This is a genomic window from Rickettsiales endosymbiont of Stachyamoeba lipophora, assembly GCF_003932735.1.
Taxonomy (GTDB): Bacteria; Pseudomonadota; Alphaproteobacteria; order Rickettsiales; family 33-17; genus RICK01.
The window spans coordinates 967,501-1,025,171 of record NZ_CP033611.1 but is presented as its reverse complement, the minus strand read 5'-3'; the positions used below and the strand labels follow the sequence as shown (position 1 = coordinate 1,025,171).

The window sequence follows — 57,671 nt, the reverse complement described above, 5'->3', positions numbered from 1 at the left end:
CGACATGGGGCTGTTAGGAGGAGTTAATGGAGAAGGAGACCCTCCTGTTTCCAACACAGGACTATTGAAAGGAGATAATTGAGAAGACCATGCTGCAATCTTAGGGCTATTGGGAGAGCTGAATGCAGAATGAGTCCCTTCTTTCGTCACAGGACTATTGGGAGGGGTGAATGCAGAAGGAGGCCCATCTCTCTCATATACAGGATCATCAGGAGGAAATAATTGAGAAGACCATGCTGCAATCTCAGGACTATGAGGAGGAGTTAATGATGCTTCTAGCTTATGTAAAAATTTTTTAGCCTCAGTTATTTTTTCTTGTATTGAGGCACTACACCAGTCCATTCTTTCAAAGTTTGATAGCCATGTTGCTTCATAAGAATCCAATCTTCCACTATCTATAATTTTCTTGTAAAGCTTATAAAGTTGGCAGGTCGGTTCAATAAATTTATGATACTTTTCTGCATCAAGCACAAAATATAATTTATATTTGGATTGTGGTTGCAATATTACAAACTGGCCTTGTAAAGCTATTATATTAACACGCTCTTTCCATCGATCAATTTCAGCACTTGATTGAGTACGAGTACTACATAGAAGGAGACAATAAGAATCTTTAGGAATATTAGCATGCTCTGGTAATTTATTACTAACTTGCCATTCTTGAGTAAAAAGGCGATTTAAAATATTATCTTTTTTAGCGGAAGTTAAGGAAGAGGGAAGCATATGATTTTCCTTTAATTCAAAAATTTAAGAATCTTAACCTTCTCTTAAAGAAAAAGTCAATGGCTTTTTTAAAAGTTATTTCTGATCTAAAATTATTTAATATTTGATTATCATTTGAGATTTTTGCCTGAACACATGCGTTATTCTCAACCACACACACTATCTGCACATATCTAACTAACATCATCAGTAATTAAGCATTGAAAAATCATTATTGAATAATGCAATTTAGCACTAATAAGCTTAGGCTGTATTTAGCCAAATCACCCTATAGCCTTTAATAATTTTCATAGATAACTTTTCCCAGTTGGGCAAAAATATCTTCAGAAACCAAATTACCTTGTGTTTTCTTAGATAATTTAGTTTCTACATATATTGAATAAGCAACCATACCTTTTCTAGTTTGTATATAACCTACATCACCTAAATATTGATAATGAATATTATCCCAGGTGCCAGTTTTATGAATCACCACCCCTTTGGGCAGCCATTTTTTTACTCTATTTTCACTTGTGCTACATCTGCTCATCACATCAAATAAATAATCAAAAGATTGTTTATTAATTACCTTATAATTAGCTATGTTTATCAATAATTGATTCATCTGCAAAGGTGTAGCAGTATCTCTCACATCGGTATGAAACTGGTCGCTAGCTCTCTTTATATGGGCTTTACTTTGCTTAAGTTTGCTCCATTCATCGTGCCACCAACCAAGATGGCGACCTTTATACGGAACAAGCTTAGGATAATTTCTAGCATCAAAAAATAGCCCCATAATCGAGCGATTTACCCAAATTTGATTAAAGCCCTGATTTATCAAAAACTTTCGAAGATTGTTAGCTCCACCAACCTTCTTAAAAATCATGTCAGTTGCTGTATTATCACTTATAGTAAGCATAGGCTCAAAAATATTTCTATAACTTATTTGAAACCCAGGATGTAATACAAAATATCCTAGCTTGCCTGAACCGGGAACCAAATCATTTGGTTTAATCTCAACCAATTCATCAAAATTCACCTTATTATGCTCTAGCAAATATAGCCAATATACCGCCAGGGGTAATTTAACTGTGGAAGCCATTTTGAAATGCTCATTTTCTCGATGATGATAACTAACATTATGATTTACATTAGTTATACTCACTCCTATTTTAGCGTTATATTGCTTTTCAAGAGAATGAATCAAATGTGTTAAATCATCAGCTTGAGTAATATTGATAAGCCAAAAAAATATAATTATAAAAAACTTCATGCTAATATCTTTTCAAATTTAAAAAAATTTTTGATTAAAGCTTCATCAAATTCATTTAATGTAATGTCCAACCCTAAATCTTTAAGAGATGTAATGCCATAATCCTTCAATCCACAAGGATTAATTTGATTAAATTTATTTAAATCCGGAAACAGATTAACCGATATACCATGAAAACTTACCCATTTACTAACTTTGATACCAATTGCTGCGATTTTAGCTTGTTCAAAAGGATAATATCTACCCGGAGTATCTACCCAAACTCCAATACGGTTATCATATACTTTTCCTTCAATACCAAAAGTTTTTAATGTAGCAATGATCCAAGATTCAAGAGCGAAAACAAATTTTTTAATATCCAAATTATCTTTAGGAAATATTTTATGCATATTAAAAAATGGGTAAATTATCCTTTGACCTGGCCCATGGTAAGTGGCTTTACCTCCACGTGAAATATGAAAAACAGGAATAGATTGCGCCTGCAGCACGTCGGCCTCTTGGCCACTAGTACCTATAGTAATAGTATCCGGATGCTCCAACAACCATATCTGATGATCCAAATTACCATTTAAAACATCTGCATGATATTCTTGCATCAAGCTTAAAGCTTGTTCATAAGGTACTTGCTCTTCTGAAACAACCCATCTTAGACTACCAAATAATTTTTCTTGTATAAGCATTGATAATTTTTGTTGCCTGTTTTAAAAAATGTTGATAAATGTATTTCTCGAATGTTTAGCAAATTAATAACTTTACTTTACATTTAAAGTCAACAGAGTTATTTTTAAGTTCATCAAAAAGTTAAAATTGCGGTCGTGGCGGAACTGGTAGACGCGCAACGTTGAGGTCGTTGTCCCTAACGGGGTTGGAAGTTCGATTCTTCTCGACCGCACCATTTTTATTGCTCAGGGAGTTTTTGATGGAGGAATTTGCCACCAAGGAATATTCATACGGTCTAACACCCGAGCATATCAAGCAACTTGATGAAGCAATTGATCAAGAACTACTTGAAGTAGTGCCTTTCTTAATATCTAATCTTGATGATGCAGAGCTTGCTGATTATCTTGCCATCTCTACTTATGAAATTCGTACTAAATTAATACGTATTATTAAAGAAGATTTTCATCCCAATGTTTTGCTGGCGGTTGATACTCACCTATTACCTGAAATAATCGAGCAAATAGGATATGATGCTACAGCCAAACTAATGGCTGAGCTTGAAATAGACAATGCAGTTTATATACTTGAACGGCTTGATCAAGACCTACAAAATCAAATTTTAGAATTATTACCTTCCAGCAAAGTTAGCACAGTGAAAGAAATGCTATCCTATCCTGAAAATTCTGCTGGACGTATAATGAACCCTCGCATTATTAAGGTGATGGAATATTGGACAATTGAGCAGACCATTAATTTCTTGCGCAATAATCGCAATATACCTGATAATTATTACCAAATATTTATTCTTAACTTTCAACATGCACCAATTGGATACATAAGCCTAAGTAAAATTTTAAAAAGCAATCCTAAAGACATTATAGGCGAAACTGCCGAACATGATTTAAAATTTGTAGCAGTTGACACTCCTAATGAAGAAATCTCATATTTATTCCAGCAATACGAATTAACCGCACTTCCAGTAGTAAATCATCAAAATCGTCTAGTTGGAGTAATTGATGTTGATGACATGATTGAAGTGGTAGCAGAAGAAACTGAGGAAGACTATTTAAAATTAGCAGGGGTTGCCGAATCGGATATTTATTCTAGAATTATTGATTCGTCCTTGAAAAGATTACCATGGCTGGTTTTAAATCTATTTGGCTCATTGCTTACCTCTCATATGATTAGTTATTTTGGCGGTGAGATTGAAAAGATGGTTATACTGGCCTCTATTATGCCAATCGTGGCTTCGGTTGGAGGTAATGCCGGAACGCAAACGGTAACTCTTATAATTCGAGGTATTGCTACTAAAACAATTCTTGATGCCAATGCCTTTAGGGTAATTAGAAAAGAAGTATTAATCTCCCTTACTAACTCGCTATTAATATCAGCCATTGGTGGCGGATTAATTTACTTAATTATGAATAATCTTTTTTTAAGTCTTATTTTCAGCTCTGCTATAATATGTAATTTTATCGTAGCAGGATTGATGGGTTCTGCGATTCCAATATTTTTTAATAAAATAAAGGTTGACCCAGCCGTATCATCTAGTATTTTCTTAACAGCTCTTACTGATATAACGGGTTTTTGTTCTTTTTTAATATTAGCAAAAATATTTTTATTAAATTAATATTTATGAATAAGCAAACTAAGCAGCAAAAATTGGCACAAAACTTGCGTGACAACTTAAAGCGACGAAAAGCTTTAACCCAAAAAAGTGATGAGCATGAAGATAATCAACAAAATTTTCCAAGAGTTGAGCATACACATGAACAAGAAAACTAATCAACTATATGATTATATAGCATTACTAGATCCTTTATTTCATGAAAGTTTTTTTATTACTGATAATAAGTTACTTAAAAAAAACAGTATAAACGACAATAAAAAACATTCATGGTTTAAAAATTTTTTAGCAAAAAAAGGGTTTTTTAGCAAAAGTGCCCCATCTAATTAAATTTAATAATTATTATCCTTTCATAGCCAATGAGGTTTTTATTGCTTCAGGGTGCCATATTATAGGTGATGTAGAAATCGGTGAAGGGTCAAGTATCTGGTATAACTCTGTTATCAGAGGAGATGTTTGTCCAATTCGCATAGGGAAAATGTCTAATATCCAGGATGGTACCGTAATCCATGTTACTCGTCAAACCGGCCCAACTTTTATTGGTGATTATGTAACGATTGGTCACAAAGCTATGATTCATGCTTGCACCATTAAAGATTATGGCTTTGTTGGAATGAATGCAACCTTACTAGATGGTGTGATTGTAGAATCTTTTGCCATGGTAGCCGCAGGAAGTGTTGTTCCTCCTAAAAAAATTGTTAAAACCAATGAAATATGGGCAGGCAATCCTGCTAAGTTCTTACGCTACTTAACTGATGAGGAGCAAGATTATATTAAGCAATCAGCTATTAATTATTTTAACCTATCTCAAGTTTATTTGAATCAAAATAAACATGTTTAAAATTTTCGTGCTGCTTTTGTTATCTTGTTGCAATCTTGCTGTTGCCTCACAACAAAGCATCAATATATACAATTGGGCTGAGTCACTCAATCCTAGAATAGTTAACGATTTTAGCCATGAATATGCTATAAAAGTTAACTACGATTTGTTTGACAATGATCATCTAATGGAATCTAAATTAGCGCTTGCTCGTAATATTTATGATATTACAGGACCAGGAATTTTTCCTTTTGTAGAAAAATATGCCAACGATGGAATATTTAAAGAAATCGACATTAATCGTCTTAAAAATTATCATTTAATAGATTCAAATATTTTACAGTTCTTAAAGATTCATAAAATTGATAAATATACTGTACCATGGGTTTGGGGAGTACTTGCTATAGGATACCATCAGGAAAAGTTAAAACAATTTGCACCGGACTTTGATCCTACTAATCTTAATGATATATTTGATATAAATAAAATGCGAGCTGTTAGCAAATGCGGGATTTCAATAATGGATTCTCCATTAGATATTAGCGGTCTTGCTTTATTAAATTTAAAGAAAAATCCCAACTCCAATAATATTGAAGACTATATTCAAGCGTTTAAACTGCTGAAAAAAATTGCGCCCTTTGTCCATAATTTCAATTCTTCTAAATATACCGAGGAATTTGCTAATGAAGATTCTTGTTTGGTCATTGGCGACTCCATTGATATTTTAACTATAATGGACAAAACCCATAATCCACATTTAAAACTCGCCCTACCAAGCCAAGGTACCTTTATATTTATTTTAGGATTTGTAATCAATCCAAACACTACCAAATTGCAAGAAGCTTACCAATTTATTGATTATATTCTTGAACCTAAAAACGCTTTAAAAAATGTAGAAAATGTTAAAGTATTTAGCAGTTTAGACGCGCAATATTTAGATAAAGCTAAGTTACCAGCTACGCAATTTTTAATTAATGAAGATTACTTTCAAAAGCTACATATCTCCCGTAAACGCAGCAAAAAGATAGAAAACTGGGTAAATAGCGAATGGCAAAAAATTATTAGCCTCAAATGAATATAGCAAATGAATAAAAAAAATATAATCTTAGAAATAAACAATGCATCCAAGACTAGTAACAACGTAACTATCTTGCACGATATTAATTTAAAAATATATCAAGGTGAGTTTTTTGCACTCCTTGGTCCTTCCGGATGTGGCAAAACCACCTTACTTAGAATGATTGGAGGCTTTGATTCCCCAAGCTCAGGACAGATTAAAATAGACGGGCTTGATATGCAGCAAATTCCTCCATTTGAACGTCATGTTAATATGATGTTTCAATCATATGCTTTATTTCCGCATATGAATGTTTATGATAATATCGCCTTTGGTTTAAGACAGCAAAAGATTACTGAAAATTCGATTGCCGAAAAAGTTGAAGAAGTATTAAGCATACTTAAAATTGACCAATTTAAAAACCGAGCAATTAATGAGCTTTCAGGCGGGCAACAACAGCGCGTCGCACTCGCCAGGTCAATTATTAAACGTCCTAAAATTCTCCTACTTGATGAACCGATGGGAGCATTAGATATCAAAACCCGTGAACATACTCAGATTGAATTAATCAATCTGCAGCATATGTTAGGCATTACTTTTGTAATGGTGACCCATAATCAACAAGAGGCTATGGCTATGGCCAACCGAATTGCTATTATGAATCATGGTAAAATCCTTCAAATAGATAGTCCTCGCCATATTTATGATTATCCTAATGATAAATTTGTAGCTGATTTTATAGGTTCAATTAATTTTCTAGCAGGCCAAATTGTCGACTATAACAAAGAAAATGATATTGCCACAGTACAGCTTAATAACAATCAAGAATTGATTATTGTTAAAAAACCAGAACATACTCGCATAGGCGATCAAATTGATTTAGCGCTTAGACCTGAAGAATTATATCTATCAACTGAAAAGCCTATTAACGGGGATAATTTTGTTGCAGCCACCATCAATGAAATTAGCTTTGCTGGCAGCGAACTGATCTTTTATTTAAGCTTACATGATACCCAAACTATTATGGTTACCATCTCTACTGCAGCAGGTAGTTATAACCCAGATTTTATCATCGGCGCCCAATTATATATATTATGGGACCAAGAAGATGGAGTTATATTGGTAAAGTAATATGCGTGATAACAATACAAACTTTTTAATCAAATTGATTGCTAAGCTATGGTTATTAGCTTTTATTATTATCCCTTATATTATTATTATTTCTTTAAGTATTAGCTCTCAAACTTCTCAGCTTTTTCCGGTAGATTTTGTATTTGATTATGCTAAAGAAACTGGTTTGACTATTAAACCAAACTTTAATTACTACCTAGCTTTACTAGACGATTCCTTTTATCTTAAAACTTATTTGAAATCACTTTATTTTGCACTAACCAACACTATTTGCTGTTTCATAATTGCTTACCCATTAGCATTAGTTGGCTACTTTGCAAGCAACAGACTTAAGATAATTATTTTTACTATTTTACTAATTTCCTTTTCTACCAGTATGCTACTTAAAATTTATTCTTGGACTATCCTACTAAGTAATAATAGCATACTTGTAATATTCTTAAAAAAGCTATTCGGCACTGATAACATTTACTTATTGAATTCAGATTTTGCAGTAATTTTAGTCATGGTATATTGCTACCTACCTTTTATGTTATTTCCTATTTATCTTAATCTTATGCGCATTAATAAACATGTAATTGAAGCTGCCAATGATTTAGGAGCAAGCCATTTTAATTGCTTAAGAAAAATTTTGCTACCTTTAACTAAGCCTGGAATTATTAGTGGTTGTACTTTTGTTAGTCTTGCCTCCATGGGTGAATTTGTTATACCTGATTTAATTGGCGGTTCAAAAATTGTAACAATCGGCAAACTTATCTGGAATCAATTCTTTTTTGCACATCATTGGCCGATTGCTGCATGTAGCGCAGTAGTTTTAGTAGTTATCTTGACTATATTTAATTATCTTATTAATAAATTTTTTATGGTAAGCAATGACCAGATTTAATATTATTAAATATCTTTTTACTTCTCTGATATTATTATTTTTATTATTACCTATTGTGGTAACTATAGCTTATTCATTTAACTCCTCTTCTATTGTTTCAGTATGGCAAGGATTTTCACTAGAGTATTATTACGAGTTATTTAATGATGAATTTTTGCTTAATTCATTGTTTCTAAGCTTAAAAGTTGCTTTTATTGCTGCTTCAGTCGCTAATATAATCGCTTTAATGATATCTATAGTATTAATGAAACAGAAATCTCGCTTTATTTTAAAACTATTAACTATTCAAATTATGATACCCGAAGTGGTAAATGGTTTAGCTTTAGTACTAATGTTTGTGATGTTTAGAATAATTGTGGGTAGAGAGCTTAACTTAAGCTTTTATGGCATTATTATGGCTCATATCGCTATTGCTATGCCTTATATGGTTACTATTATTTATAATAAACTTAAATCTATTAATGTTGAATTGATCGAATCTGCTATGGATTTAGGAGCAAATAATATTACCATATGGCACAAGATTATCTGGCCGCTTATTATGCCAAGCATGGTAACTGCATGGCTAATTGCTTTCACGATATCTATGGATGATGTCGTACTAGCAAGCTTTACTAGCTACCCTGGTGCTGTTACTTTACCTATGCAAATTTACTCTAAAATGCGTTTTGGGGTCAGTCCTGAAATTAATGCTTTAGCCACCATTTTAATTACTATCAATTTTGGTTTAATCTTATTAATTTTATGGAATCGTAAAACTAATTTGAATGTTAAAACTTTTTAAGTTAAAATTTATTTACTAAATTCAACAATTACCCTTTACCATTATGTAGTAAAAATAAAATTAAAATTACCATTTAAGTTATTTTAATATAATTTTTATTATAACTTTACTCAATTTAATCTAGTAAAATTTTGCTATTATAAGAAAATTTATATAAAATTCAGCAGCTTGCACACTAACAAATTAAAATTTCAATTTCTATGAAATATTAATTTACCTACTAACTTGTTGATTTTTTGTTTGATTTAATGGTTAAATTAAATTATCCTGTGTAAATGCACTGTTTTTAAAATGCTGAAAATTAACCAAAAAATATGGATTTTTAATGCTAAGAGTTGCAACTTTATCACTACGAACAAAAGTTTGGGTCATCTATTCAGTTTTAATTACTGCAATTTTGATTAGCTTAGTCGCAATACATAATTTAAATGATGCGGCTATTGATGAACATTTAGCCAACAATGTCGCAGAAGAAAATGAAAACATTTTAAACTTCACAGTACAAAATGGCGATAACTTCGCAAGTATTCTTAAAAAAAACTATGTTGAAGATAATGATGCCGCCCAAATTATTAAAGCATTGAAAAATATATATAACCCTGCACGTATGAGCATTGGCCAAAATATTTCTTTATATTATGAAAACTATTTAGATCAAAATGAAGATAACAAAAAATACTTAAATGCTATTAAAATTTCCGTTTCCCCTTCTAAGGCCATTGAAATATTAAGAACCCAAGATGGCGCTTTTGAAGCTAAGGAAGTTACTATTCAACTCGAAAGATATTTAGCCCATGTAAGCAGCGAAATTGAGAGCAATCTTTTTGCTACTGCTCAGGAATCAGAGGTACCCGGTACTATAATCAATCAAGTTACTAAATTACTGAGCTATGATATCGATTTCCAGCGTGAAATAAAAAAAGGAGATAGCTTTAGCGTAGTTTATGAAACTTTTTATGATCAAAACGGTAACTTTGCAATGCATGGTAAACCTCTTTACATGGCTGCTAACGTCGGTGGGCGGGAAATTAAGCTTTATTATTATGAAAACAAAAATGGTGATAGTGATTATTTCACTGAAGAAGGCAGAAGTATTAAGAAAGAACTGCTGAAAACTCCAATCAATGCCGCTAGAATTTCTTCTGGCTTTGGAATGCGTAAACATCCTATTTTAGGCTATAGCAAAATGCATAAAGGTGTAGATTTTGCTGCTCCTATTGGCACTCCAATTTATGCAGCAGGTGATGGCGTTATTGATAAAGTTGGACGAGTTGGTGCGTATGGTAATTATGTTAAAATTAAACATGCAGTTGGAAATTATTCAACCGCTTATGGTCATTTAAGCCGCTTCTCTAAAGGATTAAAAAAAGGCTTAAGGGTTAAACAAGGGGAAATAATTGGCTTTGTTGGCTCTACCGGCAGAGCAACCGGGCCTCATCTACATTATGAAGTATTATTAAACGATAAGCATATCAATCCTACTGCTATTAAGCTTGGTTCTAAAATGAAACTTGCAGGCCAAAATCTAAAGCAATTTAAAGATTATACTAAAATTATAAATAATAAAATCTTAGTTACCCCATCACGTACCGAAACTGCTTCTAAGTTATTAAAATGGACTATGTAACGCTTGTTCAAGGTTGTTACTAAGTCTAAAAAATACTAGCTAATAAGCTTAGCAGCTTATAATTTAATTTTCTGCATACATTGCTTGGCTTTAAGTAGCGTTGTAAAGCTCTTTTGATAGGCATCTTATTAACTTTCGATTCCAAATGAATCTTAAAAACGGAAAATTTATTAGCTGAGTGAGATCATAGGATATGATAAAATAATCACCTGCCTACTTTTACTTATCTACCTTATCCAAGCTAGCGTTTATAAGAAAGTTGATAGCCCATTTTTCTCTGGAATGATTGTAGGCGCCTTAGCCAGTATTTTTAAAGGATTATCTCATAGATGGTTTAATACTCTTTTACCTTTTACAGCTTGAATAGATAATTATTAAAAATTGAAAATAGTAGAACAGCTGTTAAAATATCATGAAAGCTTGCTCTTCTTTTTTAAACATCTATGGCATATAAGTATTGTTGGTAAAATAATATTGAGCCCTATTAAAAATGTTTAAGCACAATAAACCATCAAAAATCATAATTTTAGGAAATTTAAAGAAATTATATCTGACCAGATATTTGTAATGCTTCTATGAGCAACAAAATAAAACCGGCAATAGCTATTAAAGATGAAATATATGGATAAGGATTGATATACTTTTTAAGCAACTTAAAATTAGCAATTCCTCCTAAGATTAAACTAAGCATTAAAGCGATCATCCAAAAATTAAATTTGATAACCGCAAGACTTGCTATTAACAAAAGATTTTCGCTTGATAAATTGATAATTTTTGTAAGATAAGTTGTGGCAAATGCAAAGCTTATTATAACTCCAACTACTGAAAATGGTATTATATTTATAAGCTCATATCCACACTTCAGTTTAAGCATTATAGCTATTATTACTATACTAACATATAGCACTTTTGGAACCGTATATCCTGTAAAGTTTATGGCTGCAATAATGATTAATCCTACTGACCAAAGTAAGAGTAATAAATATTCATCCCCAAATCCAAAATAGTAATGCAGATATACAGAGTTAAAAATTACTAAACTATCTGCTATACGAAACTTACTGTCAATATGAGCACCACAATAATTACAAGTAGTGCCGCAAAAAAACCATGAAAGCACACTATAATATTCATAAGGTTTTAAAGGGGTTTTACATAATGAACAATGTGGCTTCAATCCTTTGGAACCAAAACCTTGCAAAGGAATATTTCTTGGTAACCTATAAAATACACTAGAACTATAGCTTGCAAGCATAATGCCAAAAATTACTGCAAGCAGTGTTTCAAACATTAGTTATTTCTCACTATCTAAATTAATTTCAAATTGTAAAGAGGTATCACTCATATTTTTAGGAGCCATGCCAAAATGATGATACGCCTTAAGTGTTGCCATTCTTCCTCGAGGAGTACGGTTAATTAAGCCAAGCTGCAATAAGTAAGGCTCTATTAACTCCTCAATAGTATCTTTTTGCTCAGCAATGGATGAAGCAATGGTTTCTAGCCCTACCGGACCACCATCATACTTTTCTATTATAGTAAGTAAATATTTATGGTCTTGAGCATCAAGGCCGATTTTATCTACGCCCAAACGGCTTAAAGCGTTACTGGCAATTTCTTCAGTAATCATTCCTTCTTTGCTTGCCATTTCTGCAAAATCCCTGATTCTTCTAAGCAATCTTAATGCAATTCTAGGAGTACCGCGCGCTCTATGTGCAATAATATTTGCTCCTTCTTTAGCAATATTAATATTGGCAAGAGCAGTGGATCTTTCAATGATTTTCATAAGATCATGAGGCTCATAAAACTCTAATCTTACTGGAATGCCAAACCTATCCCGCAACGGATTACTGAGTAAGCCAATACGCGTAGTAGCACCAACTAGAGTAAATGGCGGCAAATCAAGCTGAACAGATCTAGCAGAAGGACCTTCCCCGATCATAATATCAATCGTAAAATCTTCCATGGCAGGGTAAAGTATTTCTTCTACGTGAATAGGAAGCCTATGAATTTCATCGATAAACAACACATCCCCATCTGTTAAATTAGTAAGGATCGCTGCCAGGTCACCAGCCTTGCTAATAACTGCGCCAGAAGTCACCTTAATATTACCACGCATTTCTTGGGCAATAATTTGAGCAAGGGTAGTTTTACCTAGACCAGGAGGACCATAAAGTATAACATGATCTAAGGTTTCTTTACGGTTTCTTGCCGCATTAATAAATATATTTAGATTTTCTTTTAACTCTTTTTGCCCTATAAAATCATCAAGCAACTTAGGGCGGAAGGTACGATCGAGTTGGTCTTCATCTTTTGCATTAGGATTTAAGGTTGAATCCTTCATTTAGATAGTTCCTTTAGTGCCAGTTTGATAATTTCTCGAGTTTTTAATTCAGGCAAATCTTTAATAATTTTTGTAGCAACCTTAGCTGCATCAAATTTATTATAACCTAATGCAGTTAGCGCTAACACCGCATCGTCAATTTCTTGATTGCTACCAGCTTCTTCAATAAAGTCTCCACTTGATAAGGGTAGAACTTTATCTTTTAGCTCAACAATAATTCGATCAGCAACCTTACTACCTACTCCACTAATATTTTTAAAAATACTTTTGTTTTCACGGGCAATGCCGATAGCAAGTTCCCCTAAATTCGCTTGGCTTAAAATTTGCAGTGCAAGCTTAGAACCAATCCCCTTCACAGTGGTAAGCAATTTGAACCAATCTTGCTCAAGAGAATCAAAAAAGGCTATCAATAAAATTTGATCTTCCCTTACAATTGTTTCAATTAACAAAAAAAATTCTTTACCTATTTCAAGTTGAGTTATAGTTCGATGTGAAGCATTCAGTAAATATCCTACTGAGTTTACCTCAAGTATAACCTTATCTTGATTGATATTTAAAATTTTACCGCGTAAGGATGCAAACATTAACTTAACAACTCAATTTCTATAGTTTTAATTTTCTTCTCTTCCATTTTCAGAATTTTGAATTTTACATTTTCAATAACGATTTCTTCTTTAATTTCCGGAATACGCTCTAAATGATAAATTATCAAACCACCTATGGTATTAGCATCTTCATCATTCAACTTAAGATCCAACTCACGGTTAATATCACGAATATTAGTGGTAGCTTCAGCAATATAAATATTATCAGCCACCTTAATTACTTCATCTCCCTTGGTATCATGCTCATCATCAATTTCACCTACGATTTCTTCTAAAATATCTTCTAAGGTGACCAGCCCCATCAGCACTCCATATTCATCAATCACTAAAGCAAAATGATTTCTTTTATTTCTAAAATTTTGCAACTGATCTTTTAATGGGGTAGTATTAGGAATAAACCATGGTTCGGCTAAATTTTCTTTTATTAATTCCTTCGTAACCACCTTGTTAGTACTGACCAATCTAAATAAGGACTTGATATGCAGAATACCTATAATATTATCAGGATCTTTTTCCCAAATTGGCAAGCGCGAATGCGGAGAATTAATCGCAGTTTTAATTAGCTCATCAATATCTTGATCAATTGATATGCTAATGATTTTGGATCTGTGCCTCATAATTTGCTCAACTGCTACTTCACCTAAATCAAGCACTCCGCCAAGCATATCCCTTTCCTGTTTAACCATCGCACCTTGATGCAAAGAAAGCTCAATAGCCCCTCTGATCACTTCAGTGCCTGAAACTAAATCAGCCTCTTTTTTACCAATAATTATTTTTAGAATTTTTGAAACTATCCACTGAATAGCTGAAGTAAGCGGCGAACAAACTACTACTAAACCGCCTATAATTGGAGCGATAGCAAGTGATAATTTCTCTGGATATTCAAAAGCATAACTTTTAGGTAGAACTTCAGCAAAAATTAAAATGATTATAGTCATCAGAAAGCTAGCATAAATTACCCCTTCATCCCCTATGACGCTTACCATATAGGTAGCCACAATTGATGATGCCAGAATATTAAGACCATTGTTAGCTAGCAAAATAGAGCCTATCAGCTTTTCTTTATCTAGCCTCAGCCTATAAACAGCTTCAGCACGCTTATTACCTTGCGATTTTAATTGATGAATTTTTGCTTCATTTACTGCTGTTATGGCAGTTTCGGCGGCAGAGAAAAAGCTAGAGAGCAGAATAATCCCAGCAATTCCCAAGAATAATATCAGAACATCCATTATAGATTAAAGTTATTCCTAAAACTTAAAGTTAATTATAAGTTATAGCTAATTTTTCAAACAAAAGCAAATTTTCTCTATAAGCCCACTTGTCAAATTCATGTTTTTATAATATTTAACTAATACTAATGGTTTAATTGGGGGCGATTAGCTCAGTTGGTTAGAGCGTCACGTTGACATCGTGAAGGTCGGAAGTTCGAGTCTTCTATCGCCCACCACTCAAAATCATTCCTTATTAGTTTTTTTTACTTTATTAACCTTATTATTGCTACGTGCATCTTCGGCATCACTAGCCTTCTTAGCTTTAACGTTCTTAGCTGTACTAACCTTATTATCACCAGCCACATTGCCAGCCTTGACGATCTTATTTGCCTTATCTGCATTACTACCCACTTCAGGTTTAAGCACTTTATTTGCACTATCCTTCCCTTCAGTCTTGCCAGCTTTGTTGCCAGCAGAAGCATTAGCTGTAAAACTTCCAGCCACTTTGCTAATCATTAACATTTCTATTTTTTCATCTTCAAAGCGCTGTTCTCGTATAATTGCCAACTCAAATTTAGCCAGTTGCTCTTTTAATAAGTTGCTATTTAAGCGCATAAGAAATTTATTTAAATCAATTTCATGCTTATCATTTTTAGTATAATCATAAACTACAAATAAACGAGCGTTATTACTCATCTTTTGCGCTATTTTTTCTAAAAACTGGTATGGCTCCCTAAGGTAATTAACTATATTTATAGCAACAATAAAATCTACATCAATAGTATGTTTTTCTAGATAATGATACACATCTTCCAAATATAGTTCCTTATAAACCCTATCTTTGTGGCTTAACTGCTGATTGTAATAGATAGCCTCTTTAGCTACAGCTATACAAGCTTTATGCCCATCCACACCACTAATGTTAAGTAAATACTTACTATTACTGGCGATTATTTTCATTAAACTACCAGTTCCACACCCTAAATCGGTTAACTTACTACCGTCCTCCTTACCAGCTTGGTTAATAGTTGTTAATACCCATTCTGCTATTTTTAATTTCTGTTTTTTCTTTAAATTTAATTCATAATTACTTTGCATTTCAGCATAAGCATTAACTACGGCGCTAGGGATAAATTTATGTTTTTTACCTTCAATCAGCTCATCATATAAGAAATTAGCTAACACGTGATGCTTATCTTCTTTAACAAATTCACCTAATAGCTCTTTAGCTGCATCTAAATTACCTTGTGCAAGCTTAAGCCGTGCTTCACAAAATTTAAGCATAGGATTCTCAACTTTAAAATATTTTAATACTTTGATTCTAAATTCTGCATCTTTTAAATCACCATCATCGATATAAAAATTACACAACTCAAAATTGGCATGTAAAATATTTTTAAGGCGGCTTTTAAGATTTTTTGCATTATATAAAATTTCAAGATAAAAAGATTTTAGTAGATTGGTGATTTTATGCGATTTCATGATATTCTATATACTTAAATTATTACCTATTTAATAATAAAGAAATTTTTAACAAAGCAAAGATAAATTATGCAGAAAAGAATAATTACAATTGATGGTACTGCGGCTTCCGGCAAAGGAACCGTAGCTAAAATTATAGCAGATAAATTACATTTAGATTATTTTGATTCGGGAATAGTTTATCGCAAATTAGCACATGATTTAATGCATAGCGGCATAGCATTAAACGACACAGCCAATATATTAGCCTACTTACAAGAGTTTGATTTAAATATTGACCCTGAAGAACTACCCAAATTAAGAACGGATGAAGTTAGCAAAGGGGCTTCTATAGTTGCTGCCATCGCGACAGTCAGAGAAAAATTAATCCAATTGCAACGCAATTTTGCTGCTAATAGTGAAAATGGCCTGGTAGCCGATGGTAGGGATATGGGCACGGTTATCTTTCCTGACGCTGAGTTTAAATTCTTTCTAACCGCCAAAATAGAGGAAAGAGCAAAAAGGAGATATAATCAGTTGCGACTAGAAAATAATAATGTTATATTCGCGCAAGTTGTTAAAGATTTAAGGGATCGCGATCAACGTGATGCATCACGAAGCAGTGCCCCAATGAAGCCGGCTTTAGATGCAGTGGTAATTGACAGTAGTCACATGGCCATTAATGAAGTAGTTGATAGGATCATTAACAGAATAAACGACAAACAAGTTTAACTTAAAATAAATTTAATAGGTATTAATTTTATGATAAAAAACGCAACTAAGGCTGTCGGCGATGACTCATTTAGAGAGAGCTTTGCTGATTTGTTTGAAGCCTCAGTATCTAAAATTGTTAAAGAAGGCACCGTTGTTAAAGGCGAAATCATTAAGATTGAATCTGAATATGCAGTGATTGACTTTGGTCACAAAACTGAGGGATTAGTTCCATTAAAAGAGTTTTCTCTTGATAGCAAACCATCTGAGATTACAGTTGGTGATATTGTTGATGTTTATATTGAACGCACCGACTCAAAATTAGGCAGAGCAATCCTCAGCTTCGAAAAAGCCCAACGTGAAAGCGCATGGAAAAACATTGAAAGCGCCCTTACTGAAGGTAAAAAAGTTGAAGGCTTTATTTGTGGTAAAGTTAAAGGTGGTTATACCGTTGATTTATCAGGTGTTATTGCTTTCTTACCTGGAAGCCAAGTTGATATTCGTCCGATTAAAGATATTTCTCCATTATTTGGAATGGTCCAGCCATTTAAGATTTTAAAAATCGATCGGAAACAATCTAACATTGTGCTTTCAAGAAGAGCAATTTTAGAAGAGAGCCGCCTTGAAGCTCGTGAAGAAATGCTTGCTAAAATTGAAGAAGGTCAAATACTTGACGGTTTTGTTAAAAACATCACCGATTATGGTGCCTTCGTTGATTTAGGCAGCCTTGATGGTTTATTACACCTTACCGACATTGCATGGAACCGTATTAATCACCCATCAGAAGTGCTTTCACTTGGTCAACAAATTAAAGTTAAGATCATTAAATACAACCCTGAAACCAAACGTGTTTCACTTGGTATGAAACAACTCGAAGAAAATCCATGGAAAGATCTTGAGGATAAGTTCCCACGCGGCGCCAAAGTTAAAGGGAAAGTATCAAGCATTGCTGATTATGGTGTATTTGTTGAGATTGAAGAAGGCATTGAAGGTTTAGTACATGTTTCTGAAATCACTTGGAGCAAAAGCAATCCTAATCCACATGAATTACTTAGCGTTGGCCAACAAGTTGAGTGCTTAGTACTTGATATTGATACCAACAAACATCGTATTAGCCTTGGTATTAAACAATGTGAAGAAAACCCATGGGCTAAATTTGCTGAAACTCATGAAGTTGGTTCAGTTGTTGAAGGTGAAGTAAGAAATGTGGTTGAATTTGGTGTATTTATTGCATTGCCAGGAAATATTGATGGTTTATTACATCTTGCAGATATTTCATGGGAAGATGAATCAACTGACAGGCTCAATGACTTCAAACCTGGCGACAAAATTAGTGCTAAAGTTTTAAGTGTAGATATTGATAAAGAACGTATTACCCTAGGCATAAAGCAAATGGGCGACGATCCTTTCCAATCAGCAACTTCCGGCATCAACAAAGGTGATAAAGTTAAATGTGTAGTAAAAGAAATACATAACGACTCTATCGATGTTGAACTTAATGGTGTGACCCTCAATATTAAGAAGATTGACTTAGCTGCTTCTAAAGCAGATCAAGATCCTTCTAAATTTAAAGAAGGGGAAACCATTGAAGCTAAAGTAACTAACTATGATAGGAATACCCGTAAGGTTGTTCTTTCTATTAAAGCTTTAGAAGTTGAAGAGCAGAAAAAAGCTATTGCTGAGTATACCTCTAGCGATAATGCTGCTACCACTTTAGGTGACATTTTAGGCCAAGCATTAAAGAAAGGTGAAAAGTAATTTCACTATACTATAATGATATAAGCTACTGAGGGGAGCAAACAGCTCCCCTTTTTCTTTTATTGATAACAACCATCATTTGAAGATTACTATGAAGTAAAATCAAAAAACATAAATCAGCCCGTAATATACAATATAAGAATAGAAATTTAGTATAAGCAGCATCTAAATTGGCTCCACGAGTCAACGTTTAAAAAATAGGTGTGGGTTATTTAGCCGAGTGAGATGCATAGATGTATGTATAGCCTCTTATTCTCTAAATCGTGGTAAATATTGCCGGCTAAAGAATTTATATCTTACAATGTTTACGCATCTTCATGCCAGCAAACATAACCATTTTATACTCGCTATCCATAAAGCTTATAATCATGCTTGGTTACTTAATAACAGTAAATTAAAGCCTTATCACCCTGCTATAAAACTCACGAAAAAGATAATTTTGATTTCCACATTATAACTACAACAACTCATCTATATATGTTAAAGACTCTATTCCTATAGAACTTTTAGTAAACACAAGCTTAAGGTAAAGTAGTAATCTTTTTAAAAGATTTAATTAAAAAACATCATAGAGTTCTTACAAAGCCGAAGTAAAGTCTAATGAAATGCCTATCATCCTTAAAAACAACACCTAAGCAAGATGGGAGCGTAATGATCCTTAACAGTAACTTTGATGATATCATTAAACCAAGCTATATTATATTTTTGCTTTCAAAATAAAGCCTTTATAAGCTGCTTATCGTCCGCAACTTAAATCCAGCTTGCGTTCTAGCCTAAAACCCTATTATATTAACCGATATTAGTAACAAAGTTTATTAGGGATAAAATAACCCATGCATTTATTTAAACATGATTTATTAGAAGATAACCTGGCACTTAGGCGTAAAATACTTGCTGCTAAAATTATTATTGTATTATTATTTATCACATTACTTTTGAGCCCCTTAGGCAATCAAAAAACTATGAAACCTAAATTTGTAAACTATATTGCCAGGCTTAAAATTGAAGATGAGATTGTTTATGATCATGAAAGAATTAACAGATTAGCTCAAATTACAGAAGACAAGCAAATTAAAGCCGTTATTTTACATATCAATAGCCCAGGTGGCACCATCGGTGGCAGCGAAGCTTATTATAGAGTTCTAAAAAAAATTGCAGCTACCAAACCGCTAATTATTGTAATGAATGAAGTGGCAGCCAGCGGAGGTTACTTAATCGCGTTAGCTGGTGAGAGAATCTATGCTCTTGAAACCACTTACACCGGCTCAATTGGCGTGCGTACGGAAGCTATAGAGGTAACCGAGCTTGCGGCAAAACTAGGCATCAAGCTTCACTCATTTAAAACTAGTGAATTAAAAGCAGCCCCTAATCCTTTTGAAAAGGTTAGCCAGCGGGTTGCCGAAAATGTACAATATAATCTTGAAGAAGGTCAGAGATTTTTTGTTAAATTAGTTCAGGAAAATCGCAAACTCACCTCCACTCAACTAGCAAAAGCTACTAATGGCTCAGTATTTATGGGCTCACAAGCTTTAAGACTAGGCTTAATTGATGAAATTGGTGATGAAGAAACTGCTCTGCAATTCTTGAAAACCACACATAAACTCGATTATAACACCTTAGATTATCAGATTGAAGTTCCTAAGCATGAAATTGAGCAACTGCTAAGACGCTTTAAAAGCAAAATAACTTCTTTACTAAGTACCAAAAGCCAAATCATGGCTACAAGGTAAAAGTTAGCAAGAAGCTTTTTATAAGCTTAAATTGATGAGGTCCAGCCAGCTGTTAACCAATTTCAAAAACAAGGTTAAGAGTTACAATTATTTAACAAAACAGCTAAAGCTTTTTTGATTTATTTGATACAGATTTTAGTATTGTACTAAAATATTAGTACAACCAAATTTTATTCCAGTACAAATACTGAGCAATTTTATTATAGCAATATAATATGAAACCAAGCTCAAAAAATAACGCATTCTTTTCCTCTGGGCTGTTCTAGTATATATGTTTTGTTACAACAGCTTTTAAAATCTATCAACAGCTAGATGACATTTGCCTTGGATCAAATATGCTTAATAAAACCCTTCAGCAACCCAAATAATGACCAAGTGAGAAAGGCCCTTTAAATTCTATTAAAACCACGCTTACCATTGTAATATTTAATTTTTTAATATTTTTTACTTGTTAAGGCTTTTTAAAAATGTTAATATTAATTAATGAATAAAAATTTATATTAATTAGTGTTTTATTAATATTTATCAAGGAGCAGAACGATGAATAAAAAACAAATTACAACTGAATTACAAAAAGCTAATCCATTAACCATGAAAGAAGCAAAATTCATCGTGGAAACCGTATTTAAAGCGATTACTGAAGGTTTACTCAAAGGTAAACGTACAGAAATTCGGGGATTTGGTAGTCTTTGCATTAGGCAGAGAAAACCAAGAGCTGCCCGTAATCCTAAAACTAATACCAACATAGCTATTGGCGAACGTAGTGTGGTATATTTTAGGGCTGGTAAAGAACTATTAAACAAAGTTAATAAGAAAAAAGCGGCTTAACCTCGGGTCTATCATAATTATAACCCATACACTAAGCTCAATACATATAATTTACCTGGGAATAAACTTTAAGTTTATCCCAGGTTTATTACATTGATAAATTAGCTATTTAATCTTTATAAAAACCTATCTATAATGTAGCGAATAAATTTACTATTTAACATTTTTTTAACTCAACTTCTCATTATGATGGATTTACAAATAATCGAGCAAACCCTTATAGCGCATGAGCTTAAACCATATTTATATAAGTATTTCAAATCATTAACACAAGCCATTAAAGTTACTTATGAGAAGTATAAGGAAGATATCCATAACACCACCTTAAAATCTATTGCAGAATTTGATTATTTAAACTGCAAAAATCTTAAAGAACTTTTTGCTTTTATTTATCAACTTGAAGTTACCTCTTGTCCTCCTCTACAGGAAGATGCTGATAGCCACTCAAGACGAGCTGAAAATCTTTTAAATACTATCAAAATATGTGCCCGCATACTTATCTCTACACATCCTAATTTAATGAATTCTTCATGGTTTTTTAGAGAAATAATTAGCCATTTAACCCTTATTGAAGCTGATCAACAACAAAAAAATGATCAAGGTGCAATTTTATTAAAACCACAAAAACTACCACCATTACGAGCAAATATGACTGATGGATACCGAGCAAGCTTGCTTAATGCAGATACACCCTTAATCTTTAATTCAAGCATCACTATTACCGAAGATCAAGGCCGCAGAGCAGCAATGGAAGATGCTTTTTTTATCGCTTTGGTAAAAAACAGCACATCTAAAGGGCAAATGTTAGAGCAATTATGTACTCAAAACAAAGCCCTTAATAACTTTACGTGCGATAATTCCTCAGGCTCAACGGCTGCCATTTGCCATTATGATCTTGCTTTAAATTGCATAGTTTATAGCAATTTAGGCGATTCGAGGATTATGTTACTTCTGTACGACCAAGCTAACAACAAAGTTACTGTCAAACGCCTTACTAAGGATCACAAACCTACCGACCCCTTGGAACATTGCCTAACTATCTATGGTGGCGGGTATGTAAGCAACCGCGGAAGAATTAATGATCGTTTAAGTTGTGGCAGATCATATGGTGATGCACATTTAGGAGAGGCGTTATCAAGATATGCGGATTTTGGAGTGATTGACTTAAACGATTCTGAATATACCAACCAAGAAGTTACTATCCTTATATGTTGTGATGGTTTTTTTGAAAAAATAAAAATAGGAGAGACCAAAGAACCAGGCTTAAATGAAATAAAAATTGCTAAACTATATCAAGTATGGAAGCTGCAAGCAGCTCTATATTCTCCACCCATACCTTTTAGCCAATTTTTAACCAAAGGGACATTATCTTATAGTCAAGATAATTTATCGATCATGGAGATAAACTTAACTCAGCTGCAACAATCATTATGCGCTGCTATTTTTGATGGACATGGTGGTAAAACGTGCGCTCGTAATTTAGCGAATTACTTAACAACTATGCGCTTAGATGATATTGTAATCTTAAATGATGCAATGCAATATATAAACAGTGATAATTGGCAACAACAATATGCATGCTTTTCTCACAAAACCATCTCTGCAAGCTGGACCGGCGGATTATCAACACAGCGAGCCACAATGCCTCAAAGCGTAACTCCAACTAAGCAGCTATTGATAATATAATTTGAATTAGACAAAAAAGATATTGTTGCACTGGTATAAGAGAAACACCTATCAAAAATATAGCATAGCCAGCAAATATATAAAATGGAGATAACAAATTATTAGCATATACAAGCAATAAAAAATGACCCTGTTTAATTTTAGAAGGCTAAATAAAGCCAATTAATTACCTAAAACTTGGAACCTCTAAAACAAAGTAACCTTTACTACCCATAAAACATTGCGCAATCTAAGTGATGGTATTGTTCTTACTAACCAACAAAGTTAATTAAATAAGGTAAATTGCCTGCCAGCCCACCGGAAAGTTGCTCTAAAAGTTAGATTAAGCTAGATAACAACTGTTCCTAGCTTTTGAAAAAAGTTTAAACATGGTAGCAATATGATAACCTAGGTTCTTATTTTGTTATTGTTGAATCTAAGTTATACCTTGAGCCAAAAGGACATAGTCAAATGCAATTTCAAAGAACACCACACAATAACTTATGCAGCGATTAAATGCTGTTGATAAGCATCAATTACTTCATTCACCTCACCTAACATCCTAACTTGGCTTTTCTCAAGCCATAATACTTTATTGCAGAATTCCTTCACAATATTGATCGAATGAGAAGTAATTATCATAATACTTGCTTGGTCATAAAATTGCTTAGCTCGCTTTGCAGCTTTATCAATAAATCTTGCATCTCCTACTCCTATTGCTTCATCAAGCAACAATATTTCAGAACGAACTGCAGTAGAAATGGCAAATCCCAATCTAATTTTCATGCCATCAGAATAGGTTCTTACCGGCATATTTAAAAACTCACCAAGTTCGGTAAACTCTTCAATGTCCGGAATAATCTCGTTAATTTCTTTTTTTCTAAGCCCTAGCAAAGTACCCATATAATAGATATTATCATAACCTGTACGTTCTACATCCATACCAGTACAAATTGAAAAAATAGTAGTAATGTGCCCTTCTATTACCATCTGCCCTGCAGTCGGGGTTAAGAATCCTCCGATAGTTTTCAACAAAGTACTTTTTCCTGCACCATTATGGCCAATAATTCCTAAGCGATCTCCATTATTTAGCTCAAGAGTAAGATCACTAATTCCACAAACTATCGTGCTATTCTTTTGATCTTTAAAAATCAATCCGCCAGTGGTTAGACTAACCAGTTTTCTTCTTAATGAATTATAATGATCACCGATAATGGGATATTCAACTTTAATATTTTTTAATACTACTTTTGCCATAATTTATAGCCAAAAAATTACTCTATGTTTAAATTTACCGTAAGTATAGACCATAAGCATAGTACCAACCACTGCAGTAAAACTCATGACTATCCATGAAATATGATTTGGCATATTGCCTAATAGCGGACTTCTTAATATTTCTATCGCATGATAAAACGGATTCAGATCACCTATCCATTGCTTTGATTTCAGCATAGCTTTATCCCAATAAATCGGCGTAATAAACGGTATAATGCTCATGCTAATGGTCACAATTTGTTGAGTATCTCTGAATCTTGCATTTAAGAACCCAAATAACACCGCTACCCAGATTGCATTCACAATAGTTAAAAATAAAGCAGGAATTACTAACAACATATTCAGATTCATCTTCATATCGCAAACTATTAATATAAGAAGGATAATCGGAATATTATGGAGAAAGATCACTACATGCTTAGTCATAAATCTAAGCACATGCACGATAATAGGTAGGTTGACTGAATGAATAATATGGCTAACTACTAAAAATACATTACAAGAGTCATTAATAATTCCTGCAATAAAGCCCCACCCTATCATACCTACTGCTATGAAAGGCAGATAACTCCCGAGTGGTTGATTGAACAGCTGAGACATGACAACACTCATAGTTAATATCCATAAGGTGCTGCCAATAACTAACCACCATGGACCTAAAAAAGTTCGTACATATCTTTGCTTCACATCTTCAATTCCTAAAAATATCCAAATATGAAAGAGTTTAAGGCCCTTAATAATATCTTCTACTAATTGTAATCCGGAGAACATATGATATTTCTAGTTAATTTTCTTTGAAAGTATATCTACTAAAAGTTTAATTACAATATTTAATTGTTACGTGTGGTTTAATTATAGCTTCAAGATTTAGGGCTTGCCTTACTTACTTTAGGCTGATTAATTTCCGCAAGTCTTTGGTTAATAAAATAATCCATAAAATTTTTCTCACCTGGTGAAATCTGATCTTTATATTTTTGCAAAATATTTTGAATGATATGAAGGGCGTGTGCATCTTCTCCTATTTGAGCATAATATAACGCAGGGAGCTGTCTTACCCAAATTGGCGTTTGCGCAGAAGTTTCAGCAAGCTTATGAGCTATATTAATAGCAAGGTCTATATCTTTCATTCGATGATAGGCTAAATATGAAGCTTGATAAAGCCACCACCATTTCCCATCGTCCCCTGCCCCTGCATGTGCTTGTAAATATTTTACAATTTCTGCTAATTGAGAGGCATTATAATTATAACCAAAGTAATAAGCAGCAGTTGAAGGAGTATAGTTAGATTTTTGGTCTAGGGTATCAAGATAGCTAAACCAACTACTTAGTATATAATAATCATAGCTACCCACATAAGATGAACGCCCGTAACTATCGCCCATATATTGCAACTCTAAACTTAATTTTCGAAATAAAAATTGATTATCTCCTAGCGATTCTAAACCATTAATCATTTGATTGGGTAAATGCTCGGTAGTAACTAACCTAGGATTATAATCATACAGAGAAATATTTATAAAAATAAATCCTAATAAGATCATTACCTTAGTATAAGGCAAAATCTTGCTAAAATTCTTGTTTTTTAAAATCATGGCAACCTACAGCCAGTAATAGCAATGAAAATAAAATTAAACTGATCATCAGCTTAGCAAACAGCATGGTTTCAATAATATTAGTATAAATTAACCACTCAGTTTGTGTAACCAAGTCAAATCTTGGAAAAATTAAAGTAAATAAGTTCATTAATCGCTGTAAAATCCATTCATGCGCCCGCTCAAAACTAAAGCTATTAATATCATTTTTGCCTATCATTACCAAAAAACCAGCAAGACGAGATAAAGAATAAAATCCTATAGCAGTTAAAGTAATGAGTAAATTTCTTTTCAAAATCAAAGCAACTGCCATAGTAAAGCTAGCTAATGCTAACAATTCTCCAAATAAGCTAACCGAATATAAAACAATACCATGCAGCCTAGCTTTAAAGCAATAGAGAATAATTCCACTCAACAATGCAAATTTAAGCGCCAATAAAGCTAGTATTGTAAAAAATGCTATTGGAATATAAATGCGCGGAATAGCTTTAGTTAAAATAAATTCAAATTGTCGATGCTCGTATAATTGATTAATAGTATTACTAATGAAAACTATCATCAATACTATAAAAACATTCCTGAGCAATGTCCCTGTAAAGACTACAGAGGTTTCGATCTCTTCCAAAATAGCTATCTTGACAATAAATATTCCAACCACAGCAATTAAAATCAAAGACAGCAAACTAATATGTAGCAAACTGCTTTTTTTAGTATGTAACCAAAAATATTTGATTATAGGGATCATAGCTTGGCTAGTTAATTTAGTGGACGTAAGTTAAATTGATTGGTATCACTGCCGCCAAATTTATCAACAAGTTCTTTATCTTTAGCATTATAATTGCTACTACTTGGCACTATAGTTGCCTTGATAAAGATAACTGTTTGAACAATTTCTTTAGTTTTACCGGAAGATTTAAATAAATTACCTAGTAATGGTAAATCTTTAAATCCTGGAACGCCTGAATCAGTATTAGCTACTCTTTCTTCCATCATTCCACCAATTACCATTACCTCACCACTTTTAATTTTTAAAATTGAATCTAACTCTTTAATCTCTACCACCGGCACTTCGCTTGATAAATCACTAGTATTCACACCCTCTAAGCTTTGTGATGCCAAGGCATATACTATGCTTGGATCTTTCTTATTATCTACAATCTTAGATATGGTAGGCCTAATATTCATAGTTATCTCATTGGTTTCTAGATTAATTGAAGGCTGTAAATTAATAATTAACCCAATTGGCACGGTTTTTAGTTCAGAAGTAACTTGAGTATCAGTAGCACCACTAGTGGTGGTAGTTGAGGCTTGAGAGGTACTTTCAATTTTAAGCTGAAAATAGACATGATTTCTAGCAAAAGACAGCACTGCCTGCTGATTATTCATAGCATGAATCCTTGGGCTGGAAAGAGTTCTAGTAATACCAAATAATTCCATCAACTTAACCGCCGATATTAAATTAGAAGTAGTAGTACTATCAAAACGTTTATTGTAACTTGCTTTGCCTAAACCGTTTAATACTCCATAGGTAATTTCACCGGCACCAGTAGTAAACGAGCCTATAGGATTGGCAAAATTAATATCAAATCCTACAGAGTTTCTTTCTAACATATTCCAGTTAATTCCCGATTGAAATTCATCTCGCAATGTTACTTCTACCACTTTAGCTTCAATTAACGCTTGAGCTGATACATTTGACTTAATTTTTGCAATGTAGGTTTTAGCTATCTTATGCACTCTATCTCTGGCAAATAAGTTAATCATGCCTGCTTCTTTATTTAGCGATACATAACTTGATGCAATAGATCCTCCGGCATCTTTAAAAATACTTTTATCAGCATCTACTATTTGCTTGATATCTTGGCCCACAGTGGCCCATAAATTACCAGCCTGCTCGGCAACAATTTCTGAAGTAGATGCATTACCTGTAGTTGCCCCATCAGATGCTGAGCCAGATTGCAGTCCTACATTGACTTTATAAGTTGATTTGTTAGTACGAGTTAAGTTAAGAAAATCTACCGGATAACTTTCAAGATACGGTGTATCAATTTCAACTCTGAGCACGTTATCTAATATTCTATATCTGAGTCCTGCAAGCATAGCCACTCGATCAACCACTTCACTCAACGGTTTATCTTTAACTTTTAGAATAATTCCGCTTTTAATTTTAGGATCAAGTTCTATATCAATTTCAGCGAGCCTAGCTAGTTCAATTAGCACATCTTTAACATCAATATCCTCACTAACCGATAGGGTCACCAATTTATCACTGTTAATCAGTGGTTTAACCGGTTCTGCCAAAAATGGCTGAATAGGATTCTCATCTCCATAATCAAATTGTTCATTATATTTTTGATTATGCTGATTTTGAGCAGAGTTTTTAAAATAATTATTATAATCTTCTTTCGTATAATTATTAGACGGATCAATAACGCTGGTATCTAAATTTTTATTTAATGATCCATCCTTACAACCAATAGCTATGAACAGAAGTAAAATTATATATAAAATTTTGACTAACAAGCTGGGCTTACACACTCTTAAACTTCAATAAACAATTGAAATATTTATTAATTTGTTTAATAATATGACAAAAGAAATAATAATACAAGGAATAAATGGGAATTGCCGACTCTTTTTAAAAAGTACCCAGACACTACCAAATATTACCCCACATAATCCTGATAAAAAGATTAACCACACCACTTCTAACGGAGTTAAAAACAGCGCAGCTATACCAAGAAACTTTATATCCGCCAACCCTATCCCATCTTTCTTACGAACCAGGCTATAGACCAAATTTAATCCAAAAAAGAATGCATAAGTTATCAGCGCATATCTTAATTGAACTAAAAAATCTAAATTGTTATTTACCATGTATATTATGGCAGCCATGGCAAACAGAATTTGCATCAAATCGAATACTACTAAATATTCCAAATCCGTAATGATCATAGTCAAAAAAATTAAATAAAGGAAGGCGTAAAAATACACATCTTGACCGTGATAATAACAATAACAGAATAGGAAAATGCCAACAGTTGCAATTTCAATAATTAAATAACGCTTGCTGATGTTACTACCGCAATTGCTACATTTACCTCTTTGCAGCAAATAAGAAATGATAGGGATAAGATTATACCATTTTAAGGTTTTCAGGCATTTAGGACAGTAAGATCTTTCAAAGATCATATCTTCTCCGTTGACCATACGATGAGTAAGCATAGTTATAAAACTGCCCAATACTGCGGCCAACAATATCCAAGCTATTATCTCAATCATTACAATACTCATATTTACTCGCAACTTGCATTCTCAATACATATATGACATAATCTCAATAAATTAATCTTTTTGTCAAACAATCTTTAATGTTAAGCAGAGCGCAAATTAAAGGATTTACCATTATTGAAATCGGTATCGTGCTGGTTATTATAGGTATATTAATAGGAGGCTTGCTAAAAGCTTCTACCGGCCAATTAGAAATAACCCGATACAACCAAACTTTACAAAAATTGCAGATTATCCATCATGCTCTAGAATCTTTTGTAATGATAAATCAGCGGCTACCCTGTCCTGCTGATGCATCATTATCACCTACCAATACAAACTATGGTGTTGAAAATTGTTCAGGGACATTATCTGCAGGAGTAGCAATGCTACCTATCGTCACCCCTGCAATTATTGATAATACTATAATTGGTGGCGCTGTTCCTTATCAAACTTTGATGCTTCCACAAGAAACCATGTTTGATGGTTACGGCTTTAAACTTACTTATGTGGTTAGCCGCGGACTAACTAATATTAACAATGGCTTTGATAGCGAAGCGAGCGGCATTATTAAAATTAATAAATATGGAGCTTTTACATATTTTGTAGATAAAGCAGCTTACACTCTATTAAGCCATGGCGTAACAGGGCGGGGCGCCTGGAACAGAGGTGGCAGCAGAATTTCAAGTGGACTCAATCTATACAAAGTTGAAAATAGCCATAGTAGCGGTGGATGGAACGAAACTTTCCAAGAAAATCTTGAAAGTTTATATTTCGCTGAAATTAATTTTCCTAAAAATGCACCAATTGTTTTTGATGATATTGTGCAATATCAAACTAAATCACAGATATTAAATAACTTAGGCTACTCAATTAGCAGCACAGCTTGCGATGACGCTTATAGAGCACTTGCTGCCAATAATCTGGATGCAAATAAGCTTTGCGGCGGCAACGGAGGCCTAGCTAACGGCACCGCTTCTAGCCCCTACTGCAATGAATATATGTTAATATTAGCACAAGAGGTTAAAAAGAGATGCCTTCCTCGCATTCAATAACAGTTTTTACACATTGCAACATATCAACCAAGCCTACTTGTAAAGCGTTTAGCTTATTAGAATTATCCTTTGTATTAGTTATTATATCTATTTTTTTAGGGTTCACCCTTTCTTATGCAGCTAAAAAAACTGATGCGGATCGCCTAGCTCAAACTCAAACACGCACCAAAGAACTTGAAAAAGCCTTGTATGCTTATATAAATGCCAATCGATCTTTACCCTGCCCAGCCGACCCATCTTTAAGCGAAACTGATGCCAACTTTGGCCTAGCTCAAAGAGATTCAGGGAGTCCAGGTTTTTGTATCCAATCTACAAGCTTCTTAGGTTTAAGAAGTAATAATATGGTATGGGGTATGATTCCTACCAAAACTCTTAATATTCGTGATTCTTTAGCATATGATGGATGGGGCAGAAAATTTTCATATATTATGATCGAAACTTGTAACGCCGATGAAGGGACGGACCCTACTAATCATTTTGCCTCCAGTACAGCTTGCGGTGGAACTTCTAACACTCAAATACAAATTAATGATGCATCCGGGACCATTATTATGAACAATGCCATTTTTACTATTATTAGCCATGGTAAAAATGGTGTAGGTGGATTTAATGCCGCAGCAGGAAACCGCCGCGTTCCACGCCTTCCTAGCGGAATTAGTGCTGATGAAGCCACTAATGCGCATGTGGGTAATGATGGTATTATCGTCTCCCCACCCATCGACCAAATATTTGTAGCACGCATTCCTCAATTTGATGAAACAAATGCAAATTATTTTGATGATATAGTTTTATTTAAAAACAAAACTCAGATAATTAACAATATTAAAGCCTTAAACCAGGGAAGCAGCATTTGTAATATAGTTGACTCATTTAATACTGGCAGCGTTACTGCCGTACAACTTTGCGGTACTAAAACTACAACAGATTGCCAAAATATAATAAATAGTTTATACAATGCGTTAATACCCTTTTGTTATTAAAAACACTTTACAACGTCTTTAAACAAAAATAACATAAGCGACATAGCATGAAACAAAACATATATATTGCTTCTGATCACGCAGGGTTTAATCTTAAAAAGAGAGCTATAGAGTTCATCAATATTAACTTTCCAAATTTTAATCTTATCGATTTAGGTTGCGATACCAATGACGATTCTTGCGATTATCCTGACTTTGCTTATAAACTTGCAAAACTTTTAGCACCCAACACAGCCTCCCTTGGTATATTAATTTGCGGAACCGGTATTGGCATCAGTATAGCTGCAAATCGCTTTAATTGGATACGCGCAGCCCTATGTTACACCAAAGAAGCTGCAGTACTTGCTAAAGAACATAATGATGCCAATGTATTAGTTTTAGGTTCACGGATGCTAGCGGAACAAAATCACTTAGATATCATTCAAGCTTTCATCACCAGCAATTTTAGCGGAGATAAAAGACATCAACAAAGAATAACAAAATTATCAAAACTAGGAGGCATTAATGATCTTTACTGCGAATAACCATCTTAAAACCACTGATCCAGAAATTTTTGCAAGTATTGAGCAAGAATTTAGACGTCAGCAGGAAGGAATTGAATTAATTGCATCAGAAAATATTGTAAGCATGGCTGTGATAGAGGCTATGGGATCAATTTTAACTAACAAATATGCTGAAGGTTATCCTCACAAAAGATATTATGGCGGATGTGAATTTGTTGATCAAGTTGAGGAACTTGCCATTAACAGGCTTTGCAAAATGTTTGATTGTAAATTTGCCAATGTCCAAGCACACTCAGGATCTCAAGCAAATCAAGCAGTTTTTTTAGCATTATTATCTCCCAATGATACTATACTAGGTATGTCACTTGCAGCAGGCGGGCATCTAACCCATGGAGCAAAACCCAACTTATCCGGCAAATGGTTTAATGCGGTTCAATATGGAGTAACTGCGGATACCCATCTTATCGATTATGATCAAGTACAAAAACTAGCTCAACAGCACAAACCTAAATTAATTATTGCTGGCGGATCAGCTTATCCTCGGATTATAGATTTTAAGATTTTTAGAGAAATTGCTGATGAAGTTGGTGCCTACCTCATGGTTGATATGGCCCATATTGCAGGATTAATTGCTACAGGAATACATCCAAACGTTTTTCCATATGCAGATATTGTAACCTCTACTACCCATAAAACATTGCGTGGTCCCAGAGGTGGTATTATCCTTACTAACCACGAAGATATTGCTAAAAAAATTAACTCAGCAATCTTTCCTGGTTTGCAAGGCGGCCCTTTAATGCATGTAATTGCAGCTAAAGCAGTGGCCTTTAAAGAGGCATTAGCTCCTGAATTTAAAACTTATCAGCAGCAAGTGGTAAAAAATGCCCAGGCTTTAGGTGAGACTTTAATTAATCGCGGACTCAAATTGATTACGGGCGGTACTGACAATCATTTAATGTTAGTAGATCTAAGACCTAAACAAGTTACAGGGGATATTACCGAAAGTGCATTAGAACGTGCAGGACTAACTTGTAATAAAAATTCCATTCCTAATGATCCAGAAAAACCTTTTATAACTTCAGGCATTAGACTGGGCACTCCTGCCGGCACTACGCGCGGCTTTAAAGAGGCAGAATTTATAATGATTGGCAGCTTAATTGCCGATGTAATTGATGCTTTAGTTGCAGGTACGAGCTCAAGCGTTGAAGATACAGTTAAACAGCAAGTTATAGCCTTATGTAGCAAATTTCCTATTTATCGTTAATTACTTTCTAATCACATTGATAAAAAGCAGAGTAAAGTTACCTGCTTTTTATCGTAACCAGCCAGCTTGAGATCAAATTATTCTGCTAGATATAAAGCTTAGCCGCCAACAAAACATCATTCCATATTACATTAATATTTTAAATATTTCACCTGGACTGCAATTTTAGTTGCCTAGTTAGCTACAATTAATTTAGCTAAGTATATTACCAAACTGAACTAAACTTAATTGTAATGTAACTAAGATAGGAGATTATTATGAAAGGCGCACCCGAGCAACAACCAATTAATGAAATATTACAAGAATATAAATTGCAATATAAAAATATTAATAAGGAAATAACCAGATTAGAGCTAGAAAAAATAGAATTAGAAGAAAAATTGGCTGCAAAGACAGAATATATAAACAAGTCCAATAAAGATAAAGAAGAAATTGAAAACAATGAAACCTATATCAAAGGTTTTAATTATGAACATAAAGAAGCTACATATTCAATAAGAAAGAAGGATTATACCACTAAAAAAAACCAATACGAACGGTTTGTTGAAACTACTTTTGGCCTTGGAGGAGCAGCTGCAGGTGCCGGCACTGGAGCGCTACTAGCCACCAAAACCGCAGTTGTTGCAAAGCTAGCTGCCACATCTACAGCGACTAAAGCTGCTGTTTTAACTGGCGGGATCATAGGCACTCCTGCAATCGCAACTGCTACTATTATAGGCGGCATGGGAGTAGGCGCAGGATTAATAGGCTATGGCATTGCCAAAGGAATAGAAGATAATTGGTCAAAACAAAAATGTACAGAATTAGAAAAAATAGCTTTAAAAGCTAAAAAAGAAATGGAAACGGCCAAAAAGGCATTTGACGAGTTAAAAGAAAAAGAAAAAGAATACGATGAACTAGTTATTCAAAACCGATCACATTTAAAAAACATTAATACAGCCAAAGAAGAGAGCGAGATCTTGAAAGCTCAGCTAGCCGCATTAGAAAGCAAAATAAAACTTAAGCATCAGGAATTATCAATCTTAAAAAACAAGATAGAAAAAACAAGCCAATATCAAGATCAAGATTTGGTAGCTTCACGATCTCCCACCAACACTTCAGCTATACCAACATTGCCAGCAAAAGATACTTTGTGGACCGATGCCGTAACGCATAAAACTACGAAAATACTTACAAAGAATACTACTGAAGATAAAATTAAAAAACTTGCTGCATTAGGATCTGAATTTAGAAGCGACGTAATAGATAAGATGATACCACAGTTAACTCAGAAAGAACGAATTAAATTTGAAAATGAAGTTAAGCAGCGTAATTGGTGGCAATCAAAAATTAGCAGCTCTTCTAAATCAAATGAAAATATTCAATTAGGATAAATAAAAATAGGAGACTTGCAATGCCACAAAATTTTAATTCTCAAGGAACGCCACATAATGTAACAACTGACACATTATGCAATGATTACTCAGATTTAGATCGTATCAATACAATAATAAAGATTCAAAACTATATTATCCGGCTATGCAGTAGCGCAGCTAATACTGTTATTTATTATGGAAAAGAAAGTGTACATATAAGCAAGAGATACACACACCTAACCAGAGAGAAATACATGAAGTTTCGTAATTCATTAACCTTAAAGCAACTTATATATTTTGATATTGCTTTATATTCTGCTGCTATAGGTATTGCCGGGGGAAGTGCATGGCATATATTAGATCATGCTATCAATAGTAGCAATTTAAACTTGATGAGTGCTATTTATAACTCAGCAGTAGGATGCATGTTCTCAACGCCTACAGGCTTATTACTTGGCAGTTTTGTAGAGCTAGTTGATTATCTTGATTCTAAGTTTGGTCAAAAAAGAGGTATAGCTCTTGAACGTGCTGCACGCAAGCTATGCGAAGCATCTGAAGAACGCACACAAGCTTTTATAGAATTTATAAAAATATCCAAACAAACAACCCCTAATTTTTTTCAATATAAATCTGAATTAGGTAAAGAAATAGATACCTTGATAGAGCAACTTCAAGACAAAAACATTACAATAAACCAAGATTATATATGCCCTATTACTAGGGAAGTAATGCGAGAACCTGTAAAGGCTGATGATGAGCACTACTATGAACGTGAAGCGTTACAACGCTGGTATAATAGAGGTAATAAAACATGTATCTTAAATCATTATAAAGAGCTAACCAATCCTAAAAAAATAGACATTGAGCAGAATTTTCAGCAAGAGATTGTTACAAACCTAAAAAATCAATTGCAAGAATCTTCTATTTATCAAGAGAAAGGCATTACTAATAATCATCTAGAGCAACTATCATCCGGCAAATTATTTACCGGAAGGGTAATCAATTCAATGTATTGCAATTCACACCCCAATTTGAGACCATTGTAAACAGCTTTAGATTAATATGCTCTTTCATTTATTTAGCAGCAAGGCTAATCTTTTCCTCTTAAGAAAGAGCATATATAAAAGACTTTACATCAATTTATGTAAGGTCTTTTATATAATAAGCGTTGCTTTAGCCGGCAACATAATCATTAAATATTCCTTCCAACTCATCACTTGCTACCCTATGCACTTCGCCACCAAATAGATTTGAATCACCTTGATAGATACAATTATTACTAATATAGATATTAGGAGCATCAATATGAGAGTTATTAGCTATCAAGTAAGGCGTCCCTATAAACACCGCTTCTTTAGCATTTAGCAAAGACTTGTTAATACTTAAAGATTTACCAGATACTAAAACTTCAAGTTTGCTATTATGTAGGCTATTTATCAAATAAACCGTATCGCCAGCGCTAAAAAAGGCATACTCCCCTTCTACTATAGATTGAGCAAATATTATATCATGTCTTGCTTGGAAAACATTTTCAGAGTTATCCCATAATTGATGGCGTATTTCTACATCTAAAGGCAGCTGTTGAGAACCCTCCTTATTCGCCTCTGTATAAACATTAGAATGATCTGCGCTATTAGTTATAGTGTGTGCCACATCCATTTGAGCATCATCTTGTATTACTGACATATATCCTCCATATATTGCAAATGCCATTTGACCAACTAAATTACCATCCCGGATTTTACAATTCAATAAATACTTTAATATTAATTTAACCACGCAAGATATATCTTGCCTAGAGTAAAGATTTTTTGATAAAATTATGATATTTAAGTGTTAGTTACTATTATAATTACTTGAGTAAAAACCAGGAATTGATTATAGATTTTATCACTTTAAACTTTTATAGAGAATATGATGCTACTTACTCGCACAGAATATAAAGAACTTTATCCGTTACATTATGCCGTAAAATATAGCAACATAAAATATAAAATACTTAGAGATGCTTTTAAGCTCTACTTCTCAACCTTCTATCAATCTAATAATGAAGATAACCCCATTAAACAAGACCTACCAAATGCACAAGATGATTCAGGAGAAAATATATTACATGTAGCTTTAAAAGCTAACCGGCTTAGGCTCGCAAAATTCTTCATTCGTATGCTAGGAAATCAATTAGATCAATCAAATAAATTAGATGACACCCCATTATTAGTTAGCCATCTCAAGCGATTGACTAAGCTTACAAAGTTAATGATCAATTATAACTTTAATCGCGAATCTGTTATAAATTATAATCACGAGATACCCTCTTATATGAAAGACCCTGCGATGACAGAAACAATGGAATTCATTCACAGGGATGATAGCATATCATCCCTCCGATCAAGCGCCGTACATAGATTGCTGAGCGAAAGAGAAAGCACAACTCATAAAGAGCACACTACAAACCTAGTAAGCAACTAAAATACACATATAAAATCTTTAACTCCTGGTTTGATGTTAGAATTTCTTTTTAGCTCCCAGGCCACTTATACTTCAATACAAAAAGAGAATTGTAATATTTCCACTACCGCTTATTTCACACTACATTGTATTGATGCAAGCAAAGTATTACCTTTATTAGATCAGTTTAATATAAGCTACCTAATCAAAAATGCTCCTAACTCCTCCTATTCTTATCTAGCAGTGCCAAATATAAATTTATATGACGTAAATTTAAATATACAGGCCTTATATGAATATATGCACACCACAACAATATAAAATTATAATGCTGCTCAAGATACAGGCTGCTTTCAAAACCGAAAGCACCGAGAGAGTTTTAGAAAAAATATAGCTGTGATGCAGAAAACAATAGAGCGTTAAGCATCATAAGTAAATTTTGATACCTTAATTACCTTTAACACTCGCGTTGAAAGCAGTCCAACATAAGAATTTCACACCATAACGATACTAAAATTTTTACTTTAAATCTTAATATCAAACAAGATTGTATTATAGATGCAGATCTCAGCACTTCGCTAGGCAAAGTTTAATTTATGATGATGTAAAAATAATTTTTAAATTCAGTAGTCAACGCCCCCAACTCATATTAGATTAGTTATATATAAAGTTATAGCAGTCCTGATCTTTTTTATCGCCCTTCAATGATTAGGAATTATAACTATATATTTTACTTATCAAAAAATATGTTATATTAATCTTTTGAAAATTAATCTTTTTTAATAATGTTAAGCAAGTTAAGTACGCAACCAGATTATAATATCTCCTCAAATCATAAAGTTTCTCGTGTGAGAGACTATATCAGGCTATTTAAGCCGGGCGTTATGTCATTGGTAGTATTTAGTGGCCTAGCAGGCTTATTAGTTGCTCCAGGGCAAATCCATCCCTTTATTGCTTTTATTGCTATTTTATGCATTGCTATCGGCTCGGGTGCTAGCGGTGCTATTAATATGTGGTATGACCAAGATATTGATAGAATTATGAAACGCACCCAAATGCGTCCTATTCCACAAGGGCTTATTACTCCGGAATCGGCTTTAGAATTTGGAGTATGCACTGCATTTTTATCTGTATTTTTAATGGCAATTGTCGTCAATTACACTGCTGCAATATTATTACTAAGTGCTATTTTATTTTATGTATTTATTTATACTTTATGGTTAAAAAGAGTAACGCCGCAAAATATCGTAATTGGAGGCGCAGCAGGTTCTTTTCCACCAATGATTGGCTGGGCAGCCGTTACTAATAACATCGCTATTGAATCTATTATATTATTTACAATAATTTTTATGTGGACACCTCCACATTTTTGGGCATTAGCCCTTTATAGATCTGAAGATTATCAAAAGGCCCACGTACCTATGCTACCAGTTACTAATGGTATTAAATCAACCAAAATACATATATTTACCTATTCTATTATAATGCTTCTTACCACCCTTCTACCCTTCTTTATCCATATGAGTGGATTATTTTATTTTGGTTGCGCCCTAAGCAGTGGGGTATATTTTTGCATATTAAGCTTTAGATTGTTGAGAGCCAAAGATATACTTCTTGCCCCCAAATTGTTTGGATATTCAATTATTTATTTATTTTTTATTTTTACTGCCCTTATAATTGATCATTATCTAATAAACTTTTGAGTAATTTATGCCGCAACATTCATTTCATAAACTACAAAAATATAAAAATTATACATTACTAGCTATTATTTTAGGGATAATTGCGATAATATTTATTGTAAGCATCTTAAAATTTAAAGGTCATGCATAAATCAAGTAACAATAAAATACTTGTTAATTTACTAGCGGTTACATTTGGCATGTTATTATTATCATTCGCCACGGTACCACTTTACAAGATTTTTTGCCAAGTTACGGGATATGGGGGAACAGTCAGAGAAGTCTTTACTAGCTCTGATAAAATTGGCACAAAAACTTTACGGGTATATTTTGATGCTAATGCTAGTCCCAGTTTGCCATGGCGTTTTAAAAATGAACAACCTTATATTACCGTGACTACCGGCGAAAATGCTTTAGCCTTTTATAGTGCAGAAAATTTAAGTAGCAACCCAGTTAAAGCTATGGCCACTTATAATGTAACGCCTCAAAAAGCAGGAAAATATTTTCAAAAGATTAGTTGCTTTTGTTTTGAAGAACAAATGTTACTTGGCAAGCAGCATGTAAACCTTCCTGTATCATTTTATATTGACCCTAAAATAGAAGAAGATCCCAATCTTAAAGAAGTGGATAGAATAACTTTATCCTATACCTTTTTTAATATTTCTGAATTTAACTAAAGGAGTATTTATGGAAAAAAAACATCCCTATCATCTCGTTGAATTAAGCCCTTGGCCAATTTACTCAGCCTTTTCTTTATTAATTTTGTGTGTAGGGGCATTACTCTTTATGCATAAACATTTTCTGGGTAATATCTTACTTCCTGGAGGGTTTACCTTAGTAATATTTGGTATGTATGTATGGTGGCGTGATGTGGTCAAGGAAGCTCTTACTGATAAAGCTCATACTGAACCAGTACAAAACGGTTTAAGAATTGGTATGGCTTTATTTATTCTTTCTGAAGTAATGTTCTTTTTTGCTTTCTTCTTTGCTTTCTTTAAATCTGCACTTTTTCCGGTAGATATTTTAGATGGAGTCTGGAGTGCCGCACAAGGAACATGGCCACCAAAAGGGGTGGAAACTTTTGATCCATGGCATTTACCGTTATTTAACACTCTGATTTTATTGTTATCCGGTACTACGGTCACCTGGGCTCATTATGCCTTGCTAGAAAATAACCGTAAGGACTTTATTGATGCTTTAACTATTACTGTAATACTAGGATTTATCTTTACCGTATGCCAGACGTTTGAATATCTACATGCTCCGTTTGGTTTTAAAGATGGCATCTATGCTTCAAACTTCTATATGGCTACCGGATTTCATGGAGTCCATGTGCTTATAGGCACTATATTTTTAGCAACCTGCTTAATAAGAGCACGAAAAGGACAAATGGATTCACAAAATCATTTAGGTTTTGAGTTGGCCGCATGGTATTGGCATTTTGTAGACGTAGTTTGGTTATTCCTATTTGTTTTTGTATATTTATGGGGAAAATAATAGTATTAAATTAAAACCCTATATGCACGAAATAAAAAAACCAGTTTTAAAAACTGGTTTTTTTATTTTTCCCGCAAAATTTTTATTATAATATTAAAAAAATTTGTAGCTTATTATTTTACATTTGAAAATATATGGTAATATAATAAAAAATTCATTATAAATTAGTTAGTTACAAAATAACGTTTAACGCTTTGCATATCTTATATTTCAAAATTGCAGTAAACTGAAAGAATGCGCCTCTTTTCGCATATTATTTTACTTAATTATTATTTACCATTTGAAATATATATAAATTCTTATTATTATTAATATATAAACCTTTTTAAATTTTAGATCATATGGCAGAAGGCAAAATTAATGCTGACCCTCTATTTGTAGGACTCACTAGACCAACTTTATTTTTTGGGGTTAGTTATAATTTTTTTTTACTAAATTTATTTATCAACGCTATCTTTTTTATTAATTCATCAAGTTTTTGGGTTTTACCTATAGGTATAGCAATTCATGGCTTAGGTTACGCTTTATGTTTTAAGGAACCTTTGATTATTGAACTATGGCTAATAAAAATGCAAAAATGCAATTTATGTAAAAATAAAATGTTTCACGGCGCCAATTCTTATGATCCATTTTAAAGTACATGTTTAAAATATCACCCAGCAAACCTATTAATTCTAAATACGCCGATAGGGAAATTTCAGTAGCAAATTTTATCCCTTATAAATGCCATTGGAATCATAACACTTTGCTAGGGGAAAATAATGAATTAATTAAAGTTATTAAAGTTGGGGGGTTTTCATTTGAAACTGCAGACGATGAAGATTTAGATATTCAAAAAAATATCCGCAATATGCTTTTCAAGGGACTTGCCACTGGTAGCCTTAATTTATTTTTTCATATTATTAGACGCAAGCAAAATATTATTCCAGAAGATAATTTAAACATTGACCCTAACATTAAGATCAAAAAGGACTTTACCACCTTAGTAGATAAAGAGTGGAAAAAGAAGCACCAGAACAATAAAGCTTTTACCAATGAACTTTACATTACTATTATCCGCAAATCAAAAGATAAAGGTGTTACTTTTATCGAAAACATTTACAAAAACCTTATTCAAAAAGCTGATAAGTCTGCTTGGGAACGCGATATGCGTGACTATTATGAAGAGCTCGAAGAAGCAACCAACAGACTAATAACGGCTCTAAATAATTACAATGTAAAAGTTTTAGGAGTAGTAGAAAGAAATGGTTGCTTATATTCTGAGATATTAGAATTTAAATCTAAAATAATTAACTGTGGGGCAAGTCCTAACATGTTCATGCCCCATATGGATATTAGTCATTATCTTGCTAATTCACGTCTCTTTTTCGGTAACAAGTCGATTGAAATTCGTAATAGTTATGGCAGCAAATATGCAGGCATAGTTAGCATTAAGGAATACGGCCCAAAAACCATGTCAGGCATGCTTGACGGCTTCTTACAAATGCCATTTGAATTTGTACTTACCCAATCATTCAACTTTATTAATAGGCAAGTAGCTATTACCAAAATGCAAATGCAGCAAAACCGTATGATTCAAGCTGGCGATAAAGCTATAACCCAGATTGCTGAAATTACTGCTGCACTAGATATGGCCATGGGAGGAGATATTGGCTTTGGAGAACACCATCTCACCGTAATGTGTATTGACGATTCTTTAAAAAGTCTTGAAAATTCTATTGCAATGGCTGCGGTTGAAATATCTAATACAGGTTGCATTCCTATTCGTGAAAAAGTCAATCTTGAACCCTGCTTTTGGGGCCAATTACCTGGCAATGATGCTTTTATAGTCAGAAAGGCGACTATTAACACTTTAAATTTAGCTGGATTTAATTCATTTCATAACTTCCCAGTAGGTAAAGCCAAAGAAAATCATTGGGGAGAATATGTTACTATTTTTGATACCACCTCAGGTACTCCATATTATTTTAATTTTCATCTAAGAGATGTAGGACATACTCTTATTATAGGACCAACTGGGGCTGGTAAGACAGTACTAATGAACTTTCTATGTGCACAAGCGCAAAAATTCAAATGTCGTATGTTCTTTTTCGACAAAGATCGTGGTGCTGAAATATTTATTAGAGCATTAGGTGGTGTTTATAATGTTATTAGCCCGGGAGGAGGATGTAATTTCAATCCTCTTAAACTTCCTGATACTTCTCAAAATCGTACATTTTTATTAGATTTACTAAAGCTATTAGTGACCGTAAATAATGAACCTCTTACTTCGGAAGATATTGCCTTACTTAACTCAGCTATTAACGGCACTTATAAATTAGCTGCTCATGATCGTAAATTTTCAAATATTGCCGCCTTTTTAGGAATCGAAAAACCTGGTAGTATTGCATCACGCTTTGCCATGTGGCATGGTAATGGCTCTCATGCTAAAGTCTTTGATAATGATAATGATTCCTTAGATTTTACCAAATCAAAAGTATTTGGCTTTGAAATGGCTGAACTACTTAAAGATAGCATTTCACTAGCTCCTGTACTTAGCTATGTGTTCCATAAAATTAACATTTCTTTAGATGGCACTCCTACCATGATAGTTTTAGATGAAGCATGGGCTTTAATTGACAACCCCGTGTTTGCGCCTAAAATTAAAGATTGGCTAAAAGTACTTAGAAAACTCAATACTTTTGTAATTTTTGCTACTCAAAGTGTAGAGGATGCCAGTAAAAGCCAGATTAGTGATACTCTTATCCAGCAAACTGCCACTCAAATTTTCTTGCCAAATTTAAAAGCTACCGATGTATACCGCTCTTCTTTTATGCTTTCCGAGCGAGAATATGCTTTAATTAAAACTACCGATCCTAGTAGTAGATTTTTCTTAGTAAAACAAGGAACCGATGCTGTGGTAGCAAGAATTAATTTAAGTGGCATGACTGACATTATTAATGTGCTATCAGGTAGATCTGAGACTATATTACTGCTAGATGAAATTAGAAAAGAAGTGGGTGACAATCCTGAAGATTGGTTGCCAGTATTTTATGACAGGGTCAAAAAGGTTAATTAAGGTAAAGATATGAAACATTGGCCAATTAAAAATTTAATTTTAGTATTAGCATTGAGCTTGTTTACAGTAAACTTTGCTTCTGCCAGCACCCTTATTGAGAAGGCTAAAGATGATAGCTGCATTGGAGGTGAAGGTACCTCCAGATGGGCAAGCCTAAACGGTCTCGGTGCATTGCTGATGTGGATTTCTAATGATTTTTACATGGTAGGCGATAAAGCTGAAACTCCTGAAAGTTGCTCGATTCCTCTTAAAGAAGGGGAAGGCGTAAAATATTGCTACGAACCGAGTCTTTTTGGAGTTCCTATAGGCACTAAAAAACAATGTAATTCTATTGCGCACAACCAGGACGCTATGCTAGGCGCCCTACCTATTAGAGGTCAAAATATTGGCGATATGATGTGCATACAAGCGCTGTCTATTATAGGATATGTTAATATTGGCTGTAAATATCGTGAACCACCCAAACCAACAGCTATTAATCATACTCAAAATCTAAAATGTTATATTGCTGAAGCATGTACTACTAGAATACTTAGCGAATCACAATCTTTAATACCAATTACCGCACCCATTGTAAAATGCGTAGAAGAATCTATCAAAGCCTATTTCATGGGTAAGGAAGGATGTAGCGATTCTTTATTACAAAACTTCCAGGACAATTTAAGAAGGGTAGTAACCTTATTACTCACTATTTATGTGATGTTCTTCGGCCTTAAAATCGCTTTAGGAAAAGAGCTCCCTCAAAAATCAGAGATATTCGTATTTATTTGTAAAATATGTGCTGTAATTTATTTCTCTGTAGGGATCAGGGTAGGCGATGATCTATATCATGGGGTTTATGATATTTATAATTTCTTCATGGGTATCATGCAAGATTTAGTGATGGTAAGCCTTGAAGTAGGAAAATCTCCTACTGGCCTGTGTTTATTTGATGGTAATTCAGATGTAGCAATGTGGGATAGTATTGATTGTAGAATAGCATTCTATTTAGGCTTAAATCGACCAGATACCCTTGGAATTGGTGCCGCTTTCATAGCCTCATTTTTATTATTGGGCATTTTCCCTATTGTAGGTGTTTTAGGTGGAGCTTTAGGGTTAGCAGCACTAGCTCTGCCCTTTACTTTCATGTTCGCCTTTATGGTCGGATTGTTGGTGTTTGCTTTACTAGTTATCTCAGTGGTTGTGCATGTAGTTCATACTTACCTGGTGGCTATGATTATCGTAACTATTGCCGTATTTACAGCACCTTTATTTGTACCAATGGTGCTTTTCCAGTGGAGTAAGCGCATGTTTGATGCATGGCTTAGAGCGATTTTTGGATACGCCTTCCAGCCGATGATTTTATTTTTATTCTTAGGATTTATGTTTAACATTTTCGATAAGATTATTTATCCAGAATGTAAATTCATCCCTGATCCTAATATTGAGACAGTGGTTAGCACAATGAATGAGATAGGTTTTCAAATTCCGAGCGGAGTAAAATTATGGGTACTAGATAAAGATAGCGGCGATAGTACACAAAACTTTACGTGCCGGAGTAGCTTTGGTGCCTTCATCCAAACTATATTTACTCTTGGCATAGTTGATTTTGTACATGGACAAGCCAGCCTGGATATAGATTTTAGCAGAGTTATTACTAGTGGTATATTGGTGATCATTTTCGCCTTTATATTTTACTTCTTTATTAATTTAGTCGGTTCAATAGCAGCCGATCTTTCAGGAGCTGTAGGATTATCCAGCATGGCAGTAGGCGGAACTTTTGTTTTAGATAAAGCTATCGATACAGCCGTTAAAGCAACTATGGCAGCAATTAACCTCGCTATGACTGCAGCAAGCGCTGCTACCGGCGGAGCAGCAGGCGCTGTTGGAAAAGTAGCAATGGGAGCGGCCAAGCAGGTAGGAAGCGAAGTGGCACGCGCAACAGCAAGTCATATGAAAGAGGCAGCAGGAGATGGCCCTACTAACCGCAATAATGATAGTGCTGGCAGCAATGGCCGCAATGGCAGCAATGGCAGCAATGGCAGCAATGGTAATCCTCCTCCAACCAACACACAATCAGAAACTTAAAAATTCTATGCATACAGTAAAATTTAAGGGAGCAAAATAAGCTAATGTTAAGCAACATAATAACCAGGATATATAAATTACTAGCTTCACTGCTACTTGTTACAAGCTTAACAGGTTGTAATGGTGAAAGCCCATTGGCTAGGATTTTTTCTCCCTCTGTACTTAATTTTTGCTTACCGGTTATTTTTACGGATCCTCTTGGTACTACAATTTATAATTATGAGAGCTTTGCAATCGATGTTAAAGCTAACGGGCATTATCGAAACAATTATGAATCTATGCTTGTTAATGGCCGCGATATTTTAGCCCCTAGTTCTAATACCAGTAAGTATAATACATGGACAAAAGTTGATAGGATTTATTTTTCTAAAAAAGATGTCAAAACTTCTCAAGAATTTAAAATTGGCGAAATTAATGGTAAAGCCTATCTTGGTAATAATAAAGGGGTGTATTCTACTCAAATGGATCAGGCGATTGCTAAAGGGGAGTTTGATATCACCACTGATAGTTTTCGAGGATATAGGGTAAAAATTTGGACTAATGATCCTGTTGATAGCCAAATAGATGTTAGTAGCGGCAGCACTATTTCTTTCACTCTTGCAAATAGTGGTTTAAATATTTACGAAAGCAAAGACGATACCCGCAAAGTTACCACCAATGTAACCTTATCTCAAGCCCAAGATAGTACCCAAAAGATTATTAAAAATAGTTCCGATCAACAAATTAATGCACTAAATATAGAATATAAAATTGGCAATAGTGGTTGGCTACCTCTCATTAATGGTAGTGACACTCAGGATAGTAATAGTGCTTATACTAATACTAGAGATAAAATTGCTTCAACTGCCGGTCGTATATATTTACGTTTTAAATATCCTCCAAATTCTGGGCAAATGATTGTTTTTATTAAAGTTTTACAACAACCGGTTGATGGAAATAACGATGTAGCCGAAATGGTTATTAGCACTAAAGATCCTAATCAAGATTCTGCAGCGGCTAGCAATATCATTTCCATTAAGCGTAATACTACTTATAAAAAATCCGCTTCTGATCCTAATCCATGGAAAGGTAATCCGTGGGTAAGACTAAAAGGCCATCAAGGTAAACCAGAATATGGGTACGGTAGTTTATCAATTCCCATTATGGCAAAAGTCCCTGCTTATTCTTTAAGTGATGTTATGGGTTTGCTGACAGACACCATGAATACTTCTCTAAGATCAGTAGGAGAAGATTCTTATAAAAATTTATATAAAGGCAAATTTAGTATTCTTCTCAGGGCCTTCTTAGTATTCATGATTACTATAGAAGCCGTAGGTTTTGTACTAGGTATTAAGAAAATAACCCAGCTAGAATTAGTTACTAAAGTTGCTAAATATGGATTAGTAATCACTCTAATTTCTCCTAATAATTGGGAGTTTTTTCATACACATCTTTTTGACGCTACCACCAATGCAATAAAAAACTTAGCCAGCATGTTTGATCCTCTAGCGGAACGAAGTATTTTTGGCGCATTTGATAGAGTATGGATGACAGCACTAAACCCGGATTTATGGTCTAAAGTAGTGCTATTTGCATTAACTGATCAACTTACCGGCCTACCATTATTGCTAATCTTATTATATATTGCTTTTAAATTCTTTAAGGTATTATCCCGATTCATAATGAGTTACATGTTTGCACTTGTTATGCTCTCTTTTATGGTTGTGGCTGCTCCCTTCCTGATTCCTTTTATATTATTTGATAACCAGACTTTTAAAACTCCTTTTACTAAATTTCTTGAAATTAATTTACGCTATATTTTTGAGCCCTTTATGATGCTGATAGGTATTATTGTAATATGCGATCTATTGGCTATGCAGCTTTCATATGTACTACAAGACTTACATTTTTGCTATAAATGTGCATGGCCGTTTAAAATAGACTTAGTTGGAAGCTTATTAAGCAAAATTCCTTTAGTAGGAGAGTTTGCAAGCTACTGGGCATGGGAGTTTCAAAATGCTATTTGTATATGGGGTTTCATGCCGTGGGGATTTGATGTTTATTCCGATGGTGGATTCGGCGTAATAATTAAATTTTATATAGTATTTATTCTGCCATTGCTTATGGCAGCCATAATGGCTTCGTTATTAGAAAGATATACCCAATTTGTACCTGAATTTGTACGGGCTACCACTGGAATATTCTTATCAGGTGGTCTTGGCAATGTACGAGATGGCGGTGGAAGCGAAGGTGCTTTTAAAGCAGCTGACTTATTATTTAGCGCCCCATTCCAAGCCTTAGGTTTAGCTGGCTCGGTTGCTCAAAGGATTGATCGCCTTGCAGGTAGGTTTATTAACTTCAATCCTAACTCACCTAGCAACCAAGGAAATGATGAAGATGGCCGCAATGGTTCCGGACGTAAACCTGGCGGGGGGGGCGGCGGCGATGATGATGGAAATGATGGAGGCGACGAAGGACAACGTTCAAAAGGCAATATTAATCAACTAAAGGAAACGGATTCTTCATCTCGCACATCCAATTCCACTACACTAGATGTGAATGGCACTAAGGTTACTATTTCTTCAGATACGAATGATCCTTCTACTACACTAGATGTGAATGGTACTCAAGTTACTATTATTTCAGATCCAAATAATCCTTCTACTTCTACTACACTACAGGTGAATGGTGCTCCAGTTACTATTACTTCAGATATAAATGGTCTTTCATCTAGTATAGGTACTGTTCCTCAAACAAATGCTGATACTTTACAAACTCAAGGCAACACCTACCGAGGTGAAGCATCAACAAGAATAATAGGAGAAGAGCCACAGCAACCAGCTCCAGAAGTACCAAGAGAAGAAAAAGCAGAAGAACCGGCACAAGCTCCAGGCGTAGATCAAGATACACAGCAAAGAACAACAGGAACAGAAGGGCTAGAACAGCCAACGACCCTAAATCAAGCTGAACAACCAAGAGCAGATGGATTAGAGCAAGCGGATCCAGATCCAGCTGGGTTAGCAAGAACAGATACAGATAAATTAGAACAACCCGCTTCCCCTCTAGAAGCAAGCAAACAAGAGCAACCTATTGCAGATGTCGTCCCACCTACAGAAGTAGATAAAACAGAGCAGGCTACCACACCTCCAAAAGAAGCAGAACCTGGTAATAAGAAAAAAGAGGATATTCTTCACAATGGCCAACAAGCCCTAGAAGGTTACAAAGAGGCTCAAGAATTTACAAAAGAACTTAATGAAGTTATGCATGGAGAAAGTAATGATGGCGAATCCAGTTCTAGCTCTAGTAGCCCTACTGTAAGCATCACAACATTTACTAATGATGATCAAAATAGCATTTTTGGGGATGCTGCAACTAAACCTGACAGCACCGCTGCATCTGATCAGCAGCCGCAAGTAGAAATTTCACAGGAAACTTACTCAAGCACCTCACCTACAGAAATTCATGATGAATTTAAAGAAGCACCTGAAGCAGCAGAACACGAATTAGCTACAGAGTTTACCCGCACCTTTGGAAAGGATGTAACAGAAATAACACCAGAGCATATTCAATATGTTAAAGATAATGCTCAAAAGTTTAATATTACTAAAAATATTGAAAGCGATGACCGCATAACTGAGTTATTAAAAATCATATTAGGTAAAAACGGATGATAATGCTTAGAACTATAATAGTAGCATTTTTAATACTCCTCTTAAATGGATGTGGTGATAGTTACTACTGTAGCAATAAACAAGATTTTAATACTCAAGAGTTAACTCCTTATCGCTTTACTACCATTGTGAGAGGTGATGGGGTTATTGCAAAAGATTATCATGAATTTAATGATTTAAACTATAACAGCAGCTACCAAGGAAGCAATAATGTTGCTACTTTTGGCTGGCAAAAAGACTGGTTTGGTAAACCTATTGGAGCTAAACACGAAGTAGAAATTAAAGTTAACGGCAAAGTTTATCGAAAAAAAGGTTCGGAAAATGCTCAAATCTATACAGACAAATGTGCTGGAAATGGTGCAATTCCCATTATAGGAGAAGAAAAATATAATTATTTTTCTCCTCCGTTAAAAAAGGGGGATTTTGTGGTAGTATCTATAGATGATAGTTATACAGGAGAACCTTTAGTTAATATTTGTAATCATGGAAGTGGCGTTAATATCAGGAAACCTCATGAGGCCACTAACTATATTATGCCTTACCCTAATACCCACTCATTTGGCAGGTATATAAACACATTCCTTACTTCAGTAGACAACCCACCTCCCAGTGTGTTTAAAGCATGCAGATATAATGATTATGGATCATGGGATTCTAACAACCTAGGGTTGAGTGATTTTAATAATCTAGATGATGATACTAAGATCTGTTATTATCAAGGAGGAAAGGGAGTAAGAATTGCCTACCTTAAAGATTATCAAAGTGATACCATTAAATCTAGCTTAGCCCCCTTTTTATCTCTTTATTCAGCAGAACAACCCATTACCGCTGAAAAATATCCAAATGCGTTCCACCAATTTATTATGGATAGGGATGAAATAATTTATATAGGCGCCTCACATTTCGTTTTGCATGACAGCTATCAGCGTATGATTTATGACTATATGTTTAAATTTAATTATTTTACCGATATTGATCATACTTTGAGCAACCTAAAGATTGTTTTTTCTGAAAAACATCCTGGCGAGCAAAGCACCTCTGAACCAAATGACGTTAAAACTATTACTAAAAATAGCAAGTTTGTCACTACCACTCCTGGAAACTTATGGTTTAAAGTCGATAATAGCGCTTACCAAAATCAAGCCTTTCTTGATCATTATTATGTTGAAGTAATTGTAAAGCCTATATCTATTAATGTACAAAATGGTATTGGTTCTTGGCTAAATGATAAGATTATGAAACCTATTCAGGAGAGCCTTACAGAAGGAGCTGCAACTACTTACAATCGTATTCTTGGTAATACTAATGTTATAGCTATCATTAAAACCATGATGGTACTGTATGTAGTAAGTTACGGCCTATTATTTGTCATGGGATATATCCAAGAAACACAGCGAGATATCGTATTAAGAATTTTTAAGATTTCTTTTATTACCATACTTATTAGCGATAAAAGCTGGCAATTCTTTTTTGATAACCTTTTCAGTATCTTTTTTTTAGGCACTGATAATCTTTTGTCAATGATAACTAATAGTGAGCCTAACAACCCATTTGGATTTATAGATTACACCTTTAATAAATACCTCAAAGCATTACCTTTTGTGATTCTAAGTCTTTTGCAATATATACTTATATATAGCTTCTTTGGCGTTCTTCTTCTTGTTTTAATTGGATTTGCTTTTTATAAAATTTTAATAAGCATTGTGAACATTATAGCGGTATATTTAATTAACATGATTTTGATTGCATTCTTAGTTGCACTCGCCCCTATTTTCCTCTCTTTTATCATGTTTGCACAAACTAAAAAATTATTTGATGAATGGATTAAAACTTTAATATACCTAGTATTCAATCCGGTACTTCTAATAATTGTATTGCTAGTAATGACAGAGATTATAGACATATTTGCTTCTCCGTTATTAGTAGTAGAATTTTGCTTAAATCCATTGTTCATTTTAAATTACAATATCTTAGGAATAGATTTATTTAGCTTTACTATACCCTGGTTTGTACCAAGTGGTTTTAGCCCAATAGTTATCAATTTTAATACTAATGGCACCCTCTTTGATGAGCTGTTAGAATTCTTTAAACATACTTTCCGAAGCTATTATTCACTTTATGTAAATGCCTTTATGCTTTTTATCATGGTAAAGCTACTTGAAAAAGTATTAGAATTTACTTCTACGCTATCTTTGGCATTGCTAGGAGATAGCTTAGGAAAAGCCGGTTCTCTCAATACTTTTGCTAAAGCAAGTGGTTTTATAGGTGGTATTATAAAACATATTCTAAACCTTGTAGACACCGCATTTAATGCTATTAAAAGTGTAATCTCATGAAAATAAAATTTTTATTTATCAAACTTGCGCTGCTAACCATGCTTTTAACTGTTACTTCATGCAGCGGTGGTGAGTATTGTATTGAACCCGATGATTTTGGACAATTTTATTATACTACAGTTTCTTCATTAGGACTAAACGTCCAAGGAGAACGAGAAAATCAATATGCAGAATGGTTTCCTTCCACTGCACGCTTAAATGGGGACAAACTGTACATAGTTGTTAAACCAGACGATCATAATATGCAATCCGGCTGGACCACCTGGTATGGTAACGGTCAAGGTCGAGCTAATGAAATAGCTAAACTTTTACCTTATTGCCTCTACAGCAATAATTTATTTGCAATAACAAATCCACCTTGTCGGATGAAAGACGGTGTAGGTTTATACATGCTAGTAGCTAATCCTAAGGAAGCAGATCCTAATCAATCAGCTAGATCCATTAAAAATCCTACTACATTATCTAAAATTAACGAAAGTGATATTCTACACCTAGGTTTCAACTCTGCAATTGGAGTAAATAGCAATGTTTTTTATGAAGGTCAGCAAGTAGGTGGTTATTTTGATCATCCTCCGGCCTCATGGATGGGTAAATTTTTATATTTTAAGATACTGGATAGATATTATACCGATAATGCTGGTAGTTATCAAATTGTAATTAAATCTGGAGTAAGTGATAAAGGCTTAGATATTACCGGTTGGATTATTGAACCCATTATTAGCACCACCAAAGAAATTACGAAGAGGATGTTTGCTAGTATATTAGGAAACTCTATAATTATTACATCTGTTAAAGTTTTACTAACTCTATATGTAATTATAACTTTCCTCCTTTTTATCATGGGCATGCTCAGGGTACAGGCGGGTGAAGTTGCAATGCGAATGTTAAAATTAGGTTTTATTGCTGTTTTACTTTCCCCTAATGCGTGGATATTTTTATATGATTACTTCTTCATCATTTTCCTTGAGGGTTTACTGGAATTAATTGGTTATGTCACCGGCAATAATGCAGACGATTATTCCTATTTTGAGCCTTTTATACAATTAGTGTTAAATAGCAGCATTTGGAAAAAAATTCTTGGCTTGCTCAACCCCTTTGGTGGCCCATTTTATCTACAAACTTTTGCTTTTGGAATTATTTATATTGTGTCAATGGTAATGTTAATTCTTGCATCAGGCATGGCTCTTACTACCTTTATTCTTGCCATATTAGGAATTTGTTTATTAATACTCATTAGCCCTATCTTTTTAGTAGGTATTTTATTTAACCAAACTAAACAAATGTTTGATTCATGGCTGAGAATGTTAATTTCATTTTCTTTCCAAGCTTTACTTATCGTATTATTCTTTACTTTCATTAGAGATACCGCAATGACTGAAATTCAAAGAAATTTGGGTTATAAAGTTTGCTGGACAAGAATGGCTAGTATACCTCCCTTATTTGAGTTTTGGTGGTTTAAACCTTCTATTGCAAATATTAAAGCTAATATAGATGCCCCAGGATATTTTGAACAGAACGGAAGAACTTGTAAACCTTATGAATGTAAAAGTTATCGTTATAAGGATATGCCTTTTTTAATTCCTCAAGGTAATAATGAAAAAAGAATGGGATTACTAAAGGATGGAGATGATCAAGAAACCATTGATCATATTTTACATAAAGGTGGCGCACCTATTTTTGATCTCTCAATCTTGAGATTATTATTATTAGCTTTTGCTACAGGACAAATTGTTACTCTTGCTGCAGCAATTGCGCAAATTATTAGTGGTATTGAATATAGCTGGGGAGCAAAAGGCGGTTTAGCCGGTGTTGGCATGAAGATGGATGCACTACCTAAAAATATGGCCAAAGCTGGTGCCAAAGTTGGTGTAAGAGCTATTAAAACTGGTGCACGCGTAGCTAACAAAATAGGGTTAACCGATGATATAAGTAACGCAGTAAAAAGCACCAAAGCTTATAAAACATTAGACAAATATGCAATACAGCCTGTTACTCAGTCTATAGATGCAATCAAGCAAGCTAACAAGGCTCTAAAAGATGAAGCCAAGGCGATTCCAGGCAAGTTAATTAATAAAATATTTCGTAGTAAACCAAATTCTTCAAACGATCATGATACAGATTAGTTATAGAAATATTCAACCTTTTTGGATTCATTTGTTAGCTAACAAGCATTGTTCTAATGGATAGAATTTTGCTTAATTAGCTATTTGCAGCTCATCTTGCATTACGGAGAGTAGCTGATATTTCCTTGGATGTTACGCAAAAAATATTTTTCTTAATCTTGTTAAACAGCCATATACCTATCTGGAAAAGATTATAAATAGACGATGAATAGTATCAGGCAAGGCAAGAAAAAGGTAAAGAGAAGCTTTAATTTGAGAGAAAATGGGATGCCCAATAATCACAAATTATTACATATGAACTCACTAGAAAATTTGACACCATACAATTAATTAAAGAATTAAGAAGATATAAAAAGTAGTATACCGAGCAAGCAGGACTCATCAAACCAGTGTTAGTTACACTAGCCCCTCTAGCCTTAACTAAATCCTCCTCTCCCTACTGAGAAAAAAGCCTTCATAAGTCAGTAGATACCCCCAATCGTTGCCGTGTGGTTCAAGCTTAGAAATTAAGTCACAGCAAAGAATAATTTTATGATTTAAATTATTATCTATTCAGAAAATCGGCAAATTTAACTTGCTCACGCCAGTAATTCAATAAATCTTGCATGGTTTGCTCAAAGGTGATTTCTGGCTTCCAACCGGTATGCAGCTCAAATTTGGAGGTGTCAGGCACTTGTAGATCTGCATCAATAGGACGCAATCTATCAGGATCCATTTCTATTTTAATATCTTTTTTAGTTGAGATAGAAAGAAGGTGACCAAGCATACTAGCGATTGTACAAGTGTAAGTTCCACCAATATTGTAATATTCTCCACCAATAGGATTCATAGTAACTAGCATATAATAAGCACGAACGGCATCCCTAACATCTGCAAAAGTTCTTAAAGATTCTAAGTTACCTACCTTGACTACAGGTGGCAGTTTACCTGCTTCAATCATGGCAATTTGCTTAGCAAAAGTTGATTCTGCAAATACATCTCCTCTTCTTGGTCCTGTATGAGTAAACATCCTAGTGGTCATTACTGTCATATTAAAAGCTTCAGCATAATAGCGCCCAATAAGATCAGTTCCCACTTTAGAAATTGCATAAGGAGAGGCCGGATGAAAAGTGCAATCTTCTTTAATCGGTAATTTTTCTTTGGCTACCCTACCAAACACTTCTGAAGAGGCGCACACATGAATTATTGCATCTGGTTTATGAAGCCTTAAAGCTTCAAGAATAATAGAAGTGCCTTGGATATTCGTTTCGTAAGTATCTAAAGGCGCAGTAAAGGACGTTTTAGGATAGCTTTGAGCAGCTAAGTGGAAGACATACTCAGGTTTAACTTCTCGAATTACTGCATCAATTGAATTAGCATCTTTTAAATCTCCATATACTAAATGTATACGCTTATGATTATTAATTTGATCCACCAAATGTGAAATATTATTGAGCGGACTTCTCCATCTAATAAGCCCATAAATTTCCCAATCAGTATGCTCAAGTAAAAAATCGGCCATGTGTGAACCAACCATGCCAGTAATACCAGTAATTAGTGCTTTGTTTGCCATTTATTTCAACCAAAAGTTTATTTAGTAATTTTTTATAAAGAAAAGGATTTTAATAGTCAAGGAAGCTTAAATAAATTAGGCATGTGAAGATGATAATAAAACTAACAAAATATCTAGGAACTTTAGTCAAACTTAAAATTTAAGAAGGCATACAATATTTTTTATAAAACAGCCCTTGTTAGAGCATTAATACAATTAGTTCTTATAAAAAATAAAAATATAATATTATGCATTTTCTTTTTAAATTAGGATAATCAAGAGCTAAATATTGTTAAATTTTATTATTGCAAAATCTCATTTTTTGTAAAAATTTTTTTTACCACTTCTTTTCTTACCCAACGGTGAGCTAGGTTACCGCTTAAATCCTGATTACCATAGAAAAACTTAGTCAGATATGCTTTATTTATTTTTTGTACCTAATCCACAGAATTTTTTATCCAAGTTTTAGGGATATGCGCTTTCTTCCAAGCATCCACCCGATCTATATAGCCTTCTTGGAACTACCACTTAGGGAGTGTTCTCATCTATTAATATGTCTCTATCAAAGCCCCTTAAGCTTAAAGCTATTTTAGATGTTGAGTTAGGAGCCTTAGCTTTATTACAGTTTTGATCATTAAAGCTCTCGGCAATTTTCTTGTTATTAAGATCATATAGTATACAGCAGGCTTCATTATAAGCTAGAATTTGATTATAATTCAGTTTAGCTAAAGCATTATGGCATATTACTATAAATAATATAGCTACTAAGATTTTATAAATTTTCATTTAAATATATTCTCTGTTTTACATATAAAGTATTATGCTTTGTTATTATTCATCAATAATATAATATAAAAAAACTCAAACCTACAAATAGATCTGAGCTATATATTACATTTAATTCTAAGAGCAAATTATTTTTTACTAGTTAAAACTTTAATCTTAGCTTTTATTTGAGGGTTTGGAGTTTTTTTAGCCACTCTTTTTAAAAATGTTTTTCTTTCTTTGGTTAAAAGCTCTGGAAATCGCTCTAAAGCTAGTAAGCCTGTATATAATCTACCTAAATTGCTTTTATCGCTCATCCATTCATCAACTGTAAAGAAATCATATATTCCGGTTAATTTTGCATAAGGAATTAATTCTTTTTGCTGATTCTCTAACTCTTCAAATTGCTTAAATTCTTCTTGTGTTAGCTGAACTTTGCTTAATAGCTTGCCTATCTCTACTGCATTAACCATAGTTGCAGCTAAAGTTCCATTTCTTACTTCACCTTTCTCACCGGTAATTGGATTTACAGAAATAGAAGAATCAACTTCGTTAGCTAATACTTGATCATTAGTTACTGCTAAAGCCGCATTAACTAACATAAAAGATAAAGCAGTAGTACAAATAATTTTTTTCATAATAATACCCGTTGTATATAAAGTTATTACAAACGTAATTGTAACGGTTAATTGCTACAATAATTTTAACTTTAAATCAAGATTCATATATTTTGTAAGATGCGCAACAGCACCGGTTATATTATAAGAGATATTTTATTGAATATAGTGACTAGCCTGTATATGAGAGAATTAAAAAAAGCCTATAATAAATGTTATTATAGGCTTTTTATCATTGTAAGTTTTTAAAGGATATTATTATCCTACAATTTCATCTTCAGTGAAAAAGTAAGCAATTTCTCTTTTAGCAGCTTCTAAGCTGTCTGAACCATGTACAGAATTTGCTTCAATGCTTTCAGCAAACATTTTACGGATAGTACCTTCCTCAGCATTAGCCGGGTTTGTTGCTCCCATAATCTTACGGTTTAAAGCTACCGCATCTTCAGCTTCTAATACCTGAATTACTACTGCACCAGAGGTCATAAATTTTACTAGATCATTAAAAAATGGGCGTTCTTGATGCTCAGCATAAAACCCTTCCGCTTGAGCTTGTGTTAAACGAGCACGCTTTTGAGCAACAATTTTAAAACCGTTTTCTTCAAATACTGCATTAATTTTACCAGTTAAATTACGTCTTGTAGCATCCGGTTTTATTATAGATAGGGTTCTTTCCATTTGATTTATCCTTAAAGTTCAATTTATAAATTTAAATATATGTAAAAATTTTGTTTGTATATTATACATTTTGCGGAAGTTAAATATAAATATATTTCAGCAATTGGGATAATCTGTATAATTACTTGTAAATAAAGAAACCCTGGCACTTACTTACAACAAGCAAAAGCCAGGATTTTTAAGATTTATTATCTAAAAACTACTCTGTAATAGTTATAGATTTACCTAACAAACTATTAATTTCGTTTTGTACATCAAAATTATCGGTAGGTAGTTTAATTTCTTCATGCTTGATTGGTTCCACAAAATATGGAGTAATTGAAAGTACCATTTCAGTTTGTTCATACCCTGATTTAGGAGCAAAAATATTACTAAAAATACCTAAATGATTGGAAACATCCACATCTTGGCTCTCCTTTACTATACCTGAAATCATGAAACTTTCACCCTGTGCAAGTTGTACAGTAGTAGAAGCTCTTGATTTAATAAATGCTGGTAATGTATGGGATTTGTTTTTATCTAAATCTTTAATATTATAATCAATGTCAATTCTAATATTACGGCCATGTACTACTGGTTTAAATTCCAATTCAATACCATAAGATTGATACTTGATAGTACCATTGGCACCTTTCATAACTGGTATTTCACCACCAGAAAAGAATTTAGCTTTTTCACCACTCATGGCAATTAAAGTTGGTTCAGCATAAGTTTTAAATGCACCATATTTCTTTAAACACTCGACAGATTTAATACCTGCAAGCTTTAAATTATGAGCTTTTAAACGATCTATTTCACCAAACCTAACTTTTAACATAACTTGTTGATTGGATGAATGAGGTTTATGATCTGCATTCACATGAAATGAGGATAACACTAAAAGTGAGAAAATAGTAGAAGCTTTAATGAATTTTTTCATATTAGAAACCCAAATGAAAGTGGAAGAGTATAGAATAAATAAAGATAGTGATGCCCTTTTGTCTTTGAAAGGAGGTAATCCAGCCGCAGGTTCCCCTACGGCTACCTTGTTACGACTTCACCCCAGTCA

General features: G+C 33.7%; 51 protein-coding genes, 2 tRNA genes and 1 rRNA gene (2 of these 54 only partly in view). 33 read left to right on the top strand and 21 right to left on the bottom strand.

Annotated features, from left to right (window positions below; genetic code table 11):
* From EF513_RS04690 to lipB, 3 genes are all read right to left on the bottom strand, one after another.
* Positions 1–723 carry the 5' portion of a hypothetical protein gene (locus tag EF513_RS04690; RefSeq protein ID WP_125216257.1) on the bottom strand. 90 nt of this gene lie to the left of the window's left edge, so the window shows 723 of its 813 coding nt (coding positions 1–723); its start codon is at positions 721–723; its stop codon lies off the left edge, out of view.
* Positions 724–1,000: 277 nt separating this feature from the next.
* Positions 1,001–1,975: a serine hydrolase gene (locus tag EF513_RS04685; RefSeq protein WP_125216256.1), complete on the bottom strand. Its 975-nt coding sequence runs from the start codon at positions 1,973–1,975 to the stop codon at positions 1,001–1,003.
* Positions 1,972–2,655, bottom strand: coding sequence for a lipoyl(octanoyl) transferase LipB (gene lipB, locus EF513_RS04680; RefSeq protein WP_125216255.1), 684 nt, complete (start codon positions 2,653–2,655; stop codon positions 1,972–1,974). Before lipB ends, EF513_RS04685 begins: the two co-directional genes overlap by 4 nt.
* A 129-nt stretch (positions 2,656–2,784) precedes the next feature.
* On the opposite strand from lipB, the gene EF513_RS04675 reads away from it, so the two are divergent.
* The 10 genes from EF513_RS04675 (at position 2,785) to EF513_RS04635 (ending at position 10,567) form a co-directional block, all read left to right on the top strand.
* Positions 2,785–2,870, top strand: a tRNA-Leu gene (locus EF513_RS04675).
* A gap of 24 nt (positions 2,871–2,894) precedes the next feature.
* A complete protein-coding gene (gene mgtE / locus EF513_RS04670; protein ID WP_125216254.1) occupies positions 2,895–4,265 on the top strand; it encodes a magnesium transporter in 1,371 nt (456 codons plus the stop codon).
* A 5-nt stretch (positions 4,266–4,270) separates the two neighbouring features.
* On the top strand, positions 4,271–4,420 hold the full coding sequence (locus tag EF513_RS07895; protein ID WP_164503827.1) for a hypothetical protein: 150 nt from the start codon (positions 4,271–4,273) through the stop codon (positions 4,418–4,420).
* Positions 4,404–4,592: a hypothetical protein gene (locus tag EF513_RS04665; RefSeq protein ID WP_125216253.1), complete on the top strand. Its 189-nt coding sequence runs from the start codon at positions 4,404–4,406 to the stop codon at positions 4,590–4,592. The genes EF513_RS07895 and EF513_RS04665 overlap by 17 nt, the downstream gene beginning before the upstream one ends.
* Positions 4,576–5,103: a gamma carbonic anhydrase family protein gene (locus EF513_RS04660; protein ID WP_125216252.1), complete on the top strand. Its 528-nt coding sequence runs from the start codon at positions 4,576–4,578 to the stop codon at positions 5,101–5,103. Before EF513_RS04665 ends, EF513_RS04660 begins: the two co-directional genes overlap by 17 nt.
* Positions 5,096–6,157 carry an ABC transporter substrate-binding protein gene (locus EF513_RS04655; protein ID WP_125216251.1) on the top strand — a complete coding sequence of 354 codons (1,062 nt, stop codon included), beginning with the start codon at positions 5,096–5,098 and terminating at the stop codon, positions 6,155–6,157. Before EF513_RS04660 ends, EF513_RS04655 begins: the two co-directional genes overlap by 8 nt.
* Before the next feature lie 9 nt (positions 6,158–6,166).
* Positions 6,167–7,270, top strand: a complete 1,104-nt coding sequence (locus EF513_RS04650) for an ABC transporter ATP-binding protein (protein ID WP_125216250.1) — start codon at positions 6,167–6,169, stop codon at positions 7,268–7,270.
* Position 7,271: 1 nt separating this feature from the next.
* The gene (locus EF513_RS04645; protein WP_125216249.1) at positions 7,272–8,156 is read left to right on the top strand and encodes an ABC transporter permease; all 885 of its coding nucleotides are present in this window, start codon (positions 7,272–7,274) and stop codon (positions 8,154–8,156) included.
* Positions 8,143–8,940 (top strand): ABC transporter permease, encoded by a 798-nt coding sequence (locus EF513_RS04640; protein ID WP_125216248.1) that lies wholly within the window; start codon positions 8,143–8,145, stop codon positions 8,938–8,940. Before EF513_RS04645 ends, EF513_RS04640 begins: the two co-directional genes overlap by 14 nt.
* Before the next feature lie 325 nt (positions 8,941–9,265).
* Entirely contained in the window at positions 9,266–10,567 is a 1,302-nt protein-coding gene (locus tag EF513_RS04635; protein ID WP_125216247.1) for a M23 family metallopeptidase, read from the top strand.
* A 544-nt stretch (positions 10,568–11,111) separates the two neighbouring features.
* Here EF513_RS04635 and EF513_RS04630 read toward each other — a convergent pair.
* The 4 genes from EF513_RS04630 to EF513_RS04615 are packed head-to-tail and all read right to left on the bottom strand — an operon-like array spanning position 11,112 to position 14,742.
* Positions 11,112–11,858 (bottom strand): prepilin peptidase, encoded by a 747-nt coding sequence (locus EF513_RS04630; RefSeq protein ID WP_125216246.1) that lies wholly within the window; start codon positions 11,856–11,858, stop codon positions 11,112–11,114.
* A 3-nt stretch (positions 11,859–11,861) separates the two neighbouring features.
* The gene (gene ruvB / locus EF513_RS04625) at positions 11,862–12,908 is read right to left on the bottom strand and encodes a Holliday junction branch migration DNA helicase RuvB (RefSeq protein WP_125216245.1); all 1,047 of its coding nucleotides are present in this window, start codon (positions 12,906–12,908) and stop codon (positions 11,862–11,864) included.
* Positions 12,905–13,492, bottom strand: coding sequence for a Holliday junction branch migration protein RuvA (gene ruvA, locus EF513_RS04620; RefSeq protein WP_125216244.1), 588 nt, complete (start codon positions 13,490–13,492; stop codon positions 12,905–12,907). The genes ruvB and ruvA overlap by 4 nt, the downstream gene beginning before the upstream one ends.
* A complete protein-coding gene (locus tag EF513_RS04615; protein WP_125216243.1) occupies positions 13,492–14,742 on the bottom strand; it encodes an HlyC/CorC family transporter in 1,251 nt (416 codons plus the stop codon). Before EF513_RS04615 ends, ruvA begins: the two co-directional genes overlap by 1 nt.
* A 141-nt stretch (positions 14,743–14,883) precedes the next feature.
* Between EF513_RS04615 and EF513_RS04610 the strand changes: the two genes are divergently transcribed.
* A tRNA-Val gene (locus EF513_RS04610) sits at positions 14,884–14,960 on the top strand.
* 7 nt (positions 14,961–14,967) lie between these two features.
* On the opposite strand, the gene EF513_RS04605 is transcribed toward EF513_RS04610, so the two are convergent.
* Positions 14,968–16,206, bottom strand: a complete 1,239-nt coding sequence (locus EF513_RS04605) for a class I SAM-dependent methyltransferase (RefSeq protein ID WP_125216242.1) — start codon at positions 16,204–16,206, stop codon at positions 14,968–14,970.
* A 69-nt stretch (positions 16,207–16,275) separates the two neighbouring features.
* On the opposite strand from EF513_RS04605, the gene cmk reads away from it, so the two are divergent.
* From cmk to EF513_RS04580, 5 genes are all read left to right on the top strand, one after another.
* Positions 16,276–16,917: a (d)CMP kinase gene (gene cmk, locus EF513_RS04600; RefSeq protein WP_125216241.1), complete on the top strand. Its 642-nt coding sequence runs from the start codon at positions 16,276–16,278 to the stop codon at positions 16,915–16,917.
* A 30-nt stretch (positions 16,918–16,947) separates the two neighbouring features.
* Positions 16,948–18,654 (top strand): 30S ribosomal protein S1, encoded by a 1,707-nt coding sequence (locus tag EF513_RS04595; RefSeq protein ID WP_125216240.1) that lies wholly within the window; start codon positions 16,948–16,950, stop codon positions 18,652–18,654.
* An 833-nt stretch (positions 18,655–19,487) separates the two neighbouring features.
* Positions 19,488–20,384, top strand: a complete 897-nt coding sequence (gene sppA, locus EF513_RS04590; protein WP_125216239.1) for a signal peptide peptidase SppA — start codon at positions 19,488–19,490, stop codon at positions 20,382–20,384.
* A gap of 540 nt (positions 20,385–20,924) precedes the next feature.
* Entirely contained in the window at positions 20,925–21,212 is a 288-nt protein-coding gene (locus tag EF513_RS04585; protein WP_125216238.1) for an HU family DNA-binding protein, read from the top strand.
* 186 nt (positions 21,213–21,398) lie between these two features.
* The gene (locus tag EF513_RS04580) at positions 21,399–22,898 is read left to right on the top strand and encodes a PP2C family serine/threonine-protein phosphatase (RefSeq protein ID WP_125216237.1); all 1,500 of its coding nucleotides are present in this window, start codon (positions 21,399–21,401) and stop codon (positions 22,896–22,898) included.
* 480 nt (positions 22,899–23,378) lie between these two features.
* On the opposite strand, the gene EF513_RS04575 is transcribed toward EF513_RS04580, so the two are convergent.
* From EF513_RS04575 to EF513_RS04550, 6 genes are all read right to left on the bottom strand, one after another.
* On the bottom strand, positions 23,379–24,134 hold the full coding sequence (locus tag EF513_RS04575; protein ID WP_125216236.1) for an ABC transporter ATP-binding protein: 756 nt from the start codon (positions 24,132–24,134) through the stop codon (positions 23,379–23,381).
* A 3-nt stretch (positions 24,135–24,137) separates the two neighbouring features.
* Positions 24,138–24,926, bottom strand: a complete 789-nt coding sequence (locus tag EF513_RS04570) for an ABC transporter permease (protein ID WP_125216235.1) — start codon at positions 24,924–24,926, stop codon at positions 24,138–24,140.
* Positions 24,927–25,015: 89 nt separating this feature from the next.
* The gene (locus EF513_RS04565) at positions 25,016–25,747 is read right to left on the bottom strand and encodes a hypothetical protein (RefSeq protein ID WP_125216234.1); all 732 of its coding nucleotides are present in this window, start codon (positions 25,745–25,747) and stop codon (positions 25,016–25,018) included.
* Positions 25,722–26,444, bottom strand: coding sequence for a hypothetical protein (locus EF513_RS04560; protein ID WP_125216233.1), 723 nt, complete (start codon positions 26,442–26,444; stop codon positions 25,722–25,724). The genes EF513_RS04565 and EF513_RS04560 overlap by 26 nt, the downstream gene beginning before the upstream one ends.
* 59 nt (positions 26,445–26,503) lie before the next feature.
* Positions 26,504–28,270 (bottom strand): type II secretion system protein GspD, encoded by a 1,767-nt coding sequence (locus EF513_RS04555; protein ID WP_125216232.1) that lies wholly within the window; start codon positions 28,268–28,270, stop codon positions 26,504–26,506.
* 24 nt (positions 28,271–28,294) lie between these two features.
* On the bottom strand, positions 28,295–29,029 hold the full coding sequence (locus EF513_RS04550; RefSeq protein WP_164503825.1) for a prepilin peptidase: 735 nt from the start codon (positions 29,027–29,029) through the stop codon (positions 28,295–28,297).
* Positions 29,030–29,118: 89 nt separating this feature from the next.
* On the opposite strand from EF513_RS04550, the gene EF513_RS04545 reads away from it, so the two are divergent.
* From EF513_RS04545 to EF513_RS04520, 6 genes are all read left to right on the top strand, one after another.
* Positions 29,119–30,072 (top strand): hypothetical protein, encoded by a 954-nt coding sequence (locus EF513_RS04545; protein ID WP_125216230.1) that lies wholly within the window; start codon positions 29,119–29,121, stop codon positions 30,070–30,072.
* Entirely contained in the window at positions 30,051–31,052 is a 1,002-nt protein-coding gene (locus EF513_RS04540) for a type II secretion system protein (protein WP_125216229.1), read from the top strand. The genes EF513_RS04545 and EF513_RS04540 overlap by 22 nt, the downstream gene beginning before the upstream one ends.
* 47 nt (positions 31,053–31,099) lie before the next feature.
* Positions 31,100–31,576 (top strand): RpiB/LacA/LacB family sugar-phosphate isomerase, encoded by a 477-nt coding sequence (locus tag EF513_RS04535; RefSeq protein ID WP_125216228.1) that lies wholly within the window; start codon positions 31,100–31,102, stop codon positions 31,574–31,576.
* Positions 31,557–32,819 (top strand): serine hydroxymethyltransferase, encoded by a 1,263-nt coding sequence (gene glyA / locus EF513_RS04530; RefSeq protein WP_125216227.1) that lies wholly within the window; start codon positions 31,557–31,559, stop codon positions 32,817–32,819. The genes EF513_RS04535 and glyA overlap by 20 nt, the downstream gene beginning before the upstream one ends.
* Positions 32,820–33,076: 257 nt before the next feature.
* Positions 33,077–34,192 carry a hypothetical protein gene (locus tag EF513_RS04525; RefSeq protein WP_125216226.1) on the top strand — a complete coding sequence of 372 codons (1,116 nt, stop codon included), beginning with the start codon at positions 33,077–33,079 and terminating at the stop codon, positions 34,190–34,192.
* Between the two features lie 20 nt (positions 34,193–34,212).
* A complete protein-coding gene (locus tag EF513_RS04520) occupies positions 34,213–35,220 on the top strand; it encodes a U-box domain-containing protein (RefSeq protein WP_125216225.1) in 1,008 nt (335 codons plus the stop codon).
* A 127-nt stretch (positions 35,221–35,347) separates the two neighbouring features.
* Here EF513_RS04520 and EF513_RS04515 read toward each other — a convergent pair whose 3' ends face one another.
* Positions 35,348–35,860 carry a hypothetical protein gene (locus EF513_RS04515; protein ID WP_125216224.1) on the bottom strand — a complete coding sequence of 171 codons (513 nt, stop codon included), beginning with the start codon at positions 35,858–35,860 and terminating at the stop codon, positions 35,348–35,350.
* A 231-nt stretch (positions 35,861–36,091) separates the two neighbouring features.
* On the opposite strand from EF513_RS04515, the gene EF513_RS04510 reads away from it, so the two are divergent.
* The 11 genes from EF513_RS04510 to EF513_RS04465 all read left to right on the top strand — a co-directional run bounded on the left by EF513_RS04510 (position 36,092) and on the right by EF513_RS04465 (position 53,035).
* On the top strand, positions 36,092–36,643 hold the full coding sequence (locus EF513_RS04510) for an ankyrin repeat domain-containing protein (RefSeq protein ID WP_125216223.1): 552 nt from the start codon (positions 36,092–36,094) through the stop codon (positions 36,641–36,643).
* Between the two features lie 764 nt (positions 36,644–37,407).
* Positions 37,408–38,325, top strand: a complete 918-nt coding sequence (cyoE, locus tag EF513_RS04505; RefSeq protein WP_125216222.1) for a heme o synthase — start codon at positions 37,408–37,410, stop codon at positions 38,323–38,325.
* A 7-nt stretch (positions 38,326–38,332) separates the two neighbouring features.
* Positions 38,333–38,455 (top strand): hypothetical protein, encoded by a 123-nt coding sequence (locus EF513_RS08090; protein WP_277592616.1) that lies wholly within the window; start codon positions 38,333–38,335, stop codon positions 38,453–38,455.
* The gene (locus EF513_RS04500) at positions 38,448–38,981 is read left to right on the top strand and encodes a cytochrome c oxidase assembly protein (protein WP_125216221.1); all 534 of its coding nucleotides are present in this window, start codon (positions 38,448–38,450) and stop codon (positions 38,979–38,981) included. The genes EF513_RS08090 and EF513_RS04500 overlap by 8 nt, the downstream gene beginning before the upstream one ends.
* A 10-nt stretch (positions 38,982–38,991) precedes the next feature.
* Positions 38,992–39,801: a cytochrome c oxidase subunit 3 gene (locus tag EF513_RS04495; RefSeq protein WP_125216220.1), complete on the top strand. Its 810-nt coding sequence runs from the start codon at positions 38,992–38,994 to the stop codon at positions 39,799–39,801.
* A gap of 341 nt (positions 39,802–40,142) precedes the next feature.
* The gene (locus tag EF513_RS04490) at positions 40,143–40,436 is read left to right on the top strand and encodes a VirB3 family type IV secretion system protein (protein ID WP_125216219.1); all 294 of its coding nucleotides are present in this window, start codon (positions 40,143–40,145) and stop codon (positions 40,434–40,436) included.
* A 5-nt stretch (positions 40,437–40,441) separates the two neighbouring features.
* Positions 40,442–42,859, top strand: a complete 2,418-nt coding sequence (locus EF513_RS04485) for a VirB4 family type IV secretion/conjugal transfer ATPase (protein ID WP_125216218.1) — start codon at positions 40,442–40,444, stop codon at positions 42,857–42,859.
* Between the two features lie 9 nt (positions 42,860–42,868).
* Positions 42,869–44,926: a TrbL/VirB6 family protein gene (locus EF513_RS04480; RefSeq protein WP_125216217.1), complete on the top strand. Its 2,058-nt coding sequence runs from the start codon at positions 42,869–42,871 to the stop codon at positions 44,924–44,926.
* Positions 44,927–44,970: 44 nt separating this feature from the next.
* A complete protein-coding gene (locus EF513_RS04475) occupies positions 44,971–48,576 on the top strand; it encodes a hypothetical protein (protein ID WP_125216216.1) in 3,606 nt (1,201 codons plus the stop codon).
* 2 nt (positions 48,577–48,578) lie between these two features.
* Complete coding sequence (locus EF513_RS04470) at positions 48,579–50,912, top strand: TrbL/VirB6 family protein (RefSeq protein WP_164503824.1); 2,334 nt, start codon at positions 48,579–48,581, stop codon at positions 50,910–50,912.
* Positions 50,909–53,035, top strand: a complete 2,127-nt coding sequence (locus tag EF513_RS04465; protein ID WP_125216214.1) for a TrbL/VirB6 family protein — start codon at positions 50,909–50,911, stop codon at positions 53,033–53,035. Before EF513_RS04470 ends, EF513_RS04465 begins: the two co-directional genes overlap by 4 nt.
* 544 nt (positions 53,036–53,579) lie before the next feature.
* Here EF513_RS04465 and EF513_RS04460 read toward each other — a convergent pair.
* From EF513_RS04460 to EF513_RS04435, 6 genes are all read right to left on the bottom strand, one after another.
* Complete coding sequence (locus EF513_RS04460; RefSeq protein WP_125216213.1) at positions 53,580–54,587, bottom strand: GDP-mannose 4,6-dehydratase; 1,008 nt, start codon at positions 54,585–54,587, stop codon at positions 53,580–53,582.
* Positions 54,588–55,094: 507 nt separating this feature from the next.
* Positions 55,095–55,352, bottom strand: a complete 258-nt coding sequence (locus EF513_RS04455) for a hypothetical protein (RefSeq protein ID WP_125216212.1) — start codon at positions 55,350–55,352, stop codon at positions 55,095–55,097.
* Between the two features lie 128 nt (positions 55,353–55,480).
* Positions 55,481–55,969, bottom strand: coding sequence for a hypothetical protein (locus EF513_RS04450; protein WP_125216211.1), 489 nt, complete (start codon positions 55,967–55,969; stop codon positions 55,481–55,483).
* A gap of 237 nt (positions 55,970–56,206) precedes the next feature.
* Positions 56,207–56,623, bottom strand: a complete 417-nt coding sequence (gene ndk / locus EF513_RS04445) for a nucleoside-diphosphate kinase (RefSeq protein ID WP_125216210.1) — start codon at positions 56,621–56,623, stop codon at positions 56,207–56,209.
* 199 nt (positions 56,624–56,822) lie between these two features.
* The gene (locus tag EF513_RS04440; RefSeq protein WP_125216209.1) at positions 56,823–57,542 is read right to left on the bottom strand and encodes a type II and III secretion system protein family protein; all 720 of its coding nucleotides are present in this window, start codon (positions 57,540–57,542) and stop codon (positions 56,823–56,825) included.
* A gap of 67 nt (positions 57,543–57,609) precedes the next feature.
* Positions 57,610–57,671, bottom strand: a 16S ribosomal RNA gene (locus tag EF513_RS04435) (it continues 1,439 nt past the right edge of the window).

Coding starts and splice junctions, on each gene's coding strand:
- mgtE (WP_125216254.1), top strand. CDS start 2,895: ATGGAGGAATTTGCCACCAAGGAATATTCATACGGTCTAACACCCGAG.
- EF513_RS04500 (WP_125216221.1), top strand. CDS start 38,448: ATGCATAAATCAAGTAACAATAAAATACTTGTTAATTTACTAGCGGTT.
- EF513_RS04515 (WP_125216224.1), bottom strand. CDS start 35,860: ATGTCAGTAATACAAGATGATGCTCAAATGGATGTGGCACACACTATA.
- EF513_RS04645 (WP_125216249.1), top strand. CDS start 7,272: ATGCGTGATAACAATACAAACTTTTTAATCAAATTGATTGCTAAGCTA.
- EF513_RS04665 (WP_125216253.1), top strand. CDS start 4,404: ATGAACAAGAAAACTAATCAACTATATGATTATATAGCATTACTAGAT.
- glyA (WP_125216227.1), top strand. CDS start 31,557: ATGATCTTTACTGCGAATAACCATCTTAAAACCACTGATCCAGAAATT.
- EF513_RS04440 (WP_125216209.1), bottom strand. CDS start 57,542: ATGAAAAAATTCATTAAAGCTTCTACTATTTTCTCACTTTTAGTGTTA.
- EF513_RS04550 (WP_164503825.1), bottom strand. CDS start 29,029: ATGATTGAGATAATAGCTTGGATATTGTTGGCCGCAGTATTGGGCAGT.
- EF513_RS04640 (WP_125216248.1), top strand. CDS start 8,143: ATGACCAGATTTAATATTATTAAATATCTTTTTACTTCTCTGATATTA.
- EF513_RS04535 (WP_125216228.1), top strand. CDS start 31,100: ATGAAACAAAACATATATATTGCTTCTGATCACGCAGGGTTTAATCTT.
- EF513_RS04615 (WP_125216243.1), bottom strand. CDS start 14,742: ATGGATGTTCTGATATTATTCTTGGGAATTGCTGGGATTATTCTGCTC.
- EF513_RS04495 (WP_125216220.1), top strand. CDS start 38,992: ATGGAAAAAAAACATCCCTATCATCTCGTTGAATTAAGCCCTTGGCCA.
- EF513_RS04465 (WP_125216214.1), top strand. CDS start 50,909: ATGAAAATAAAATTTTTATTTATCAAACTTGCGCTGCTAACCATGCTT.
- EF513_RS07895 (WP_164503827.1), top strand. CDS start 4,271: ATGAATAAGCAAACTAAGCAGCAAAAATTGGCACAAAACTTGCGTGAC.
- EF513_RS04460 (WP_125216213.1), bottom strand. CDS start 54,587: ATGGCAAACAAAGCACTAATTACTGGTATTACTGGCATGGTTGGTTCA.
- cyoE (WP_125216222.1), top strand. CDS start 37,408: ATGTTAAGCAAGTTAAGTACGCAACCAGATTATAATATCTCCTCAAAT.
- EF513_RS04595 (WP_125216240.1), top strand. CDS start 16,948: ATGATAAAAAACGCAACTAAGGCTGTCGGCGATGACTCATTTAGAGAG.
- EF513_RS04630 (WP_125216246.1), bottom strand. CDS start 11,858: ATGTTTGAAACACTGCTTGCAGTAATTTTTGGCATTATGCTTGCAAGC.
- EF513_RS04565 (WP_125216234.1), bottom strand. CDS start 25,747: ATGATTTTAAAAAACAAGAATTTTAGCAAGATTTTGCCTTATACTAAG.
- EF513_RS04650 (WP_125216250.1), top strand. CDS start 6,167: ATGAATAAAAAAAATATAATCTTAGAAATAAACAATGCATCCAAGACT.
- EF513_RS04455 (WP_125216212.1), bottom strand. CDS start 55,352: ATGAAAATTTATAAAATCTTAGTAGCTATATTATTTATAGTAATATGC.
- EF513_RS04570 (WP_125216235.1), bottom strand. CDS start 24,926: ATGTTCTCCGGATTACAATTAGTAGAAGATATTATTAAGGGCCTTAAA.
- EF513_RS04450 (WP_125216211.1), bottom strand. CDS start 55,969: ATGAAAAAAATTATTTGTACTACTGCTTTATCTTTTATGTTAGTTAAT.
- EF513_RS04685 (WP_125216256.1), bottom strand. CDS start 1,975: ATGAAGTTTTTTATAATTATATTTTTTTGGCTTATCAATATTACTCAA.
- EF513_RS04480 (WP_125216217.1), top strand. CDS start 42,869: ATGAAACATTGGCCAATTAAAAATTTAATTTTAGTATTAGCATTGAGC.
- EF513_RS04540 (WP_125216229.1), top strand. CDS start 30,051: ATGCCTTCCTCGCATTCAATAACAGTTTTTACACATTGCAACATATCA.
- EF513_RS04655 (WP_125216251.1), top strand. CDS start 5,096: ATGTTTAAAATTTTCGTGCTGCTTTTGTTATCTTGTTGCAATCTTGCT.
- EF513_RS04545 (WP_125216230.1), top strand. CDS start 29,119: ATGTTAAGCAGAGCGCAAATTAAAGGATTTACCATTATTGAAATCGGT.
- ruvB (WP_125216245.1), bottom strand. CDS start 12,908: ATGAAGGATTCAACCTTAAATCCTAATGCAAAAGATGAAGACCAACTC.
- EF513_RS04510 (WP_125216223.1), top strand. CDS start 36,092: ATGCTACTTACTCGCACAGAATATAAAGAACTTTATCCGTTACATTAT.
- sppA (WP_125216239.1), top strand. CDS start 19,488: ATGCATTTATTTAAACATGATTTATTAGAAGATAACCTGGCACTTAGG.
- EF513_RS04585 (WP_125216238.1), top strand. CDS start 20,925: ATGAATAAAAAACAAATTACAACTGAATTACAAAAAGCTAATCCATTA.
- EF513_RS04605 (WP_125216242.1), bottom strand. CDS start 16,206: ATGAAATCGCATAAAATCACCAATCTACTAAAATCTTTTTATCTTGAA.
- EF513_RS04485 (WP_125216218.1), top strand. CDS start 40,442: ATGTTTAAAATATCACCCAGCAAACCTATTAATTCTAAATACGCCGAT.
- cmk (WP_125216241.1), top strand. CDS start 16,276: ATGCAGAAAAGAATAATTACAATTGATGGTACTGCGGCTTCCGGCAAA.
- EF513_RS04635 (WP_125216247.1), top strand. CDS start 9,266: ATGCTAAGAGTTGCAACTTTATCACTACGAACAAAAGTTTGGGTCATC.
- EF513_RS04525 (WP_125216226.1), top strand. CDS start 33,077: ATGAAAGGCGCACCCGAGCAACAACCAATTAATGAAATATTACAAGAA.
- lipB (WP_125216255.1), bottom strand. CDS start 2,655: ATGCTTATACAAGAAAAATTATTTGGTAGTCTAAGATGGGTTGTTTCA.
- EF513_RS04470 (WP_164503824.1), top strand. CDS start 48,579: ATGCTTAGAACTATAATAGTAGCATTTTTAATACTCCTCTTAAATGGA.
- ruvA (WP_125216244.1), bottom strand. CDS start 13,492: ATGTTTGCATCCTTACGCGGTAAAATTTTAAATATCAATCAAGATAAG.
- ndk (WP_125216210.1), bottom strand. CDS start 56,623: ATGGAAAGAACCCTATCTATAATAAAACCGGATGCTACAAGACGTAAT.
- EF513_RS04575 (WP_125216236.1), bottom strand. CDS start 24,134: ATGGCAAAAGTAGTATTAAAAAATATTAAAGTTGAATATCCCATTATC.
- EF513_RS08090 (WP_277592616.1), top strand. CDS start 38,333: ATGCCGCAACATTCATTTCATAAACTACAAAAATATAAAAATTATACA.
- EF513_RS04490 (WP_125216219.1), top strand. CDS start 40,143: ATGGCAGAAGGCAAAATTAATGCTGACCCTCTATTTGTAGGACTCACT.
- EF513_RS04475 (WP_125216216.1), top strand. CDS start 44,971: ATGTTAAGCAACATAATAACCAGGATATATAAATTACTAGCTTCACTG.
- EF513_RS04580 (WP_125216237.1), top strand. CDS start 21,399: ATGATGGATTTACAAATAATCGAGCAAACCCTTATAGCGCATGAGCTT.
- EF513_RS04520 (WP_125216225.1), top strand. CDS start 34,213: ATGCCACAAAATTTTAATTCTCAAGGAACGCCACATAATGTAACAACT.